The sequence below is a fragment of the Kitasatospora sp. RG8 genome, assembly GCF_017813315.1.
Taxonomy (GTDB): Bacteria; Actinomycetota; Actinomycetes; order Streptomycetales; family Streptomycetaceae; genus Kitasatospora.
Genome location: NZ_JAGIYX010000005.1, coordinates 1 through 56,399, shown reverse-complemented (window position 1 = coordinate 56,399; position 56,399 = coordinate 1). Strand labels below are relative to the sequence as shown.

The following is a 56,399-nucleotide window of genomic DNA, read 5'->3' as shown; positions in this document are numbered from 1 at the left end:
CCCGGTCAGGCCCATCCGCTCGATCACGCCGAGGGCGACGCCCCGGATGTCGACCGCCTGGCCGCCGCTGCGCGGGGCGGGGGCGAGCTCGACGACGGTCGGGGCGAAGCCCTGGCGGTGCAGCCAGAAGGCGAGTGCGTTGCCGGCGATGCCGCCGCCGGAGATGAGGACGGTCTTCATGAGGAGCTCCCCCGCTGTTGTGTCTGTACGCTGTAAGCGCTCTGAATGTACGACGTAAATTCAGCCCCCCGCAAGGCCCCCACCAGCACCGTGAGGCCCCATCTGACCTAGTACAGAAGGCTCGTGACAGGCATCCGCGCTGGTAGGGTCTGAGCTAGTACAGGGCAGACGGCGGCGAAAAATATCTTCCGAGGAGTTCGGCAGCATGGCACCGGAGACAGACCCGCCCTTCCAGCGCATCGCCGCCGAGCTGCGACGGCGGATCACCACCGGGGAGCTGGCCCCCGGCGAGCGCGTGCCCTCGACCCGGCGGATCGCCCGGGACTGGGGCGTCGCCCTGGCCACCGCCACCAAGGCGCTCACCGTGCTGCGCCTGGAGGGCCTGGTGGAGGCACTCCCGCGGGTCGGCACCGTCGTGGCGGGCGCAGCCCCGGCCGCAAGCACCCTCACCACAAGCACCCCCGCCGCAAGCGCCCCCCGGGTCACGGCTCCGGCTCCTGCCCCGGCTTCCACCCGGCCGACCCGACCGGCCCGACCCGTCGCCGCCGACGGCGAGTTGAGCCAGGAGCGGATCGTCCGGGCGGCCCTGGAACTGGCCGATGCCGAGGGGCTGGCCGCGCTCTCGATGCGCGCCGTGGCGGCCCGGCTCGGGGTCTCCGCGATGTCCCCCTACCGCTACGTCACCAGCAAGGAGGAACTGGTCCTGCTGACGGCCGACGCGGCCTTCGGCGACTGCGCCTACCCCGACGAGCCGCCCGCCGGCTGGCGCGCCCGGCTGGAGCTCGGCGCCCGGACGCTCTGGTCGGTGTTCCGCCGCCACCCCTGGCTGGCCCAGCTCAGCCCGGTCACCCGGCCGCTGCTGCTGCCCAACCTGATGACGCACGCCGAATGGGCGCTCTCCGCGCTGGACGGCCACGGCCTCTCCACGCCGGACGTGCTGCACGCCCACGTGCTGCTGTACAGCTACACCGAGGGCATCGCCGTCAACCTGGAGCGCGAGGCCCAGGCCCGGGCCGCCACCGGCGTCGACGAGGAGCAGTGGATGGACGGACAGCTCCCCGCCCTGGGCGCGCTCGCCGACTCGGGCCGGTTCCCCGTGTTCAGCCGGCTGCTGGCGGAGGTGGCGGACGGCTACGACATGGACCTGGACGCCCTCTTCGAGTTCGGCCTGGCCAACCTGCTGGACGGCCTGGCCCCGCGCCTGGGGCAGGCCGGTCCGCCGGGCGGGGCGGTCCGCTAACCCGCCGCCCGCCCCCGGAAGGTGCGCCGGTACTCACGCGGAGACACTCCCACCCGGGAGACGAAGGCGGGCCGCAGCGACACCGCCGAGCCGAAGCCGCAGCGGACGGCGACGGTGTCCACCGGCAGTTCCGTCTCCTCCAACAGGCGTTGGGCCGCCAGCACACGCTGCTCCAGCAGCCAGCGCAGCGGCGTCGTACCGGTCGCCTCCACGAAACGGCGGGCGAAGGAGCGTTCCGACATCAGCGCGAGCCCGGCCATCCGGCGGACCGTCCACGGGGTGTCCAGCGAGGCCAGGATCCCGGCGCGGGCGCCCGCCAGCGGGTCGTCCACGGCGTCGTCCGGGACCGGGGACGGGATGAACTGCGCCTGGCCGCCGGTCCGGAAGGGCGCGGTGACCATGGCGCGGGCGATGGTGGCGGCGGCCTGCTGGCCGTGGGCGGCACGGACCAGGTGCAGGCAGAGGTCGATGCCCGCCGCCACCCCGGCGGACGTCCAGAGGTCCCCCTCGCCGGTGAACAGGACCTCCGGGCGGACGTCCACCTCCGGGAAGCGGCGGGCCAGTTCGTCGGCGAGAGCCCAGTGCGTGGTGGCGGTGCGGCCGTCCAGCAGACCGGCCTCGGCGAGGACGAACGCGCCCGCGCAGAGCGAGGCGATGGTCACGCCATGCTCATGGGCGGCGCGCAGCGCGGCCGGCACGGCCGGGTCGCGCGGCTCGTTCATCTCCATCCCCGGCACGATGATCAGGTCGCACTCCAGCAGCGCGTCGAGCCCGAAGTCCGGCACCCGCTCCAGCCCGCCGCCGAGCCGCACCCGCGTCCCCTCCGCACCGCAGACCCGCAGCTCGAAGCCGGGAAGTCCGGACCGGGTGAGCCGGTTCGACCACACCTCCCCGATCACCGCGTAGTCGAACGCCCGGACACCGTCGAAGATCAGGCAACCCACAATCCGCATGGCAGAAAACTATCGATGGGTGGCGCCGGCGCCCATCACGCAGGGTGCCCGGGCCCCGGCACGATGAACGCATGACGAACACCAGCGCATTCGACGCCCCCCTGACCATCGACTCCGACGCCGTCCTGGTCGTCATCGACGTCCAGAAGGGCTTCGAGGACCACGCCTTCTGGGGCGAGCGCGACAACCCCCTGGCCGAGCAGCGGATCGGCGAGCTGATCGACGTCTGGGAGAGCACCGGGCGGCCGATCGTGACGGTGCAGCACGCCTCCACGGCCGGCCCGCTCGTGCCGGGCACCCCGGGGTACGAGCTCAAGGACTTCGTGGCGAAGGTCGAGCCGGCCCTGCACATCACCAAGCAGGTCAACAGCGCCTTCTACGGCACGCCCGACCTGCACGACTGGCTCCAGCAGCGGGGCGCCAAGCAGGTGGTGATCGTCGGGATCATCACCAACGTCTGCAACGAGACCACCGCGCGGATGGCCGGCAACCTCGGGTACGACGCGGTCTTCCCGGCCGACGCGATGCACGCCTTCGACATGACCGGCCCCGACGGCGTCACCGTCCCCGCCGCCGAACTCGCCCGCGCCACCAGCACGGTGCTGCACGCGATGCGGTTCGCCAAGGTGGTCACCACCGAGGCCGTGGTGGCGGCGGCGCAGCCGGTCGGCGTGGCGTGAGCGGCCGGCCCGGCCGTCCGGTGGACCGGGCGGGTCAGCCGAACAGCGCGGCGTAGGCGGTGCCCTCCTCCGCGTTGAGCAGCACGATGTCGCGGCCGGGCCCCGGCCCGGTGGCCACCTCCCGGAGCCGGGCCAGGGCCTCCTCCTCGGTGGGGAGTTCGATCCCGAGGGCGGCGGCGGCCGCGTCCCGTTCGTCGAGCAGGCCGGGCTCGTCCTCCAGGTAGCCCTCCGCCGCCTCGGCGCTCTCCTCGGCCGTGAAGCCCCGGCAGTCCCGCCACCACGGGACGGCCAGCAGTAGCCGGACCAGCTCCGGCAGGCCGATCGCCACCAGCGCGGCGCCGCCCTCGGAGTCGGCGTAGAGGACGGGCCGCTCGTCGCCGCCCTCCCCGCAGAGGAAGTACGTACCGCCCGAGCCGTCCCCGGCGATCGGCTCCAGCGGCTCCCCCGAGGCGAGGACGACCGCCTCCACGTGCTCGGTGCGGTCGGGGTCGAAGTCCCCCGGCCAGTACAGGTAGTCGGCGGCGGCGGCGTTCTGCCGGACGGCGGCGAGCAGCGAGTGCGTCATGCCGGCCACCCTAGATCCGGCCACCGACACACCTCGACGCCCCGGCCGTCCGCACCGGTCGCTGAAGCCACCGGCCCGGGCAGCGCGTTCAGGCCTCGCGTTCGGGCCTCGCGTTCAGGCCGCCCGCTCGGCCAGGAAGGCCTCCCAGGTCCGCTGGCCCGTCTCGGCGCCCGCGAGGGTCAGGTTGTCGCCGGCCCGGTAGGCGCGGCCGACCTTGCCGGGCACGCGGACCGGCAGCATCGGCCGGCTCTTGCCGCGCGCCTTCAGGTAGCCGCGGACCAGCTCGCCCATCGGGTAGACCTTCGGCCCGGCCAGGTCGGGGACGTGGCCGGCCGGGGCGTCGAGCGCCAGCTCCACCAGCCGGGCCGCCACCTCCCGCGCGTCGACCGGCTGCCAGCGGATCCCGCCCGGGGCCGGGACGACGGGCAGCCTGGCCATGCCCGCCGCCACCTTCAGCGCCAGGTCGTGGAACTGGGCGGCGCGCAGCGTGGTGTAGGGCACGCCCGAGTCGGCGACGGCCTGTTCGGCGCCCAGCTTGGCCCGGAAGTAGCCGATCGGCAGCCGGTCCGCCCCGATGACCGAGATGTAGACGAGGTGCTCCACCCCGACCCGCCGGGCGGCGCGTACGAGGTTCCGGGTGGCGACGTCGTCGCCCTTGGCGCCGCCGGCGAGGTGCAGCACGGTCGTGACGCCGTCCAGCGCCTCGTCGATCCCCTCGTCCTTGAGCAGGTCGCCGGTCACGTACGCGACGCCGTCCCCGGCCGGGCGCGCGGTGCGGGTGAGCACCCGCACGTCCCGCCCGGCGGCGCGCAGCAGCGGGAGGACGTGGCCGCCGAGGGTTCCGGTCCCGCCGGTCACCAGGATGGGAGCGTTCGTCATGATCGTCTCCGGTTCGTCCCGGCCGGGAGTTGATCTCCCGGCCACAGCCGTTAGGTTTCGTGGTTCTGCAACTCGGTGGTTCTGCAGCCATGACCCGCGGCGACGAAGGAATGTGACACGGTGGACGAGAAAGTCTTGCCGCCCGATCTCTCGGGCGGTCCCCGGGCCGATGACCGGACCGGGCGGTTCGAGGAGCACCGGCCGCATCTGCGCGCGGTGGCGTACCGGATGCTCGGCTCGATCAGCGAGGCCGAGGACGCCGTCCAGGAGGCCTGGCTGCGGTACGACCGCACCGACACGGGCGACGTGGAGAACCTCGGGGGCTGGCTGACCACCGTGGTCAGCCGGGTCTGCCTGAACCTGCTGCGCTCACGCGCGCAGCGGCGCGAGGACTCGCTGGAGTCCCGCATCCCGGACCCGCTGCTCGCCCGCGAGGGCGTGGTCGACCCGGAGCAGGAGGTGCTGCTGGCCGACTCGGTCGGGCTGGCGCTGATGGTGGTGATGGAGTCGCTGTCGCCGGCCGAGCGGGTGGCGTTCGTCCTGCACGACCTGTTCGCGGTGCCGTTCGAGGAGATCGCGCCGCTGATCGAGAAGACCGCGGCCGCCACCCGCCAGCTGGCCAGCCGGGCCCGCCGCAAGGTGCAGGGCCAGGCGCCGGCCCCCGACCGGGACCTCGCCCGGCAGCGGGTGGCCGTCGACGCGTTCTTCGCCGCGACCCGCACCGGCGACCTGGAGGCGTTGCTCGCCGTGCTCGACCCCGAGGTGGTGCTCCGTGCGGACGGCTACGCCGGCGGGACCACCCGGGGCGTCGTGCTCACCGGCGCCACGACGGTGGCGGGCCAGGCGGTCATGTTCAGCTCGCTCGCGCCGTACGCCCGCCCCGCGCTCATCAACGGCGCCGCCGGGGTCGTGGTGATCGGTGCCGACGGCAGGCCGGTCTCGATCATGGCGTTCACCGTGGTGGACGGCACCATCGCGGCGATCGACGTGCTGACCGACCAGGAGCGGCTGGACGCGCTCGACCTGTCGGCGTTCCGGGAGTAGCGGAGCGACCGACGCCGACTGTGTACCGCCCCCGCACGACGCCCGTGCGGGGGCGGAACGACGTGTACGTCGCGTGCAAGGCCCGGACCCGGCTGCTCCCGTTGTTGACGGCTAGTGGGATGATCCCACCCGCAACATCGGTGTCACTGAGACGACGCCATGCATTTTTGTTCACAGGGGGATTGAGAACACATGTCATCGATAGACCGTTCCCGCCGGACCAACCGCGGGACGGGCCGCACCGCCGGGACCGTCCTGGCCTCCGCCACCGCCGTCCTCGCGCTGCTCGCCACCTCGGCCTGCGGCCCGGACAACAGCCCCGAAGCCGGGGACGCCGCTGCCGCCGCCTCGGCCGGGGCGTCCCTCCTGGGGCTGCCGGCCAACCTGGACGACCTGAAGAAGTGGAAGTCCGAGGACTGGGAGAAGTGGGCGAAGCAGGACGCCATCCCTGCCGCCGCCAAGGGCTTCTGGACGATCGAGAAGCTCCTGGCCGCCAAGCCGGCGACCCCGGGCAAGGCGAACCTCCCCGACCCGGGCCCGGCCTCGCAGGCCCCGGCGACCCAGGCCCCGGCCTCGCAGGCCCCCACCGCCAGCAAGGCCCCGGCCTCCCAGGCGCCGACCCAGGCCCCCGCCACCAAGGCCCCGGCGACCCAGGCACCGGCCTCGCAGGCCCCGGCTTCGCAGGCGCCGACCCAGGCCCCCGCCACCAAGGCCCCCGCGAGCCAGGCACCGGCCACCCAGGCACCGGCCACCCAGGCACCGGCGACGAAGGCCCCCGCCACCAAGGCCGCGAACGACAACGGCAACGACCCCGCGCCCCAGGTGATCAAGGCGGAGGCCCTCCCGCACCCGTACAGCAAGTACATGTTCGAAGGGCGGCTGTTCTCCGTCCACCCCGACGGCACGGGGGGCTCGTGCTCGGCCACCGTGGTCTCCGACCCGGCGCACCCGGGCAAGAGCAACCTGGTGTGGACCGCGGGCCACTGCGTGACCAGCGACGGCGCCTACGCCAAGGAGATCACGTTCATCCCGGGCTACAACAGCACGGGTGCGGCGAGCGGGAAGAAGACGCCCACCAAGGAGCAGGCCGAGCCGCTCGGCGAGTTCCCGATGACCGAGGTCCTCACCACCCCGCAGTGGAAGGCGTTCAAGTCGCACCTCAGCGGCGTGGGCAGCCACTACGACTACGCCATCGTGAAGGTGGCACCCGCCGACAACGGCAAGTCCCTCGAGGAGACCGTCGGCGGTTCCGTGCCCGTCTGGTTCAACGCGCCCCGCGAGCAGCTGGTCCCCACCAGCTACGGCTACCCCTCCGCGGCGCCGTTCGACGGCCAGGAGCTGAACCGCTGCGTCGGATCCACGGCCACCCGGGTCTCCTGGGACCCGGCCCGCCCGCCGCTGATCGCCATCGGCTGCACCATGACCCCGGGTTCGAGCGGCGGCGGCTGGCTCGCCCTGCGCGACGGCAAGCCCGCCCTGGTCAGTGACAACGCCGCCTGCGACTGCGAGGAGAACAACGGCGTCTGGAAGACCACCTGGATGGCCGGGCCGTACCTGGACGACCAGGCCGCGGGCATGCTGGACTTCATGTCCAAGCGGAGCTGACCCCGCACCACCGGCAACGGCCTCGCCCCCGCGGGACCGACCGACCACCGTGCCGCACGGCCGGGGTCCGGTCGGGCCGGGGCGGGGCCGGCCGGACCCCGCCCGGGGCTTCCCGACCGGGCGTCCTCGGGCGGGCGTCGGGCCCGCCCGGGGACGCCCCTCTCCTTCGCCGGCCGGCCGGCTACCGCCCGACCGCGCCGTCCAGCTGCTCGCGGATGATGTCGGCATGGCCGGCGTGCCGGCCGGTCTCCTCGATCATGTGGACCAGCAGCCAGCGCATCGACGGCGCCTCGGCGCCGGGCCGCAGCGAGCGCACGCCCGGGCGGTCCAGGTCGCCCGCGGCGGCCGTGATCACCTCGTTGGCCCGGGCGACCGCCTCCCGGTAGGCGGCGACCGACCCGGCCACCGTCTCGTCGCCGGGCGAGGGCGCGTCGTCGTCCCAGGGCTCGACGTCCTCGCCGCGGTAGGCCCAGAGGAACCAGTTGAGTTCGACCGCGGTGAGGTGCCGGACCAGCCAGAGCAGGCTGGTGCCGGAGGCGACGCCCGGGCGGCGGGCGTCCTCGTCGCAGAGGCCGTCGGTCTTGCCGATGACGGCCTCGCGCAGGTAGTCGAGGAAGGTCAGCAGGGTGGTCGGCTCGTCGGCGTTGAGGCCGGGCGGGCGGACGTCGGAGCGCTTGCGCGCGGCGTTCTCGGTCACGCCCGCCACCCTAGCCACGCACCGCTACTGATCGACCGTCACCAGCCCTGGCCGTGCAGCCACTCGGCGAGGTGACGGGCGCAGTCGTCGACCGACTCGCGCCAGGTGTGCGAGGCGCCGTCACCGGCCTCGTCGCTGACGTGCTTCACCAGCCGGACGGGCAGCCCGGCCCGGTGGGCCACGGAGGCGAGCGCGTAGCCCTCCATGTCGACCAGGTCGGCGTGCTCGGCCAGCCGCTCGCGGGCCTCGGCGGAGGAGACGAAGAGGTCACCGGTGGCCAGGATCGGCCCCTCGCCCTTGCCGACCACCAGCGGGGCGCCGTAGGTGCGGCCGGTCAGCTCGAACAGGGCGGGGCTGTCCATGTCGTGCTGGATCACCTGGGTCACGGTGTGGGTGCCCTCCCAGCCGGGCCGCAGGGCGCCCGCCGTGCCGAGGTTGAGCACCTCGGAGGGGTGCTCGCCCCGGGCCAGGACGGTCGCCAGCGCGGCGGCGGCGTTGACCTTCCCTATTCCGGTGAGCAGCACCGGCAGCCGGTCGCCGAGGTGGGCGGCCTCCTCCCGGACGGCGACGACGACGAGCGGGCGGTCGGCGGAGATCGTTCCCATCAGGCGCATACCGCCATGGTACGGACGGGCGCCCGTCCGGCCGCCGAGCACGCACAGAACCGGACCCCTGCCCTCCGGGTGTCCGGGGAACCGCATAGGGTGCATCCCGCGTCGACCCGATCGCCACCCGCCCCGCGCCCGGGGCGACTGGCCCCAACCGTGATCGATGACGGTGCTCGGAACCGGTGCCCGGGGGCGGTGCCCGCGGACGGCACCCGGAGATGCTCAAGATCGGCGCAAGTCGGGTGTGGCCGCGGGGAGCGACGGCCATACTGCTGGCAACGGCCGGGCCCGGACGACGGGCCGGGCCACAGGGGAGGGTGAGGCGGGTGGCGACACCAGTAGGTACGGAGGGACCGGGCGCAGTGGTGCCGGTGCGGCCGGGGGGAACCGCCGCAACCGGGGGCCGCGGCCCGGTGGCCAGGATCGGACGGGCCACCCGGACGGCACCGGGCCGGCTGCGGCTGGCCGGGGCGCTGCTGGCGGTGGTCACGCTCGCCTTCGGCGCGCTCACCGCGTGGCAGGTCAACTCCCGGGCGCAGGCCGCGGAGCGGGTCGTCTCGTACAGCCAGCCGCTGAGCCAGGCCGCCGCCGACATCCACCGTTCGCTGGCCGACGCGGACACCACCGCGGCCACCGGCTTCCTGCTGGCGGGCGCCGAGCCGAAGGCCGTCCGGGAGCGCTACGAGCAGGACCTCGCCACGGCCTCCCGGCTGATCGCCGAGGCGGCGGCGCGGACCACCGCCTCCTCCCCCGCCCAGGGTTGGCTCGCCACCCTCAACCAGCAGGTGCCGGTCTACGCCGGCCTGGTGGAGAGCGCCCGGGCCGACAACCGGCAGGGCTTCCCGCTCGGCGGCGCCTACCTGCGGTACGCCTCCGACCAGATGCGCACCGTGCTGCTGCCGGCCGCCGCACAGCTGAGCGCGGCCGAGAACCAGGAGCTGGCGGACGACTACGCCGCGGCCCGGTCGGTGCCGTGGGCCGCGTACGGGCTGGGCCTGCTGGCGCTGGCGACGCTGGTCTGGGTGCAGGCGGTGCTGTTCCGGCGGACCAACCGGGTGTTCAACCTCGGCCTGCTCGGCGCCACCGCGGCCGTGCTGTCCGCGGTGCTCTGGCTGACGGTCGCCGGGACGGGCGCGAACTCCGCCCTGCGCGACAGCGAGCGCCAGGGCGCCGCCCCGCTGCGGGCGCTGAACGCCGCCCGGGTCGACGTGCTGACCGCCCGGCTGGCGGAGAACCTGCACTTCGTCGCCCGCGGCTCCTCCACCAAGTACGCGGAGCTCTGGACGAAGACCACCGAGCACCTGGCCGCCACGGACGGCAGGGGCGGGCCGGCCGGCACCCTGCCGGACGCCCTGCGGCTGGCCCCGACGGACGCCCGGGCCGCCATCACCGACGCGCAGCAGCAGTACCAGCAGTGGCGCGACCGGCACCTCGCCGCGAGCAGGCTGGAAAACGTCGAGGCCGACTACCAGGGCGCGCTGGACGCCACGGTGACGGTCAAGGAGGCGGACGTGCCCGGGACGGCCGACGCCTCGTTCAACGCCGCCGACCAGCGGCTGGCGCAGGCCGCCGCCGCCGAGCTGAGGCAGTTCGAGCAGGCGGCCGAAGGCACCGACGGGGACCTGCGCACCGCCGCCGTGGCGGTCGCGGTCCTGGCCCTGGTCGCAGCCGCCTCGGCGGTCCGCGGCCTCGGCCGGCGACTGGCCGAGTACCGGTAGAGGGGGGACGGACACGATGGGCAGGGGAACGGTACGGGCCCGGGCGGCGACGGCGGTGGCGCTGCTGGCGTCCTGCGCGGTGGTGCTCGGCGCGGGCGGACCGCAGGGCGCGGTGCTGCCGGCCGCCGCGGCGCTCCCGCCGGCGCAGGCGCCGCTGCAGGAGCAGGCCGGCAACGACTGCGACGTCTACCAGAGCGTGCCGCCGAGCAGCGAGGACGGCCCGGCGGTGAAGGCCATCAAGGCCAAGCGGAGCCTGGTGATCGGCATCGACCAGAACAGCTTCCGCTGGGGCTCCCGCAACCCCAACACCGGCCAGATCGAGGGCTTCGACATCGACCTCGCCAAGGCCGTCGGCACCGCGATCATGGGCGACCCGGACAAGGTGGTGCTCAAGGCGGTGCCCACCTCGGGCCGGATCGAGTTCATCCAGCAGGGCCGGGTCGACCTGATCGTCCGGACCATGACGATCACCTGCGACCGGCTCCAGCAGGTCGCCTTCTCCAAGCCGTACTTCAGCACCAGCCAGCGCGTCGTGGTGCCCAAGGCGTCCCCGGCGAAGACCATCGACGAGGCGGTGGACGGCAAGACCGTCTGCGCGGCGTCGAGCTCCTCGGCCGAGGACGAGCTGAAGGCCCGCCCCAAGGTCGGGAAGATCGTCTCGGTGGAGAACCACCTCGACTGCCTGGTGCTGATGCAGCTCGGCAAGGTCGACGCGACGATGACCGACGACGGCCTCGCGGCCAGCCAGGCCGCCCAGGACCAGACCGTCCGGGTGGTGGACGGCGAGGTCCGGCCCGCCGTGATGGGCATCGCGATGCTCAAGAACAGCACCGACCTGACGGCCCGGGTGAACCAGGTGCTCGCCGACTACCACGCCAACGGCGCCTGGCGGGCGGGCTACGACCGCTGGCTCAAGCCGTACATGCTCAACGACGCCGACCACTACTGGCCGGACCGGCGTTGAGCCGCGTGAGGTGCCCCGTCCCGGCCTTGACGGTCCTTTGACGACCGGACCCCGTCCGGGCACGGGACCTCAGGCTAGGGTCGGGGCGGGCCGGAAGAGGGCGAAGGCCGCAGCGGCCGGGGCCGGACCGGCGCGGGCCGCAGCAGCGCGGACGTGGCCGGGGAGGACCGGGCCGGGGAAGACCAGGACAGCGAAGGAGAAACGGCGTTGGCAGCTTCGGCCGGCCCGGCACTGAGCCGGGAGGAGGTGGACCGCGCGCTGGCGCGCCTCGGCACCGAACGCGACGCGGTCGAGTCGGCACTGCTCTCGCTCCAGGACCACGCGGGCCTGCGGCTGCTCGACGGCGCCGAGCTGGCCGGCCGCACCCGGGAGCGCTGGTCCGTCGCCGGACAGGGCCTGCCCCTGCTCTGGGCGTTGTTCGACCGCTACTCGGAGGCGCTGGCCTCGGCCCGCGCGGTCCGCGCCCGCAAGGCCAAGCCCGGCTCGGCCGAACTCGCCGAGCTGAACGAGCTGCTGACCGGCGACGCGGTCACCGTGCCCGGCGGCGCCGTCCCGGACGGACCGCAACTCCTCGGTGCGCCCGCCAAGCTGGTCGAGCGGGTCAGCCTGGACGAGCTGATGACCCGGATGAACTCCTGGTACGCCACGGTGCTGGAGGTGGTCAGCGCCGCGGACGCCGTCTGGTCCGCGCTGCCGGCCCGGATCGACCTGCTGCTGGCCGAGCTGAGCCGGGTGCGGACACTGGCCGGCTCGCTCGGCGTGCACGCCGGCGGCCACCCGCTCGGGGACGACCTGGCCGGGCTGGAGGCCGACCTGACGGAGCTGCGGACCGAGGTGCGAAACGACCCGCTGGCCCTCTGGCGGCCGGCCCGGGTACCCGCCCAGCGCGGCACCCGCCCGGACGGCACCGCGCTGGCCACGCCGTCCGGGGTGGTCGACACCGAGCGGTTCGACCGGGCCGGGCGGGCGCTGGACGGCGTCCGGGTGGAGCTGGAGGACCTGCTGCGGCTGCGCGACGACGCCGAGGAACGGCTCCAGGGCGTCGGCGACCTGCTGCAACGGGCGGACGCCACCCTGGCCGAGGCCCGCCGGGCGCGCGGCGAGGTGCTGGCGAAGATAGCCGCCACCGAGGTGCCCGCGGTGCCCGGGCCCGCCTCGGCGCTGCGCGAACGGATCGTGCTGGCGCTGGAGTTGCGCCAGGGCGGTCAGTGGCACCGACTGGCGCCGCTGCTGGACGCGCTGGAGGACGCGGCCGCCAAGGAGCTGGCCCGGGCCCGGCAGGCACTGACCGAGGTGACCCAGCCGCTGGCCGTCCGGGCCGAGCTGCGCGGGCGGCTCGACGCGTACAAGGCGATGGCGGCCCGGCTGCGCGTCGCCGAGGACCCGGAAGTGATCGAGCGGTACGAGAAGGCGCGCTGGCTGCTCTGGAGCGCGCCGTGCGACCTGCGGGCGGCGGCCGCGGCCGTGGGCCGCTTCCAGCAGTCGCTGCGGCCGGCGGCCGAACCGCCCGGCGGGCGGCCCGGCGGCGAGCCGGTCGACGGACAGGCACGGGAACAGGGACTGGGGGGCTGAGGACGATGGGCGAGGCGTGCGTACGGCCGGACTGCACCGGCGAGGGGACGATCGACGCGGACGGCTACTGCACCGAGTGCGGGCTCGCACCGGCGGGCACGGTGTCCGTCGCGACGGGGCCGGCGACGGGTCCGGCGACGGGTCCGGCGCCCGGGACGGCCGCCCCCGCGGGCGCCGCGGGCCCCGGCTCGCCCTGCCCGCGCGACTGCGCCGGCACGATCGACGACGACGGCTACTGCGACGAGTGCGGCCTCGCCGCCCCCGGCGGCGACACCGGGCTCACCCAGCCGTACGTCCCCTCCGCCCGGGTCTCCCCGGACTCGGCGCGCTCCACCCGGACCGGCTCGTCGCGCACGATGTCCGGCCGCTCCCGCTCGCACCGCTCCACCCGGACCGGCAGCGGCCGTTCGGTGTCGGTGCGCAGCAGCCGCGGCAGCGTCAGCGCGGGCACCCGCCACCGGCTCGGTGCCGGCCTGGTGACGGTGCCGACCGTCCCGTCGGCCGACCCCGCGCAGGCGGTGCTGGTCAACCCGGAGGTGCCGGAGCGCAAGCGGTTCTGCTCCAAGTGCGACGCCCCGGTGGGCCGGGAGAAGAACGGCCAGCCGGGCCGTCCGGACGGCTTCTGCACCAAGTGCGGCACGCCGTACTCGTTCACGCCCAAGCTGCGCCGCGGGGATCTCGTCGGCGGCCAGTACGAGGTGGTGGGCTGCCTGGCGCACGGCGGGCTCGGCTGGATCTACCTGGCGGTGGACCGGCGGGTCAACGACAAGTGGGTGGTCCTGAAGGGCCTGCTGGACACCGGCGACGAGGACGCGCTGGCGGTGGCCGTCGCCGAGCGGCGGTTCCTCGCCGAGGTGGACCACCCCAGCATCGTCCGCATCATCAACTTCGCCGAGCACCCGGACCTGCGCACCGGCGCCACCGACGGCTACATCGTGATGGAGTACGTCGGCGGCAAGTCGCTCAAGGACATCGCCAACGAGCGCCGCACACCGGACGGCCGGCGCGAGCCGCTGCCGGTGGAGCAGGCGATCGCGTACGCGCTGGAGGCGCTGCCCGCGCTCGGGTACCTGCACGGCCGGGGCCTGGTCTACTGCGACTTCAAGATCGACAACGTGATCCAGAGCGGCGACGCGCTCAAGATCATCGACATGGGTGCCGTCCGCCGCCTCGACGACGACGGCCCGATCTACGGCACCATCGGCTACCAGGCGCCCGAGATCGCCACCGACGGCCCCTCCCCCGCCTCCGACCTCTACACCGTCGCCCGCACCCTGGCCGTCCTCACCTTCGACTTCCAGGGCTACAGCACCACCTACCGCGACTCGCTGCCCGGCCCCGAGTCCGTCCCGGTCCTCGCCGCCTACGAGTCGTACTACCGCTTCCTGGTCCGCGCCACCGACCCGGACCCGGCCCGCCGGTTCGCCTCCGCCGAGGAGATGGCCGACCAGCTCACCGGCGTGCTGCGGGAGATCCTCGCGCTCCAGGACGGCCGGCCGCGGCCCTCGCTCTCCACCCTGTTCGGCCCGGAGCTGCGGGTGGTCGACACCGAGGTGGTGCAGCCGCCCGTACGGCCCGGGGAGCTGCGGGTCACCGCGCTGGACCCGGCCGCCGCCGCGCTCGCGCTGCCCGTCCCCCGGGTCGACCCGGCCGACCCGAACGCCGGCTTCCTCGCCACCCTGCTCGCCGCCGACCCGGAGGAGGCCCTCACCGCGCTGGCCGGGGCGCCCGCCGACTCCGTCGAGCGCCGGCTGCGCGAGCTGCGCGCCCACCTCGAACTCGGCCGCCACGCCACGGCCGGGGAGGCGCTGGCCTCGCTGGAGAAGAACCACCCCGACGACTGGCGGGTCGTCTGGTACCGCGGCCTGACCGCCCTGGTCGGCGCCGCGGCCGCTGACGAGGCGGACGCCGACGGGCCCACGGGGGACGGAACGACCGGTGACGAAACGGCCGGCGAGGGGACGACGGGTGCCGAGCGGCCCCGCGAGGCCGGGCTGCGCGCCGCCGCCGAGGCCTTCGACGCCGTCTACGACGCGTTCCCCGGCGAGAGCGCCCCGAAGCTGGCCCTGGCCATCTGCGCCGAGCTCCTCGGCGACGGCGGCGACGCGGCCGAGTTCTACCGCCTGGTGTGGAGCACCGACCACGCCTACCTGAGCGCCGCCTTCGGGCTGGCCCGGGTCCGCCTCGCCGACGGCGACCGGGCCGGCGCGGTCGCCTCGCTGGAGTCCGTCCCGGCCACCTCCAGCCAGTTCACCGCCGCCCGGATCGCCGCCGTCCGGGCCCGGCTGCGCGAACGGCCCGCCACGGACCCGCTCGGCGCCGACCTCGGCGCCGGCTCCGAGCAGCTGACCGCGCTGCGCCTGGACGACCGCCGCCGCGAGGAGCTCTCCGTCGAGGTGCTCAGCGCCGCCCTCGGCTGGGTCACGGCGGGCTCGGCGGGCGCCGAGGACCCCGGCCGGACCACCGTGCTGGGACGACCGGCGGCCGAACGGGAACTGCGATTCGCACTGGAGCAGTCCTACCGGGTACTCGCCCGGTTGGCCGACCGGGCCGAGACCAGGATCGAGATGGTGGAGCGGGCCAACCGTGCCCGCCCCAGAACGTGGGTGTGACCAATGCCGCAGCAGACCGTGTGCCAGAGCTGTTCCGAGCCGCTGGACCCGGAGGACGTCTATTGCGGCTCCTGCGGGGCCGGCCGGGACGGCAGGCCGGCCCCGGGCGCGATGCCCGCCAGCTGGTCCGCCGACCGCCCGCCGGCCGCGCCCGACACGCCCGTCGTCCCCGCCCAGGCCGGGCCCGGCTGCGTCCACTGCGGCCTGCCCCAGGTCTCGGCCGACGGCTACTGCGAGGCCTGCGGCGGCGCCCAGCCGCGCCCGCGCGACCACATGGAGAAGTCGCTGGCCGGTGTCGCCGGCGTCAGCGACCGCGGCGTGCGCCACCACCGCAACGAGGACTCGTTCACCGTCGCCGCCTCCTCGCTGCCCGGCGGCGAGCCGGTCGTGGTCGCCGTGGTCTGCGACGGGGTCTCCTCCTCCGACCGGCCCGACCAGGCCTCCGAGACCGCCGTCGACGCCGCCTCCGAGTCGCTGCTGACCGCGCTGGAGGCCGGCCAGGAGCCCAACGCGGCGATGCGCCGGGCGGTCGCGGACGCGGCCGCCGCCGTCGCCGCCCTCGCCGGGGACGGCACCTCGCCGCACCGGCCCGACGTCAACGCGCCCGCCTGCACCTTCGTCAGCGCGATCGCCGCCGCCGGCCGGGTCACCATCGGCTGGGTCGGCGACACCCGGGCGTACTGGATCCCGGACGACCGGGTCGCCGCCGAGCCCTTCCGGCTCACCCAGGACGACTCCTGGGCCGCCCGGATGGTCGAGGCCGGGCTGATGGGCGAGGCCGAGGCCTACGCCGACCCGCGCGCCCACGCCATCACCGGCTGGCTCGGCGCGGACGCCGAGGAGGTCGTCCCGCACACCCTGGACTTCACCCCGCACGTCCCCGGCGTCCTGCTGGTCTGCACCGACGGCCTCTGGAACTACGCCGAGGCCGCCACCGACCTCGCCCACTACGTCCGCCAGGACGCCCGGGCCGAGCCGCTCGCGGCCGCCCAGACCCTGGTGCGGTTCGCGGTCGCGGCCGGCGGACACGACAACATCACCGTCGCCGTGCTGCCGATCGACCCGCCCACCGGGCTGGGCGGCGCCGCACGCGCGGACGCCTCGGCGGACGAGGACGCCCGCACCGCCACCGCGCTCGACCTGCCGGTGATCCGGCCGGCCGGGGGCACCCCGGGCGGGGCCGACGACGCCGACGACGAGGACCACGACCCGACGCTGCCGGACCTGCCGGTGATCGGCTCGCCCGCCGCACCGCTGCCGCCCGCGCCCCCGGCCCCGCCCGCGCCGCCGACCGTGCCGCCGCAGCCGCCGCACCCGCCGGTGGGCTGACGCCCGCCCGCACCCCACCGACCGTACGCACCAACCGACCACCCGACGGGAGCCACCGGCCCATGGCAACACTGGCTAAGCCGAACCTGCCCAGGTTCGACGTGGAGATCTTCCAGAACGAGTTCCTCGCCGACGGCGCCCGCGAGGTGAACGCCATCGTCACCGTCACCGCGACCGGCGGCGGCACCTCCGGCGGCCGTCCGCTCGGGGTGTCCGACGCGGGCCCGCTGGGCGCCGACGCGCAGTCCGCCGCCGTGGTGATCATGGTGGACTGCTCCGGCTCGATGGACTACCCGTCCAGCAAGATGCGCGGCGCCCGCGAGGCGACCGCCGCCGCCATCGACACCGTCCGCGACGGCGTCGCCTTCGCGGTCGTCGCCGGCACCCACGAGGCCAAGGACGTCTACCCCGGCGACGGCACCCTCGCCGTCGCCTCGGACGCCACGAGGGCCCAGGCCAAGGAGTCGCTGCGCCGCCTCACCGCGGCCGGCGGCACCGCCATGGGCACCTGGCTCGCCAAGGCGGACAAGCTCTTCCTGACCCGCCGCGACATCGCCATCCGGCACGCCATCCTGCTCACCGACGGCAACAACGAGCACGAGAACGCGGCCGACCTGGACCGCGCCATCGAGCGGGCCTCCGGCCACTTCACCGCCGACTGCCGCGGCGTCGGCACCGACTGGCGGGTCGACGAGCTGCGGAAGATCTCCTCCGCGCTGCTCGGCACCGTCGACATCGTCGCCGAACCGTCCGGCCTCGCCGACGACTTCCGCGCCATGATGGAGGGCGCGATGGGCAAGCAGGTCGCCGACGTCGCGCTGCGGATCTGGACGCCCGCCAACGCGGTGGTGAAGTTCGTCAAGCAGGTCGCCCCCGCGGTCGAGGACCTCACCGGCCGCCGCACCGAGGCCGGCCCGCGGGCCGGCGACTACCCCACCGGCTCCTGGGGCGACGAGAGCCGCGACTACCACGTCTGCGTGGAGGTCCCCGCCGCCGCCGTCGGCAACGAGATGCTGGCCGCCCGGGTCAGCCTCGTCCTGCCGCCGCAGACCGGCAGCACCCCCGAGGTGCTCTCCCAGGGCCTGGTCAAGGCGGTCTGGACCGACGACCTGGCCTCGTCCACCCGGATCAGCCCGCAGGTCGCCCACTACACCGGGCAGGCCGAGCTGGCCTCGTCCATCCAGGAGGGCCTGGAGGCGCACCGGGCCGGGGACGTCGACCGCGCGACCGCCAAGCTCGGCGCCGCCGTCCGGATCGCACACGCGACCGGCAACGACGGCACGTTCAAGCTGCTGCAGAAGGTGGTGGACGTGGTCGACCCGAAGGAGGGTACGGTTCGGTTCCGTAAGAACGTGAGCGAGGCCGACTCGATGACCCTCGAGACCCGGTCGACCAAGACCGTCCGTGTGAAGAAGTGACCGCTGAAGAACTCCGACCGGGCCGGGGCCCGGCCGGACGCTGCCCCAGCTGGCTGGAATTGAGGGGGACCTGATGCCGATCTGCCCGAGGGGGCATGAGTCGCAGGCCGAGGACTGGTGCGACTTCTGCGGCTTCCCGATGACACCGCCACCGCCGCTCCCGCCGCCACCGGGCACGCTCCCGGGCACGCCGGGCGCGCCGGGCCACGGCCCGCACGGCGGCCACCCCGGCCACCCCGGCCACCCCGGCCAGCCCGTGCACGGCGGGGCGCCGTTCGGCGGGCCGGTTCCCGGTGCGGTCCCGCCGGGCGCCGTGCCGCCGCCGGGTGCACCGCCGGCCGGCCAGGGCTTCCCGGACCTCACCGAGGGCCTGGTGCTCTGCCCGATCTGCCGCAGCCCGCAGACCGGGCGGTTCTGCGAGGAGTGCGGGTACGACTACGACCTCTCCACGCCCTCGCGCCGGCAGCCCCCGGCCGCCGGTGCCCCGGTGCCCGGACCCGCCCCCGCGCCCGCCCCGCTCAACATCCCGGCGGCGTACGGCGGCCCGCAGCCGGCCGAGCAGCCGTTCCCGCAGCCGCCGCAGCACGCCCAGCCGCACGCCCAGCAGGTGCAGCCGGCCCAGGCGGGCGGCGCGCCGTCCGGCTACGGCTACCCGCCCGCTGCGCCCGCCAACGGGCAGGCCCCCCACCAGGAGGCCGGGTACCCCGCCGGCCCCGCGTACCCGGAGCCCGGCTACCCGGAGCCCGCGTACCCGGAGCCCGCGCCGCGCGAGGACTCCGGCCCGGTCTACGCCCAGCCCGGTCCGACCGGCCGCGGCGGGGAGTTCGGCACCTCGTTCAACCTGGCCCCGCCGGTTCCCCCGCAGGCCCAGCAGCAGCCGCAGGCCCAGCCCCAGCCCGGCCCGCCCGGCCAGTCGGCCCAGCAGCTGGAGCCGGTCCGCACCAACTGGATCGCCGTGGTCTCCGCCGACCGCGACTACTTCACCGACATGATGGCCCGCAGCGGCCCGGAGGCGGCGGGCCTGTTCTTCCCGCCGTACTGCCCCGAGCGGCGCATCCCGCTGACCGGCCGCGGGCAGCTGCGGATCGGCCGGCGCAGCCAGCACCGCGGCACCGTGCCGGAGATCGACCTCTCCGTCCCGCCGGAGGACCCGGGCGCCTCGCACCAGCACGCGCTGCTGGCCGAACAGGCCGACGGCAGCTGGGTGCTGGTCGACCAGGACTCCACCAACGGCACCACGGTGAACGGCGGCGGCGAACCGATCACCCCGCACACCGCGATCCCGCTGAACGACGGCGACCGGATCCACGTCGGGGCGTGGACCACCATCACCCTGCACCGCGCCTGAGGGCGGCCGCAGCGACGGGCCGGGCCGCACGGGTGACATCCCCGTTCGGCCCGGCCCGGCTCCGTACGCCCTGAGGGACCTTCAAATCGTGCTCAGATCACTCCACAAGCCCGTCCGGTACCCGTAGTCTCAGGGCCCATGACTGCAGCTATATCCGCTGACGGGATCCGTCAGCGGTACGGGGATGTGCAAGCCGTCGACGGGGTCTCACTCACCGTCGAGGCCGGCGAGTTCTACGGCATCCTGGGGCCCAACGGCGCCGGGAAGACCACCACACTGGAGATCCTGGAGGGAATCCGCAAGCCCGACGAGGGCCGGGTCGAGCTGCTGGGGCTGGCGCCCTGGCCGCGCAACCCGAAACTGCTGCCGAGGATCGGCGTGCAGTTCCAGGCCTCCGCCTTCTTCAACAAGCTGACGGCGCGCGAGACGATCCGCACCTTCGGCTCCTTCTACGGCGTCGGTCCCAAGCGGGCCGACGCGATGCTGGAACGGGTCGGCCTGACCGAGTCGGCCGGCGTGATGACCGACAAGATGTCCGGCGGCCAGGCCCAGCGCCTTTCGATCGCCTGCGCCCTGGTCCACGAACCGGAGCTGGTCTTCCTGGACGAGCCCACCACCGGCCTCGACCCGCAGGCCCGCCGCAACCTCTGGGACCTCCTGCGGACCATCAACGCCGAGGGCCGCACGGTCGTCCTGACCACCCACTACCTGGACGAGGCCGAGGTGCTCTGCGACCGCGTCTCGGTGATGGACCACGGGCGGATCCTGCGCACCGGCGCCCCGGCCGCGCTGGTCCGCGAGATCGACGACACCGTGCGGATCAGCGTCGAGTCCGGCCAGCTGGCCGCCGAGCGTGCCCGCGAACTCCTCGCCGCCGTCGGCGCCGAGGTCGAGGCCGTGGAGGACGACGGCGTCTCGCTCGCCGTCTCCACCGGCCTCCCCGGTCCGGTGCTCTCCGTGCTGGCCGAGCAGAACGCCCTGCGCGGCCTCGAAGTGCGCGGCGCCACCCTGGAGGACGTCTTCCTCCAGCTCACCGGACGGGAGTACCGCGCATGACCGCCGAACACGCCCGTACGGACGGCGAGCAGCCCGACGGCACGCAGCCCGACGGCGCCCGGACCGGGGACACCCCGGCCGACGGCACCCGGACCTCCGCCGTCCCGGCCCAGCGCAAGCCCGCCACGACCGCTGCGCCCGCCGGGCCGCCGGAACGCGAGCGGGTGAGCGCCTTCGTCAGCCTCTCCCGGGTGATGCTGGTCGCCTTCTTCCGGGACAAGGCCGCCGTCTTCTTCGTGCTCCTCTTCCCGCTGATGTTCCTCATGCTGTTCGGCACCCTGCTCAAGAGCGGCGGCACCGCGCACGCCAAGGTGGTGCAGGTCGGCGCCGTCCAGCTGCTGGACGCGGTGCAGGGCGACGGCCGGGCCGAGCTGGAGAAGGTCCTCTCCATCAGCAGGAACGACGACGAGGCCGCCGCGCTGGAGAAGGTCCGCAAGGGCGACCTGGACGCGCTGATCAAGCAGGGTCCGGACGGCAGGATCGTGCTGCGCTTCAGCGCCGCCGACCAGGTCCGGGCCGGCACCGTCCAGGGCATCGTCAACTCGGTGGTCCAGCAGGCCAACCAGGCCGCCTCCGGCAAGCCGCCGGCCTTCGTGCTGGACTCCGTCCGGGTCGAGGACGAGTCGCTGAAGCCGATCCAGTTCCTCACCCCCGGCCTGCTGGGCTGGGCGGTGGCGACCGGCGCGGTGTTCAGCGCCTCGCTGACCCTGGTGTCCTGGCGGCAGAAGAAGGTGCTGCGGCGGCTGCGGTTGGCCCCGGTGAGCCCCGGGGCGATCGTGGGCTCCCGGATCGCCGTCTCGGTGCTGACGGCGCTGGCCCAGACCGCCATCTTCCTGTCGATCGCCACCATGCCGTTCTTCGGGCTCAAGCTGAGCGGCAACTGGTGGCTGATCGTCCCGCTCGTGGTCTGCGCGACCATCGCCTTCATGTCGATCGGCCTGCTGGCCGGGGCGCTCGCCAAGACCGAGGAGGCGGCCAACGGCATCTCGCAGATCATCGTGCTGCCGATGTCGTTCCTGTCCGGCTCGTTCTTCCCGACCGACGACATGCCGTCCTGGCTGAAGATGATCTCCAACGCGCTGCCGCTCAAGCACCTGGTCACCGCCGCGCAGTCGGTGCTCTCCCGGGGCGGCGGCGTGATGGACGCCCTGCCGGCCATGGGCGGGCTGCTGGTGTTCGCCGCGGTCGTCACCGCGATCGCCTGGCGTTTCTTCAGCTGGGAGGACGCCTAGCAGTTCCGCAGCACGGCCTGACGAAGGCCTCGGGCCCGTGCAAGGGGTCGTACGCCGGGAGTCCTGGTCCCCAGGTCCCGGTGTACGACCTCGGCGCCGTCTGCGACCATGGTCGGGTGACAGAGATCCGGCGTGGCACGCTCAGCGAGGAGACCTTCTTCGACCAGGTCGGCGGGGAGCCGACCTTCCGACGGCTGGTGCACCGGTTCTACCAGGGCGTCGCCGAGGACGAGTTGCTGCGGCCGATGTACCCCGAGGAGGACCTCGGCCCCGCCGAGGAGCGCCTCGCGCTCTTCCTGATGCAGTACTGGGGCGGCCCGCGCACCTACAGCGAGCACCGCGGTCACCCTCGGTTGCGGATGCGGCACGTCCCGTTCAAGGTGGACCGCGCGGCGCACGACGCCTGGCTGAGGAACATGCGGGTGGCGGTGGACGAGCTGGCGCTGCCGGCCGACGCCGCGCAGCAGCTCTGGGACTACCTCACCTACGCCGCCGCCTCGATGGTCAACACCGAGGGCTGACTCACCTCAGCGGGCTGAGCCCCAGCCCCGCACCGGGCGCGGCCGCCGTCCGGACGGCCACCGAGCCGGCCGGGGCGCTCAACCGCAGCCAGCCGCCGGCCCGGTGCACGGTCAGCGGCGCGTCCGGCTTCAGGAAGCCGATCACATGGGCCGCGTGCGCGGCGCGCAGCGGCAGCTCGGGCAGCACGGTCACCGGCCGGGACCAGATCTCGTCGGCCAGCGCGTCCAGCACCGCCCTGGTCCGGTGGTGCGCCGGGACGGCCTCGCTGCGCTCGCGGAACTCCCGCACGGCGGCCATCAGTTCGGGATAGACCCGGTCGGCCGGCGGCTCGCCGAGCAGCCGCCAGCCGGTGCGCGGCGGCAGCAGGCCGGCCCAGGCCGGGCCGGTCACGGATTCGGGCAGGACGGCGGTGTCCGCCTCGTCGTCCACGCCGTCCAGCAGCCGGCCGGCCGAGACGGTGCGGTCGACCGGCTCGGCGAGCGCGGTCAGCCGCGCGGTGCGGATCGCCAGGGCGCCCGAACCGCCCAGCGGCAGCCGCCCGAAGACCGCCAGCACGCCCGGGCCGTCCGCCGCGGGCACCGCCTGCAACCGCACCGCCGCCGCCTTGTCGAAGCGGAGCAGCCGGACCAGGAACGCGGCCAGGTCGGCGGCCTCCCCGGCGTCGGCGAGGGCGAGGGGGGCGGTACCGGTCAACGCGAGTCAGCTCTAATCCGTGTGTGTCGGTGGGTGGTCGTGCGCCCGGGCCGGCCGGTCGGGCCGCCGGGACGGGCCGTGGCTCAGGCCGCCGCGCCGACCGGCTCCGCGTCCAGGCTGCGGTCACCCTTGCTCCGGTCGCCCTTGCTGCGGTCGTCCGTGCCGCCGCCGTCCGTGAAGCGGCCGAGGAACTCCCGCTCCACCGGGCTGATCCGGCGCGGCCGGCCCTCGGCGAGGTCGTAGGGGACGACCACGGTGGACGCCCGGACGTAGACCGTCTCGGTGCCGTCCTCGGCGGTGTCCTTGATCTCGTACGCCACCGTGAGCGAGGCGCCGCCGATCTTGGTCACCCAGGTCTCGATGGTGACCGGCTCGGGCCGGTGCACCAGCGGCCGCTTGTAGTCGATCTCGTGGCGCGCCACCACCGAACCGCCCGCGAACTCCCCGGCACCGGCCGCGGCGGCCTGGGTGAACATGAAGTCGATCCGGGCCTCCTCCAGGTAGCGCAGGAAGACGACGTTGTTGACGTGCCCGAACGCGTCCATGTCGGACCAGCGCAGCGGACAGGCGTAGATGTGGCGTGCCACGGGTGTTCTCCTCGACGTCCGGTGACCCGCCGCACGGAGGTGGCGGTGGGCCGCGGCCCGGCAGGCCGCCCCCGGGGGGCAGTCTGCCGGGCCGTTGTGACGGCTGGGTGTCAGCCTCGGGTCAGCTTCTTGTAGGTGGCCCGGTGCGGACGGGCGGCGTCGGCGCCCAGTCGCTCGATCTTGTTCTTCTCGTACGACTCGAAGTTGCCCTCGAACCAGAACCACTTGCTCTCGCCCTCGTAGGCGAGGATGTGGGTGGCCACCCGGTCCAGGAACCAGCGGTCGTGGGAGATGACCACGGCGCAGCCGGGGAACTCCAGCAGCGCGTTCTCCAGTGAGGAGAGGGTCTCGACGTCGAGGTCGTTGGTGGGCTCGTCGAGGAGCAGCAGGTTGCCGCCCTGCTTGAGGGTGAGCGCCAGGTTGAGGCGGTTGCGCTCACCACCGGAGAGCACGCCGGCCGGCTTCTGCTGGTCCGGGCCCTTGAAGCCGAACGCCGAGACGTAGGCGCGGGACGGCATCTCGACCTGGCCGACGTTGATCCAGTCCAGGCCGTCGGAGACGACCTCCCAGAGCGTCTTCTTCGGGTCGATGTTGGAGCGGGTCTGGTCGACGTAGCTGATCTTGACCGTCTCGCCGACCTTGACCTTGCCGGAGTCCGGGGTCTCCAGGTCCTGGAGCATCTTGAACAGCGTGGTCTTGCCGGCGCCGTTCGGGCCGATGATGCCGACGATGCCGTTGCGCGGCAGGGTGAAGCTCAGGTCGTCGATCAGGACCTTCTCGCCGAAGGCCTTGTTGAGGTTCTCCACCTCGATGACGACGCTGCCCAGACGCGGGCCCGGCGGGATCTGGATCTCCTCGAAGTCCAGCTTCCGCATCTTGTCGGCCTCGGCCGCCATCTCCTCGTAGCGGGCCAGACGGGCCTTGGACTTCGCCTGGCGGCCCTTGGCGTTGGAGCGGACCCACTCCAGCTCCTCCTTGAGCCGCTTGGCGCGCTTGGCGTCCTTCTGGCCCTCGACCTTGAGGCGCGACTGCTTGCTCTCCAGGTAGGTGGAGTAGTTGCCCTCGTAGCCGATCGCGCGGCCGCGGTCGAGCTCCAGGATCCAGCCGGCCACGTTGTCCAGGAAGTACCGGTCGTGGGTGACGGCGACGACGGTGCCGGCGTACTTGGCCAGGTGCTGCTCCAGCCAGTTCACCGACTCGGCGTCCAGGTGGTTGGTGGGCTCGTCGAGCAGCAGCAGGTCGGGGGCCTCCAGCAGCAGCTTGCAGAGCGCGACGCGGCGCTTCTCGCCACCGGAGAGCTTGGTGACGGCCCAGTCGCCGGGCGGGCAGCCCAGCGCGTCCATGGCCTGCTCCAGCTGGGCGTCGAGGTCCCAGGCGTTGGCGTGGTCCAGGTCCTCCTGGAGCTTGCCCATCTCGTCGAGCAGCGCGTCCGAGTAGTCGGTGGCCATCAGCTCGGCGATCTCGTTGAAGCGGTTGAGCTTCGCCTTGATCTCCTTGACGCCGTCCTCGACGTTCTCCAGGACCGTCTTGGTCTCGTCCAGCGGCGGCTCCTGGAGCAGCATGCCGACGGTGTACCCGGGCGAGAGGAAGGCGTCGCCGTTGGAGGGCTGCTCCAGGCCGGCCATCATCTTCAGCACCGTGGACTTGCCGGCGCCGTTGGGGCCGACAACGCCGATCTTCGCCCCGGGGAGGAAGCTGAGCGTCACGTCGTCAAGGATGACCTTGTCTCCGTGCGCCTTGCGCACCTTGCGCATCGTGTAGATGTATTCCGCCACGTGAGATCGCTCCGGCGTCGTCGGGAGTAATTCGGCTTTCAGCCTTCCATTGTGCCGCACCCGGCCCCGAGCCCCGAACCGCCTGCCGTGCCCCACCGGGGTATCCCGCCGGTCCGCTCCGCCCCGCGTCCGCCCGTGTGCCCCCGTGCGCGCCGCCCCGCACCCCGCCGTGTCCCGCTCACGCCCCCGGAACGCGGTCCGGCCCGGCCCCCCGCAACTGGTGCGGGGAGCCGGGCCGGGGTGCTTCAGGGCCTCAATGCCTCAGGCCCCTGGTGCGGCGCTGCCTCAGGCGGCGCTGCCGCCGTGGCGGCCGCGACGGCGCAGGACGAAGACCGCGGCGCCACCGGCCACGACCAGACCGCCGGCGACGGCGGCGATGATCGGGGTCGCGTCGTTACCACCGGTCTGGGCCAGACCACCGGTGGTGCCGGGGGCCGGGCTGGTGGCGACCGGAGCCGGCTTGGCGGCGGTGGTGGTGGCACCGGCCGACGGGGTTCCGGTCGGGGCCGGGGTGGTCGGGGCCGCGGTGGTCGGGCCGGCCGACGGGGTGCCGGTCGGCGTGGTCCCGGTGGCGACCTTGCAGTCCAGAACGCCCTTGAACTGCTTGGTGAAGCCGTTCGGGCCGGTGACGGTGATGTCGTAGGCGGCGTCCTCGGCGACCGGGACGACGACGCTCTCGACCTTGCCCGGCTGGACGGTGACCGACTTGCCCGGCGTCACCGTGACGTTGGCGGCCTCGTCACCGGTGTTGGCGACGGAGACGCGGACGCCGTTGGCGTCGCACTCGACCTGGGCGGCGCTCTCCACGAGCGCGCCCTTGCCCTGCTTCCAGGTGGCCTTCGCGGCGTCCTTGACGCTGAGCTTGGTGGAGCCCGCCAGGATCATGGTCTGGCTGTGCTCGGCGGCGGTGTAGCCCTTGCTGAGGAAGACGCGGCCGCTGGGCACGACGGTGTCGGCGTTGGCGGTCACGGTGGCCGCGCCGTCCGGGGTGCCGGCCGGCACGTCCAGGAACAGCTGGGTGTCCTTGGCGACCGGGCCGGTCAGGCCGGTGACCGGCTTGCCGTCCTTGTCGACCAGCTTCACCTTGTCCGCGGCGTCACCGGCGACCGACAGCTTCACCTCGGAGGCGCTGGAGTTGACGGTGAACGGGCCGAGCTTGTTGCCGGGCTTGCCCGTCACCGCGTCCGGGGTGAGGCTCAGCGACGGCTTGGGCTCGGCGGCGATGCCCTTGTTCTTGTCGCTGACCAGGTAGTCGCGCAGCTGCTTGGCCTGCGGGTCGGTCGGGACGGCGTTCTTGTTGTCCGAGAACTTCCAGATCGCGGCCTGGGTACCGGCGGCGGCGTCCTCCTTGGTGAGCTCGCCCTGGACGCCGGCGTCCTTGGCCAGCTTCACGAGGTCGGTCACCTGCGGGTAGGAGTTCTCCAGGATCCAACGGATCTTGGCCGCGGCCGGGGCCTTGTCCTTGCCGCCGAGCGAGCTCGACTTCCAGTCCGACTCCTGGTACTTGACGCCGGCGTTGGTGTTCACCGGGTGACCGAAGTCGATGCAGTACGTCTGGATCTCGCCGTTCTCGGTCTTCAGGGTGAACAGGCCACCCTGGACACCCTGTCCGTCGACGATGACCTCTTCGCTCACCATCTTGGGCTGGAGCACGGCCGAGACACCCGCACCGGGTGCGTCGGCGGCGACCGCCGCACCGGCCGCGAACAGGCCTCCACCCAGCGCCAAGCTGGTCGTGAGCATGACAGTGGTTATACGGGGGAGACTCTGCCTCTGCCTCTGGAACATCTGGGATCCCTCCGGGCCGGGCCATGCCGATGGGCTGCCCGCCTTGCATTGCCGCGCCCCCTGTGGCGCCGCTGCACTTGTGTGAACCAGACGAATCCTATTGAGCCCGGGGGGCGCGCAAACCCCCATGCGAAATCAGGACGATTCCGTATCTGGATCGTTATCAACCCCCCCACTATCCACACAAGCTGACGATCTGCCAGAAAGTTTGGTTCTTTCGGTTAACCGATCAGGGATTGCGCGGGCGGGCACAACAACCGTCTCGATCAACATATTTGTCGACAGTTGAGATGCGCCTCCGGTCAGCCCGAGGACTCCTGTCCGTCACCTCCGATCCGCACGCCGTCCACCTGCACCCCCGCCGCCGACGAGGCCCCCACGGCCGCCGGCACCGTCGCCGGCGAGGGCCCGGAGGGCGTCAACGCCGAGGCCTTCCAAGCCTGCAGTGCGTCCGCGATCCACCCGGGCACCGCCTCGTCGAACGCCACTCCCCCGCCGTCGCCGGACGGCTCGCCCCGACCCCCCGCCGCCCATGTGAAGGCCGTGGTACCGCGGCTGAGATCGTGTCCGATCGATCGGGCTTCGATCTCGACCCTGCTGCGCCTGGCCTCCCCGTCCATCCACTCCCGCACCCGCAGCCGGCCGCTCACCACCACGGGATCCCCCTTCGTCAGCGAGTCGATCAGATGACCCGCCAGCGCCCGCCACGCCGTCACCGTCACCCACTGCGTCTCGCCGTCCACCCACCCCTCCTTCTGCCGGTCGTACCGCCGCTCCGTCGACGCCAGCCGGAAGTTCGCCACCGGCACCCCGGCGGGCGTCCGGGCATAGCTCACCTCGGTCGCGACATTGCCGATCACCGTCACCTGAGTCCCGTTCACGGAACACGCTCCGTTCTCTCCGATGCACCGTACGGAATCGACCGGCGCGAGTTGAGAGTGCGCTTCCCGGGAAATCCGTGCCAGCGCGATCGGAAATCCTGTGGACAACTCGGCCCTGTGGAAAACCGGTGTCACTCACAGGGGTGAATTTCGGCCTTCAGGTCCTACTTTCGGCCCCTCTTCTGCGAGGTCATGACAACAAACGACCCGCTTCCCGCCCCGCCGGGACACCCCCAAGGGTGGCCCCGCCGCCCGTCCGCCCACGTCATCCGACCGAACGAACCCGAATACGGTCCCCCACCCGCCGTGACGGCGGCGCTTTCTCCGTGCCGAATCCATAACGGGTGGGGCGGCAGCCCCGTAACGACTGCACAACGTCCGGCGCCGAAGGCTGTCAGACCGCTGCACGCACGGCCTTCACCTGCGATTATCGGACCGCTCCACCGAAGCCGACACACCCGCGACGGTGTTGTTACACCCGGCCGAGGAACTGGGCACCCTTATCCTGTCCCCGACAGGGCAAGGATCCGCCAACCCCCACCCCCACCCTCAGGTACGGGGCCGGACAGCGGGCGCCGCACGCGCCCGTCGCCCGATCCCGGCAACGGTCACGCCCGCCAGGGCGCCGCCCGTCCCGCCCCCATAGCTCAGCGGATAGAGCACCCGCCTTCTAAGCGGTAGGTCGCAGGTTCGAATCCTGCTGGGGGCACCCCACCCGAATTCCCGCAGGCCACCACCCCGGTGGGGCATATGCCGAGCCGGCCACCGGGAAAAGCACGCACACCGACCGCACATAACCCGTGACAATGCGTATCGCCCCGGCGCCGGAAACGGCCCCACGGGAAACACCGGCACCGGGCGGCCGCACCACGGCGACGGGTCGGGCTCGAACGGATACCGCGGGCCAATCCGGCGTGACCGAGTACGGCCAGGACTCCGCGCCCCCGGGACGCTACGCCCCGGGGGAGGCCATCCCCGCCAGGTAGGCGTCCAGCAGCTCCGTCTGCCGCGCGGGCGGGAACTCCGCGGGGGCGAAGAGGGCCTGCACCACCAGCCCCAGCACGAAGGCCTGCGCCCCCGCCGCGAGCCGCGCCGCGTCCACCCCGGCGGGCAGTTCGCCGAGCCGCTGCGCGGCCGCGACGTGCCCGGTCAGGAAGTCCCGCGCCCGGGCGTACCGTGCGGCGTGCGCGGAGGCCAGCTCCGGATCGGCCAGCGCGACGTCCCAGGAGCCGACCCAGATCCGGTTGCCCGCCGTGGCCGGCCCGTCCAGCGGCAGGACGTCGAGCAGCGCCGCCCGCAGCCGGGGCAGGCCGGCCGGCGGCGGCTCGCTGCCGTCGGCCGGGGCGGTGCGGCGCGGGCGTTCCAGGGAGCGCCGGTCCAGCTCGTCGAGCGCGTAGGCCACCAGGGCCCGCTTGTTGGGGAAGTAGTGCGTCAGCAGCCCGGTCGAGGCGCCCATCTCGGCGGCCACCGCGCGCAGCGTCAGCCCCTCGAAACCGCGCGAGGAGAGCACCCGCCAGACCGCCTCGGAGACTTCCAGGCGTCGGGCGTCGTGGTCTCCGCGGGCTGGCGTCATAAGGGCTATCGTACATACCAAACGTTTGTTATGTATGTACGGACCGTCCCGCACCGCTCCTCGAAAGGCCTGCCCATGTTCACCCTCCCGCTCGCCGACAACGCCGAGCTGCGCCCCCTGGAACCGTGGCAGGCCACCGAGTTCCTCGCCCACATCGACCGGGCCCGCGCCCACACCGACCCGTGGATCGGCTGGGCCGGCTACTCCACCGACCTCGACTCCGCCCGCGCCACGCTCCAGCGCTACGCCGACCGGCAGGCCGCCGACACCGGCCGGATCTTCGGCATCTGGGCCGACGACACCCTCGTCGGCGGCGTGATGTTCCCGCAGTTCGACGTCGCCGCGGGCAACTGCGAGATCGGGGTCTGGACCGAGCCCGCCGGCGAGGGCCGCGGCCTGGTCGCCGCCGCCGTCCGCATCCTGATCGACTACGCCTTCAACACCCGGGGCATGCACCGGATCGAGTGGTACACCAGCCCGAACAACCTCCGCAGCCGGGCTCTCGCCCAGCGGGTGGGCATGAAGCTGGACGGCACGATGCGGGAGCACTACCCGCACAACGGCAGCCGGCTCGACAAGGAGGTCTGGTCAATCCTCGCCCACGAGTGGAAGCCCGCCTCCTGACGCGGCACCAACCGGGCACCGGCCGCACCACCCGCCGCCCAGCACCGCGTCGCGCGCATCGCTCCCCGCGCGGACCGTCCAGCGCGCCCCGCCCCGCGGGGCGAACGCGACAGGGCCCGGCGGACCGAAGTCCACCGGGCCCTGCGCCGGACCGCCCCACCGGACCGCCCCGACCGGCCCCCACCGGCCGACCCCCCGCCGGCCGGGCTCAGGCGGCCAGCACCCGCTGCTCCGCCACCGGCTCCTCCGCCGGACGCCGGGGCAGCCGCAGGGCGAGCAGCAGGACCAGTGCCATCACCCCGGCCGCCGAGAGGAAGACCACGTCCACCGCGCCGACGAAGCTCTGCACCGCGTGCTCCCGGGCCGCTCCGGTCATCCGGCCCACCGCGCCGAGCGGCGTGCCGGGCTCGTCGGCCTCGAAGACCCGGGCCAGCACCGTGCCGAAGAGTGCCGCGCCCAGCGCACTGCCGAGCGTCTGGAAGAACCGGATGCCGGTGGTGGCGACACCCAACTGGTGGGCCGGGGCGGCGTCCTGGACGACGCTGATGAGCTGGCCGATCAGCTGGCCCAGGCCGACCCCGAGCAGCACCAGCTCGGCCCGCACCAGCCAGAGCGAGGTGGCGGGGCCGCTCAGCCCGAGCAGCAGCAGGGCGACGGTGGCGCAGGCCCCGCCGGCGGCCAGCAGCGTCCGGGTCTGGACGCCGCGCACGGTCAGCCGGTTGACCACGATGCCGATGACCGTCATGCCGATCGCCATCGGGATCAGGTAGAGGCTGGCCGAGGTCGCGGCGACGCCGCGGGCGACCTGGAGGTAGAGCATCACGTACATGATCGCGCCCATCAGGCCCATGCCGACCAGACCCTGCACCGCGAAGCCGATCCGGATCTCCGGGACGCGGAAGAGCGAGAGCGGCAGTACCGGCTCGGCGGCGGTGGCCTGACGCCAGACGAACAGGACCAGCGCGGCCAGGGCCGCGGCGGCCAGCGCGAGGATCTGCGGGGAGGTCCAGGCGTAGTCCTCGCCGCCCCACTCGGTCAGCAGCAGCAGTGCGGTGGCGAACGCGGCGGCGAGCGTGGCGCCGAGGAAGTCCAGGCCGCGGCTGCCGGCCCCCTGGGGGAGCTTGAGCAGGACGGCCGCGCCGACCAGGACGAGCAGGCCGAGCGGCAGGTTGACGTAGAAGATCCAGCGCCAGTCGAGGTGGTCGGCCAGCAGCGCGCCGATCAGCGGCCCGAGGGCCATGCCGGCGCCGCCGACGATGCCGCCCGCACCGCCCCCGCCGCCCTTCTTCCCCTCCTCGGGGTCCTTGAGCTGGGCCATCACCACCATCGTCACGCTCATCAGCCCGCCGCCCCCGATGCCCTGGACGGCCCGGAAGGCGATCAGCTGCTCCATCGACTGCGCGGCCCCGCAGAGCGCCGAGCCCAACAGGAAGGTGCCGACGGCCGCGAGCAGCACCCGCTTGGCGCCGTGGAGGTCGCAGAGCTTGCCGTAGAGCGGCAGCAGCGCGGTGGCGGCCAGGGCGAACGCGCTCACCAGCCAGGGCAGCCGGTCGACGCCGTGGACGGGGTCGAGGTCCCGGACGATCGGCACGGTGGCCGCCGACACGATGTTCATGTCGAGCACGGCCAGGATGATCGTGATCAGGCAGAGGAGCATGCCCAGCTTGCGCTGCGGCTCCGTCATCAGAGCTGCTGCCGGCGCGGTGGCGGCCATCGGAAGTCCCCCCGGGGGTAACGGAATTCGGGCGATCGAACGGGAGCCGGGCCGCACCGGTGGAGCCCGGCGCGGCGGCACGGCTCCACCATGGCAGTCATTTTTGACTCGGTCAATTCTTCATCCGGACCCATCTTCGGATCAGGTACATCTTTAGCCCAGGACCATCTCTAGTCCGGGTACATGTTTGATCCTGGTACAGTCATGGCATGGTGAAGAGCACTGGGACCGCCACCCCCGACGGGCTGAGCCTGCGTGAGCGCAAGAAGCGCCAGACCGCCATCCGGATCTGGCGCAGTGCCATCGCCCTGTTCGCCGAGCGGAGCTTCGACGAGGTGTCGGTCGCCGAGATCGCCGCCGCCGCCGAGGTCTCGAAGATGACCGTCTTCAACTACTTCCCGTCCAAGGAAGACCTGGTCATGGCGCCGATGGAGCAGCACGTCGACGAGCCCGCCCGGGTGGTCCGCGACCGCGCCCCCGGCACCTCGGTGGTGGCCGCGCTGCGCGACCACTTCCTGGCCGCGCTGGCCGGGTTCGACCCGGCCACCGGCCTCAACGACGACCGGTTCACCATCGACGTGGTGCAGCTGATCCACCGCACCCCCGCGCTGGCCCTGCGCGCGACCACCACGTTCAGCCACACGGCGAACGAGCTGCTGGCCGCCGAGCTGCTCGCCGGGGACCCGGAGGGCGACCGGGTCCTCGCCCGGGCAGCCGCCGCCCAACTGCTCGGTGTCCGGGTGACGCTGACCACCGAGAACCAGCGCCGGATGCTGGCCGGCGAGCGGGCCGCCGACGTGCTGCCGGAGGCCGTCGACAACGCCCGGCGCGCCTTCGACCTGGTCGAGCACGGCCTCGGCGACTACGGCACCCGCACCACCTGAGGACCGGCCCCGGCCCGCCCCGACGTCCCCGGCCCGCCCCGACCTCCCGCCCCGTCCCGACGTCCCGACGTCCCGACCCGCCTGAGAGAGTGTCCGCACCACGATCTCCGGAGGTGCACATGGACCAGCAGCTGCTCACGCGGGACCGCTCCCCGCTGCCCGCCCACGTCGACGGCCTCCGCGCCCACGTCGGCGAGGACGGCGTCGCGGTACTGGAGTTCAACCGGCCGCACCGGCGCAACGCCATCACCCTGGCGATGTGGCAGGCCCTGCCCAAGCTGCTGTTCCGGATCGCCGAACAGCCGGGTGTGCGCGCCCTGCTGGTCACCGGCGCGGGAGGCACGTTCAGCGCGGGAGCGGACATCGACGAGCTGTCCGAGATCTACACCGACCCCGACCGCGCCGACGCCTACCACGCCGACAACGTCGCCGCCGAGGAGGCGCTGGCGCACTTCCCGCACCCGACGATCGCGGTGGTGCACGGCGCCTGCGTCGGCGGCGGCTGCCAGCTGGCCGTCGCCTGCGACCTGCGGTGGGTCGCCGACGACGCCCGGATGGGCATCACCCCGGCCAAGCTCGGCGTGGTCTACCCGGCCGTGCCCACCCTGCGGCTCGCCCGACTGGTGGGGCCGTCCCGGGCCAAGTTGATGCTGTTCTCCGGCGAGCTGCTGACCGGCCTGCGCAACTCGGCGATCGGCCTGGCCGACCGGGTCGGGCCGGGCGCCGGACTGGACGCCGACGCCCTGGAGTTCGCCCGGCTGCTGACCCGGCGCTCGCCGCAGACGATCGGAGCGGTCAAGGCGGCGCTGGCCGTCCCGCCGGAGCAGGCTGCCGAGGCGCTGCGGCCCTGGGAGCGCCGTTCCCGGGAGGCCCCGGACGTGCGCGAGGGGCTCGCCGCCTTCCTGGAGGGCCGGGCGCCCCGGTTCTGACCCCGCGCCGGACCATGACGATCATCCGATCGAACGGACAGCCGATCCCCCGGGAGCACCCACCGAGATGACCACGCCGACGAACACCGCGCCCACGAACACCACGCCGACGAACACCGCCCCGACAAACACCGCCCCGACAAACACCGCCCCGACAAACACCGCCCCGACGAACACGACGCTCTGGGCCCGCCGGATCACCGACGGCGTCGAGCCGAAGAACGTGATCATCGCGATGCTGCCGCTGCTCGGCGTCCTGCGCTACGGCTGGCACGGGCTCGGCTGGGCGCTGTTCGCCGCGCTGTTCGCCGCCGTGATCCCGACGCTGTTCATCCGGCGCGGCGTCCGCAGGGGCACGCTGGAGGACCGGCACGTCGGCCACCGGCAGCGGCGGCTCACGGTGCTCCCCCTCATCATGGGGTCGGTGCTGACCTGCTTCGCGGTGATGCTCGGGCTGGACGCCCCGGCCGACCTGACCGCGGTGGTGCTGGCGATGTTCGTCTCGCTGGTGCCGATCCTGGTGATCACCGTCTGGTGGAAGGTCTCCGTCCACACCGCCGTGGCGAGCGGCGCGGTGGTCTGCCTGGCGGTCGCACTCGGCCCGTGGTGGCTGCTGGCGGCCCCGCCGGTCGCCGTGATCGGCTGGTCCCGGGTGGTGCTGCGGGACCACACCACCGCGCAGACGGTCGTCGGCGCGGTGGTGGGCGCCCTCACGGCCGGGCTCACCTTCTGGGCGGCCCGCTGATCGGCGCCCGCCCCGATCGGCGGGGCGGGCGGGCCACCCGATGAGCGGGCGGAGCACCCGATGAGCGGACAGGCCACCCGCGGGCCGGGCTGGCCGCCCGGTCAGCGGATCGGCATCCCGGAGATCGCGCGGGCGATCACCAGCCGCTGGATCTCGCTGGTGCCCTCGAAGATCGAGTAGATCGCGCTGTCCCGGTGCATCCGCTCCACCGGGTACTCCCGGGTGAACCCGTTGCCGCCGAGGATCTGCATCGCCTGCGCGGTGACCCACTTGGCCGTCTCACCCGCGTAGAGCTTGGACATCGAACCCTCGGCCGCGGTGAACGGCTGGTTGTTGGCCGCCATCCAGGACGCCCGCCAGACCAGCAGCCGGGCCGCGTCGATCCGGGTCTTCATGTCGGCCAGCTGGAAGGCCACGCCCTGGTTGTCGATGATCGGCCGGCCGAACTGCACCCGCGTCTTCGCGTAGTCCAGCGCCACCTCGTACGCGGCCCGGGCAATGCCGATCGCCTGCGCCCCGACGGCCGGGCGGGAGGCCTCGAAGGTGGCCATCGCCGCGTTCCTGCCCTTTCCGCTCCGGGTGCCCTCGCGGGCCCGGGCCAGCCGCTCGTCCAGCTTCTCCTTGCCGCCGAGCAGGCAGTGGCCGGGCACCCGGACGGAGTCCAGCACCACCTCGGCGGTGTGCGAGGCGCGGATGCCGTGCTTCTTGAACTTCTGGCCCTGGCTCAACCCGGCCGTGCCCGGCGGCACCACGAAGGAGGCCTGTCCACGCGCGCCGAGCGCCGGGTCGACGGTGGCGACCACCACGTGGACGGCGGCGATCCCGCCGTTGGTGGCCCAGGTCTTGGTGCCGTTCAGCACCCACTCGTCGGCGGCCTCGTCGTAGACGGCCCGGGTGCGCAGCGCGGAGACGTCGGAGCCGGCGTCCGGCTCGGAGGAGCAGAACGCGGCCACCTTGACGTCGTCCGGGGTGCCGAACATCTGCGGCGCCCAGGTGCCGATCTGCTCGTCGGTGCCGTTGGCGAGCACCGCGACCGCGGCCAGCGTGGTGCCGACGATGGAGAGGCCGATGCCGGCGTCGCCCCAGAACAGCTCCTCCATGGCGATCGGGATGCCGACGCCGGAGGGGTCGAAGTACTGCTGGGCGTAGAAGTCCAGGGAGTAGATGCCGAGTTTGGCGGCCTCCTGGATGACCGGCCAGGGGGTCTCCTCGCGTTCGTCCCACTCGGCCGCGGCGGGGCGCATGACGTCGGCGGCGAAGCCGTGCAGCCAGTCGCGTACGGCGAGCTGGTCCGCGCCCGGGTCCAGCGAGAACGTGCTCATGATGCATACCTCCGATGAAGGGCCGGCCGCCGGGAGGCGGCCCGCGCCGGCGGCTGCCGGCGAGGCCACGCCGAGTGTTACCCCCGGTAACATCGAGGGAGTCTGCTACTGATTGGTAACTGATGTCAACGGCCCGACCGAGGAGCAGCGCATGTCTTCAGAGCCCCGCCGCGAGCAGCTGCTCAACGCCGCCGACCGGGTGATCCAGCGGGACGGCCCGGCCGCCAGCATGAACGCCATCGCCGCCGAGGCCGGGATCACCAAGCCGATCCTGTACCGCCACTTCGGCGACCGGAACGGCCTGATCGGGGCACTGACCGAGCGTCACACCAGCGGTCTGCTGGCCGCCGTCCGGGCCGCGCTCAGCGAGCCGCTGGAGCGCCGCGACCGGGTCGAGCACGTGCTGGACACCTACCTGGCCGGGATCGAGGCCCGCCCGCAGGTCTACCGCCTGCTCACCCACCCCGAACCCGGCGACCCGAGCGGCGCCGGCCACGCGCTCGCCCCGGCGCTGCGGCGGATCGCCGAGGAGATCACCCGCGCCGTCGAGAGCCAGGTCGACCTCGGCGCCGACCGCGAACTCCTCGCCGAGGCCTGGGGCCGGGGCATCACCGGCATGGTGCTGGCGGCCGGCGACTGGTGGCTGGAGACCAGACCGTGCTCGCGCACCCGGATGGTCCAGGCGCTCGCCGACCTGCTCTGGGGCCGCCTCGCGGCCGCCGCCGACCTGCCCACCGCCGTCCTGCCCGTCCCCGCCGCCGAGCCGCCGCCGGCCTGATCCCGCCGCCCCCGAGCCGCCGAACCCGGACCGGACCCTTGTGCGGTACACGACGATCCGGGCATCATCGGGCCCCACCCCCCAGCCCGCGAGCTTCGGCCCGCGAGATCCTGCGAGGTCCCGATGCGCCTGCGCCGCACCGCCGTTGCCCTCCTGCTCGCCGCCACCACCGCCCTCGCCACGCCGCTCGCCGCCACCCCGGCGGCCGCGCAACCGGCGCCGCACCGGGCGGAGTTCCCCACCGGGACGGCCACCGCCCCGGACGGCCGCACCAGCCTCACCGACGCCACCGGCCGTCGGCTCCAGCTGCGCGGATTCAACCTCGACAAGTACGCCGAGGCCACCGAGCAGGACGTCAGGTCCCTCGCGGAGCAGGGCTTCGCGCTGATCCGGGTGGCCGTCTCCTGGACCAGGCTGGAGCCCGAACGCGGCCGCCTCGACCGGGCCGAGCTGGCCCGGCTGCAACGGCTGCTCGGCTGGGCCGACCGGTACGGCGTGCTGGCCCTGGTCGACTTCCACCAGGACGTCTACGGACCGAAGTTCGGCGGCGGCGACCGCGGCATCCCCGTCTGGGCCACCCGCGACGACGGCCTGCCGTTCACCCCGGACCCGGACGACTGGTTCGCCGGCTACTTCCAGCCCGCCGTCCAGGCCGCCTTCCGCCACCTCTACGACGACCCCGACCTGCGCACCTGGCAGGCCGACTTCTACACCCGGCTGGCCCGCGAACTGCGGGGCCACCGCTCCCTGCTGGGCTACGACCTGTTCAACGAGCCGTTCGGCCCGGTGGACGGCGACCCGACCGACCCGGCGGTGCTGGCCGCCGCCTCCGCCGCCCTCGAACAGGGCCGGCTCGCCGACATGTACGACCGGCTGATCCGGGCCGTGCGCGCGGCCGACACCCGTGCCTGGCTCTTCGTCGAACCGACCGTCCTGGTCGGCCAGGGCGTGCCCACCCGGCTGCCCGGCTTCGCCGACCCGCGCCCCGGCGGCCCCCGGCTCGGCTACGCGCCGCACTTCTACGACACCGCGGTCGAGTCCGGCGCCGACTGGGACGAGAACGGCGGCTTCGTCGAGAACTACACCGCCGCGATCACCGCCTACCCGGCCGCCCACCGGCTGCCGGTCCTGGTCGGCGAATGGGGGCCGCCCGACTCCCGCAGGCCGGGCAACACCCGGCTGGTCCGCCGGCAGGTCGCGGCCATGGACGGCTTCGCCGCCGGCTGGACCATGTGGTACTGGTGCCGGGGCAACGGCGGCTACTGCGCGCTCGATTCGGCCGGACGCCCCGCCCCCGGCGACGAACCCGTCTTCGGCCCCTACCCGACGGCGGTCGCGGGGACGGACGCGACCACCACCGCGACGCCGTCCGGCCACACCGTCCGCTGGACCGCCGACGGCACCGGCCGCAGCACCGAACTCGCCCTGCCCGCCGCCGCGTTCCCGGCCGGTGTGCGGATCGCCGTCACCCCGGCCGGCGCCCGGGTCGACGTCGACCAGCCGGCCGGCGACCGGGCCGGCACCGCCCGGATCCGCCTCCCGCACACCCGCCCGGGCACCCCGGTCACCGTCACGCTGGTCCCGCGCTGACTCCCCGGGGTGGCCCGCCCGCGGGCGGGCCACCCCGCGGGGCGCTACGCCAGGCCGCGGCGCGCCAGCAGCGGGCCGGTCTGCGGGTCACGCCCCACCACCGCCCGGAAGGAGTCCAGCGCGTCCCGGCCGTCTCCGCGCGAGAGCAGCTCGCGGCGGAACACCTCGCCGCTCTCCCGCACGGTCCGGCCGTTCGTCCCGAACCACTCCACCGTCTCGGCGTCCAGCACCTCCGACCAGATGTACGCGTAGTAGCCCGCGCTGTAGCCGCTGGAGAAGACGTGCGAGAAGTACGCCGTCCGGTAGCGCGGCGGGATCGCCGCCACCGCGACACCGGCCTTGGCCAGCGCCGCGGCCTCGAACTCCTCGGCGTCCGCGATCTCCTGGCCCGCCGGGACGGTGTGCCAGGCCCAGTCCAGCAGGGTCGCCGCCAGGTACTCGACGGTGCGGAAGCCCTGCCCGAAGCCCTCCGCGGCGGCCATCCGCCCGACCAGCCCGTCCGGCAGCGGCTCGCCCGTCACGTGGTGCCGGGCGTAGTTGGCCAGCACCTCCGGCCGGACCATCCACATCTCGTTGACCTGCGAGGGGAACTCGACGAAGTCGCGCGGCACCGCCGTGCCGGCGAAGTACGGGTACCGGACGTCCGAGAAGAGCCCGTGCAGCGCGTGCCCGAACTCGTGGAACAGCGTGCGGACCTCGTCCCACGAGAGCAGCACCGGCTCGCCGGCCGCCGGCTTGGCGATGTTCAGGTTGTTGAACACCACCGGCCGCTTCCCCAGCAACCCCGACTGGGTGACCAGCTCGTCCATCCACGCCCCGCCGCGCTTGGACGCCCGGGCGTGGAAGTCCCCGAGGAAGAGGCCCAGCGAGCCGCCGTCCTCCTCGAACACCTCGAAGACCCGCACGTCCGGGTGGTACGCCACGAGGTCCGGCCGCTCGGTGAAGGTCACCCCGTACGCCAGGTTGGCGGCGAAGAAGACGCCGTCCCGCAGCACCCGCTCCAGCTCGAAGTACGGGCGCAGCGCCGCCGCGTCCACCTGGTACGAGGCCTGCCGCACCTGCTCCGAGTAGTACGCCCAGTCGTGCGCGGCGATCTCCTCGATCCCGTCGGCGGCGGCCAGCTTGGCCAGCTCCGCGGCCTCGCGGCGGGCGTTGGCCACCGCCGGCGGCACCAGCCGGGCCAGCAGCCCGTCCACCGCCCCGACGCTGCCCGCCGTCTCGTCCGCCACCACGTACGCGGCGTGCGTGTCGTAGCCGAGCAGCGCGGCCCGCTCGGCGCGCAGCGCGGCCATCCGGATCGCCAGCGGGCCGTTGGTGCCGGCCGCGCGGCCCAGCGAGGCCCTCAGGAGGCGCTCGCGCACCGACCGGTCGGTGAGGAAGGCCAGCTCGGTCTGGTTGGAGAAGCTCTTCAGGCTGAGCACGTACTTGCCGTCGTGCCCGAGCGCCCGGCCGTTCTCGGCGGCGGCGGCGATCGCGTCCGGCGAGAGCCCGGCCAGCTCCTCGGCGGAGTCCAGCACCAGCGCGCGGGCCTTCGAGTCGGCCGTCACGTTCAGCCGGAACTCCGACGAGGCGGTGGCGAGTTCGGCGTTCAGCTCGCGCAGCCGCTGCTGCTCGCCGGCGCCCAGCCGGGCGCCGGCCCGGACGAAGGCGGTGTGCCACCGCTCCAGCAGCCGCAGCGACTCGGCGTCCAGCCCCAGTGCGGCCCGCCGACCGTGCAGCGCGTCGATCCGGGCGAACAGCGCGGCGTCCAGGAGGATCGCGTCGGTGTGCGCCGCCAGCTTCGGGCTGGTCTCGGCGTCCACCTGGTCCACCAGCGGCGTGGTGTCCGCGGAGGCCTGGTTGTCGAAGACGGCCCGGACCCGTCGCAGCAGCGCCCCCGACCGCTCCAGCGGGACCAGCGTGTTGTCGAAGGTCGGCTCGGCCGGGTCGGCCGTGATCGCGGCGATCTCGGCCAGCTGATCGGCCATCCCGCGCTCGAACGCGGGCAGGTAGTGCTCTTCCCGGATCGCGGCGAAGGGCGGCAGTTCGTAGACCAGGGTGCTGGGCTCGAAGAAGGGGTTCTCGCTCATTTTTCCGACCCTACGCGGTGTCACCGGCGCTGCCTACGGCCCCCGGCCCGGTCCCCGGCGCACCGCGCGGACCGCGGCGCACCGGCCGGTACGCGCGCCCGGGGCGCATTGTCGTACCCACCGGCTACCGTCGAGGTCCCGGGGACCGTCACGACGGCCCCCACCCCCCGAGCACCCGTCCAGACGGTCCCTACCCGTCCGCCCGAGAGGAGGAGCCCCCGTGGCACCCCGGATCGCCCTCGTCCCCGACCCGCACGGCCCCGGTGGCCGGCTCCAGCCCCTCGACGAGGCCGGCGAACCGCTGGGCCCGCCCGCCGCCACCGCCGACCTGGCCGCCGCCGTCGCCGACGCCGAGCGGGCGGGTGCCGTGCGCTGGGTCTGGGCCGCCGCCGACAGCGCCTACGCCCCGCTGCTCCCCCGGCTGCCCGACCGGCTCGCCCGCTGCCACGACCTGCGCCTGGTCGAGGCCCTGCTGCTGGCCCACGAGGGCCGGTTCGGCGCCCCGCGCTCGCTCGGCGCCGCCTGGGCCCGGCTCCGCGGTCTGCCCGTCCCGGCCGACCTGCCGGAGCCCGGCTCCGCCGAGTCCGACGACGGGCAGGACACCCTGTTCGCCCCCGACCGGCTGCAACTGCCGCCCGGCGCCGATCCGCTGGCCGCCGTCGTCGCCGTCCACGCCGAGCAGCAGCGGCGGCTGGGCGCGATCACCGACCCCGGCGCGCGGTCCCGGTTCCGGCTGCTGGCCGCCGCCGAGTCGGCCGGCGCGCTGGTGGCCGCCGAGATGGCGTACGACGGGCTGCCCTGGCGCGCCGACATCCACGACCGGCTGCTCACCGAGCTGCTCGGCCCCCGCCCGGCCATCCCCGGCAGCCGCCCCCGGCTGCTCGCCGAGCTGGCCGCCGAGCTCCAACAGGCCCTCGGCGGGCGCCCGTTCAACCCCGACTCGCACAGCCAGGTGCTGCGCGCCTTCGCGGAGCGGGGCATCCAGCTCGGCTCCACCCGCTCCTGGGAGCTGAAGGCCGTCGACCACCCGGCCGCGAAGCTGATGATCCGCTACAAGGAGCTCTCCCGGATCCACGCCGCGCACGGCTGGGCGTGGCAGGACGCCTGGGCCCGCGGCGGCAGGTTCCGCCCCGAGTACGTGGTCGGCGGCGTGGTCTCCGGCCGCTGGGCCAGCCGGGGCGGCGGCGCCCTGCAGATCCCGCGGATCCTGCGCCGCGCCGTGGTCGCCGACCCGGGCTGGCTGCTGGTCGTCGCCGACGCCGCCCAGCTGGAGCCGCGCGTCCTCGCCGCCCTCTCCCAGGACGCCGGCCTCGCCCGCACCGCCGCCGGCGGCGACCTCTACGAGGCGCTCGCCGCCTCCGCCTTCCAGGGGGACCGCGAGAAGGCCAAGCTCGGCCTGCTCGGCGCCATGTACGGGCAGACCAGCGGCGACATCGGCCCGCTGCTCGCCACCCTGCGCCGCCGCTACCCCGCCGCCATGGGCTACGTGGAGGCCGCCGCACGCACCGGCGAGGACGGCGGCGTGGTCACCTCCCGGCTCGGCCGGGCCTGCCCGCCGCCGTCCGCGGACTGGCTCGACCTCACCGAGGCCCCGGAGTCCGCCGGGGACGCCGGCGGCCGCTCGGCCCGCGCCCGGGGCCGCTTCACCCGCAACTTCGTGATCCAGGCCAGCGCCGCCGACTGGGCGCTCGCCCTGCTCGCGGCGCTGCGCCGCCGACTGGCCGCCCTGCCGGTGGCCGATCCGGCCGACCGGCCGCACCTGGTCTTCTTCCAGCACGACGAGGTGGTGGTGCACACCCCCGCCAACCTGGCCGACGAGGTGGCCGCCGCCGTCGACGCATCCGCCGACGAGGCCCGCCGGCTGGTCTTCGGGGACACCCCGGTCCGGTTCCCGCTCAGCACCGCCGTGGTCGACTGCTACGCCGACGCCAAGTAGCGGCCCGCGCCCGGGCCTTGCCGCCGCCCGCGCCCCGCCTCGCCTCGCCTCGCCAGGAGCCGGTGGCAGGGCCCCGGAGCCCGGCCCCTCAGAGCTCGCGGAACTCAGAGCTTGCGGAACTCAGAGCTTGCGGAACGCGCGCGCCTCCTCGGCCGCCGCCACCACCTCGGCCAGCGCCGCCCCGGCGGAGGCGGTCACCGCCGCGGAGACCGCGCCCTCCACGAAGGGCGCGTCCACCAGCACCACCCCGGGCCGTGGCTCGTCCTCCAGCACCGTGACGGCGGTCAGCACCGAGCTGCCGAGGTCCGGCAGCACCACCACACCGGCCCCGCCGTCCGCCTCCGCGACGGCCCGGGCGATCAGGTCGTAGCTGGTGCCGAGCCCGCCCTCCTCCGTCCCGGCGGCCACCACCACCCGCACCGCGTCGGAGGCGAGTTCCCCCAGCAACTCCTTCAGCCCGGCGGCCAACCGCGCACTGTGCGAGACCAGGACGATGCCCACGTAGTCGCTCATACCGCCGACCCTACGGCCGCCCGCCGCTGCGCACGAGCGGCCCGCCGCCGGCTCCGGGGACCGGCTGCCGCGTGTCGCAACCCGTGCCGCCGACCCCCGTCCGGCGTAGCGTCGGGTCAGCATCGTCTGCCGAGGGAGCGAAGCACCGTGAAGAAGCTGATCAACACCCCGGAGAGCGTCCTGGAGGACGCGCTGGCCGGAGTCGCCGCCGCCCACCCGGAGTTGACGGTGGACCTCGCGAACCGGGTGATCACCCGTGCCGTCCGGCCGGCCGCGCCGAAGGTCGCGCTGGTCTCCGGCGGCGGGTCCGGACACGAGCCGCTGCACGGCGGCTTCGTCGGCCGGGGCATGCTGGACGCCGCCTGTCCCGGCGAGGTCTTCACCTCCCCGGTGCCGGACCAGGTGCTGGCCGCGGCGAAGGCCGTGGACTCCGGCGCGGGCGTGGTCCTCGTGGTGAAGAACTACACGGGCGACGTGATGAACTTCGAGCTGGCCGCCGAACTGGCCGCCGAGGAGGGCATCGAGGTCCGCACGGTGCTGGTCGACGACGACGTCGCGGTCGAGGACTCGACCTGGACGGCCGGGCGCCGCGGCACCGGCGCGACCGTGCTGGTGGAGAAGGCCGCGGGTGCGCTGGCCGAGCGCGGCGCCACCCTGGACGAGGTGGCCGCCCTGGGCGAGCGGGTGAACGCCGCCTCCCGCTCCTTCGCGATCGCGCTGACCGCCGCGACCGTCCCCGCGGCGGGCAAGCCCGGCTTCGACCTGCCGGAGGACGAGATCGAGGTCGGTGTCGGCATCCACGGCGAGCCCGGCCGCCGCCGGGAGAAGCTCCGCCCGGCCCGCGAGCTGGCCGCCGAGGTGGTGGAGACGATCCTCGCCGACCACCACCTGACCGCGGGCGACGAGGTGATCGCCCTGGTGAACGGTCTCGGCGCCACTCCGCTGCTGGAGCTGTACATCGTCTTCGGCGAGGTCGCCGCCCGGCTGGCCGAGCGCGGCATCACGGTGGCCCGCAGCCTGGTCGGCAACTACGTCACCAGCCTGGACATGGCGGGCTTCTCGCTCACCCTGACCAGGGCCGACGCCGAGCTGCTGGAGCTTTGGGACGCGCCGGCCGACACCCCCGCCCTCAAGCGGGCCTGAACGCGGGGAGACGGACATGGACTTCGACACCCCGCTCGCCGCGGCCTGGGTGCGCGCGATCGCCGCCGCCGTGGAGGAGGAGGCGCCGCGGCTCACCGAGCTGGACTCCGCGATCGGCGACGGCGACCACGGCAGCAACCTCCTGCGCGGCTTCACCGCCGTACTGGCCGCGCTGGACGGCCTCGACCCGGCCGGCCCGGGGGCGGTGCTGACCAGGACCGGCACCACGCTGATCTCCAAGGTCGGCGGGGCCGCCGGCCCGCTGTACGGGAAGGCCTTCCGCGCCCTGGGCGCCGCCCTGCCCGGTCCTTCCGGTCCGGCCGCGTTCGGCGAGGCGCTGGCGGCCGGGCTCCAGGCGGTGCGCGACCTCGGCAGGGCCGAACCGGGCGACAAGACCATCGTGGACGCCTGGGCCCCGGCGCTGGCCGCCTACCGGGCCGCGGTGGCGGCCGGCGCCGACCTGCCCCGGGCGGCCGGGGCGGCGGCGGACGCGGCCGGGCAGGGCGCGCTGGACACCGTCCCGCTCCAGGCCCGCAAGGGCCGGGCCTCCTACCTGGGCCCGCGCAGCGTCGGCCACCAGGACCCGGGCGCGGCCTCCACCGCCCTGGTGTTCCGCGCCCTCGCCGAGGTCACCGCGGCTCAGGCCTGATCGGTCCGGGTGATCAGGAGGAGCAGGGCGTCGTCGTTCAGCTCCCCGCCGGTGTGCTCCAGCAGGTCGGCGTAGACCCGCCCGACCGCCGCCTCCAGCTCCGCCGAGGAGCGGGCCGCGCCCCGCACCAGCGGGCCGACCCGCTCCGCCAGCGGGTAGAACCCGCCGTCCCTGCGGTGCCGGGCCTCGACCACGCCGTCGGTGCAGAGCACCAGCACGTCCTCCCCGCCGAACGGCTGGTCCCAGCTGGCCGGCTCGCCGGCGGCGAGCCGGCCGAGGCCGAGCGGGACCCACGGGTCGGGCGCGTCGAGGACGTGCACCCCGCCCTCCGGGTCCACCCGGATCGGCGGGACGTGCCCGTACTGGAGCAGCTCCATCACGCCCGGCGTGCGGAACTCGGCGAACAGGGCGGTGGTGAACTCCCCGTCCGGCGCGTGCCGCTCGACGCTGGCCTCGATCCGGGCGGCCACCCCGCGCAGCCCGGACTCGTCGTACGCGGCCTCGCGGAAGGCGCCGAGCACCACGGCGGCGGTCTGGACGGCGCCCAGCCCCTTGCCGCGGACGTCCCCGACCGCCACCCGGGTGCCGTGCGGGGTCTCCAGGACGGAGTAGAGGTCCCCGCCGATGCGCGAGGCGTCGGCGGCGGAGACGTACCGCACCGCGAGGTTCAGCGGCCCGACGACCGGGCCGGGCAGGCGCAGCAGCGCGCGCTGGGCGGCCTCGGCGACGGAGCTGACAGCTGCGAAGGCCGCGGCCCGGCGCATCCGGAGGTGGGCGACCCAGGCGGAGAACACGGTGAGCAGCAGGTAGCTGACCATCGCGCCGTAGAGGAAGCGCTCGTCGTTGACGTTGTCGACCTCGTCGTAGTGGCTGAGGCCGAACACCGCGAACAGGCCGAACGAGCAGACCAGCAGCAGTTCGAGCGGGCGCAGGGTGAGCGCGGCGATGGTGGGGACGACCGTCATCAGCGGCGCGAGGTAGCGGTCCTTGCCGGAGAGCAGGTCGGCCAGGCCGACCAGCAGGATCGCGACCGCGGCCGGCGTGGCCCGGCGCCAGAACGGCACGTCCTGGAGGTCGGCGGCCAGCAGGGCGCCGCGCTTGCGGTCCGGTGGCAGCCCCTCGGCCGTCGGGGCCGTGGGCGACTGGGCTCGACGGATCGGGAACACATACCGAACATAACGGACGATCAGCCACCCCACCCCCGCACCCGGGGCGACTCGACCCGCCGGACCCACACCGGGCCGACCGGCACCGATATGACCGTTTTGTCATACAGTGCGACGAAAGCGGCTAGGCAAGGGAGGTCATCACCGGTGTCCGAGTACCACAACACCCGCCACATCTCCGGCCCGCGGGCGCGCACGACGGCGCGCCCCGACCAGTGGCTCAGGGTCTTCCTGACCGGCTTACTGCTCTGGGTCGCCACGGTCGCCGTCACCTTCGCCACCGGCAACAGCAACCTGGTGCCGACGATCGTGCTCCTCGGCAGCTTCCTCGTACCGGCCACGATGGTCGTCTGGGCGTACGAGCGCTACGCCGCCGACCTGGGCGCGGACCGGATCCTCGCCTGCTTCGGCGTCGGCGGCATCATCGGCGTCCTCGGCGCCTCGGTGCTGGAGACCTACCTGCTCTCCCCCTCCGTCCGGATGTACCTCGGCGTCGGCCTGATCGAGGAGGCGGTCAAGCTCGCCGCCCTGGTCCTGGTCTGCCGGCACCTGCGGGTCGGCGGACTGCGCTACGGACTGGTGCTGGGCGCCACCGTCGGCGCCGGCTTCGCCGCCTTCGAGAGCGCCGGCTACGCGTTCAACGCCGTACTCAGCCTCCAGGGCCTCTCGCTGAGGAACCTGGTGGAGACCGAGATCCTGCGCGGGGTGCTGGCGCCGGTCGGCCACATCCTGTGGACGGCCATCCTCGGTGGGGTGCTCTTCCGCGAGCGGCGCGGTGGCCGCTTCCGCCTCACCCTTCCGGTCGTGCTCACCTATCTCGGCGTCGCACTGCTGCACGCGCTCTGGGACTCGATGAGCGGCATCGCGGTCTGGCTGGTCGCGAGGACCACCACCAGCGACTGGCAGCGCGCCCTGTTCGACCTCGGCCACATGCCGGACCCGACCAGCGGGCAGGTCCACCTCTACACGCTGTACGACACCCTGGGGCTGGTCGTGGTCGCGCTCGGAGGCCTGGTCTGGCTGCGGCTGCTGGTCCGCCGCGAGCGCGCGGCGATCCCGGCCCAGTACCCGGCGGCGCCCGCCTGAGCCGCCCGGCGCCGGCGCGGACCGCGCCCGAATCCGCCCGCCACCCGGCGCGGATTCGGGCGCGGCGTGTTCAGGCGCATACGCTCAGCTCTCGGACCTCGTCCGCGCCGTCCCGGCGGCCGGGCGCGATCCGCACCACGCCGCCCCCTTCCCCGGGGAATACCCCGCAGGGGTATGGTGTTATCAGCAGAGCAGCCCGGGCGCACGCCCGCGGCGGTCCAGACCTCCTGGAGGCCCCGATGTCCAGCACCATCACCTACACCGTGACCGGCATGAGCTGCGGCCACTGCGAGAGCTCGGTCAGCAAGGAGCTCTCCGCCCTCACCGGTGTCACCGAGGTGGCGGCCGACGCCAAGGCCGGTACCGTGACGGTCCTCGCGACGGCCGAGCTGGACGACGAGCAGGTCCGCGCGGCCGTCGACGAGGCCGGCTACGAGCTGGTCGGCCGGTCCGTCTGAGCCCCGCGCGTACGGCGGGGGCCCGCACCCGGCGCTCCCGCCGTACCCTCCGACCAAGGAGCCGATCATCATGAGCACCTCCGCCCCTGGAGTGGCCGGACTGACGGACCGCGTCGAGCTGTCCATCGGCGGGATGACCTGCGCCTCCTGCGCCGCCCGGATCGAGAAGAAGCTCAACCGGATGGACGGCGTCCAGGCCAGCGTCAACTACGCCACCGAGAAGGCCCGGGTCGACTTCGGGCCCGGGGTCGGCGTGGCCGACCTGATCGCCACCATCGAGAACACCGGCTACACCGCCGAGCTCCCCCCGCCGCCGGCCGCCCCCGAGCCCGTGACCGGCGGGCCGGACGCCGCGCCCGGGCAGCCCCCGGCCGACCCCCTGCTGGACCGCCTGCTGATCGGCGCCGTGCTGAGCGTCCCGGTGGTCATGCTGTCGATGATCCCGTCGATGCAGTTCACCAACTGGCAGTGGCTGGCCTTCGCGCTCACCGGCCCGGTCGTCGTCTACGGCGGGCTGCCGTTCCACCGCGCCGCCTGGACCAACCTCAAGCACGGCGCCGCGACCATGGACACCCTGGTCTCGCTCGGCACCCTGGCCGCCTTCGGCTGGTCGTTCTGGGCCCTGTTCTGGGGCGACGCCGGCATGCCCGGGATGCGGCACCCGTTCTCGCTCTCGGTCGGCGCCACCGACGCCTCGTCCACCCTGTACCTGGAGACGGCCGCCGGCGTCACCGTGCTGATCCTGCTCGGCCGCTACCTGGAGGCGCGCTCCAAGCGCCGGGCCGGTGCCGCCCTGCACGCCCTGCTCGACCTCGGTGCCAAGGAGGTCTCCGTCCTCCAGGACGACGGGGGCGGACGCGAAGCGTCCTCGGTTGAGGGTGGTGGTGGGCGACGGGTGGGCGGGCGCGAGGTCCGGCTGCCGGTGGACCGGCTGACCGTCGGGACGCGCTTCGTGGTCCGCCCGGGCGAGAAGATCGCCACCGACGGCGTGGTCGTCGAGGGGGCCTCCGCCGTGGACGCCTCGATGCTGACCGGCGAGTCCGTGCCCGCCGAGGTCGCCGTCGGCGACGCCGTCACCGGCGCCACCGTCAACGCCGGCGGCCGCCTGGTGGTCGAGGCCACCCGGGTCGGCGCCGACACCCGGCTCGCCCGGATGGCCCAGCTGGTCGAGGAGGCCCAGAACGGCAAGGCCGCCGTCCAGCGGCTGGCCGACCGGATCTCCGCCGTCTTCGTGCCGACGGTCATCCTGATCGCGCTCGCCACCCTGGTCGGGTGGCTGCTGACCTCCGACAACCCCACCGAGGCCTTCACCGCGGCCGTCGCCGTGCTGATCATCGCCTGCCCGTGCGCACTCGGCCTGGCCACCCCGACCGCCCTGATGGTCGGCACCGGCCGCGGCGCCCAGCTCGGCATCCTGATCAAGGGGCCGGAGGTGCTGGAGTCGACCCGCCGGGTGGACACCGTGGTCCTGGACAAGACCGGCACCGTCACCACCGGCCGGATGACCCTGCTCGCCGTCCACACCGCCGAGGGCGTCACCGAGAACGAGGCCCTGCGGCTGGCCGGCGCCGTCGAGCACGCCTCCGAGCACCCGATCGCCGCCGCGATCGCCGCGGCCGCCGCCGCCCGGACGGGCGAGCCGCCCGCCGTGGAGGAGTTCGAGAGCCTCCCCGGCCTCGGAGTGCAGGGCACCGTCGAGGGCCGCACCGTGGTCGCCGGGCGCGCCTCCCTGCTGGCCGGGCGCGCGCTGGCGCTCCCGCCGGAACTCGCCCGGGCCGAGGCGGACGCCGAGGCCGCCGGCCGCACGGTCGTCGCGGTCGGCTGGGACGGCGCCGCGCGCGCCGCGCTGGAGGTCGCCGACGCGGTCAAGCCCACCAGCGCCGAGGCCGTCGCCGACCTGCGCGGGCTGGGCCTGCGCCCGGTGCTGCTGACCGGTGACAACGCCGCCGTGGCCGCGGCCGTGGCGGCCGAGGTCGGCATCAGGCCGGAGGACGTGATCGCCGAGGTGCTGCCGGAGGAGAAGGTCGCCACCGTACGGCGCCTCCAGGCCGAGGGCCGGGTCGTCGCCATGGTCGGTGACGGCGTCAACGACGCGGCCGCCCTCGCCCAGGCCGACCTGGGCCTCGCCATGGGCACCGGCACCGACGCCGCCATCGAGGCCGGCGACCTCACCCTCGTCCGGGGCGACCTGCGCTCCGCCGCCGACGCCATCCGGCTCTCCCGCCGGACCCTGGCCACCATCAGGGGCAACCTCTTCTGGGCCTTCGGCTACAACGTCGCCGCGATACCCCTCGCCGCCGCCGGGCTGCTCAACCCGATGATCGCCGGCGCCACGATGGCCTTCTCCTCGGTCTTCGTGGTGACCAACAGCCTCCGGCTGCGCCGCTTCCGGGCCGCCTGACGGCCCGACCGCACGGAAACGGACGGACGGGCCCGGACCACACCCCGTGGTCCGGGCCCGTCCGCGTCGGCGCGTCCGTTCAACGGCCCAGCAGCTCGCCGCCGTTGCAGTGGAGGATCTCCCCGGTGACGAACCCGGCCTCCGGCGAGGCCAGGAAGTAGACCGCCGCAGCCACCTCACCGGCCTCCCCGATCCGGCCCAGCAGCGTCCTGGCCGCCCGCCGGGAGACCTCGGCCTCGTCCAGCCGCGGGCCGAAGAACTCGGTGCCCGCCACCGTGCCCGGGGCGACGATGTTGGCGGTGATGCCCGACGTCCCGAGTTGGGCGGCCAGGAAGTGGTTCCAGGCGTGCAGCGAGGCCTTGGAGGCCCCGTACGAGCCGGCCCCGCGCAGCGCGGCGATCGAGCTGACGGTGACCACCCGGCCGGAGCCCGGGGTGAGCCGGTCCCGGACGGACTCCGTGAGCAGCACCACGGTCAGCACGTTCCGCTCGAAGTCGCCGCGCCAGCGGGCCAGCAGGGCGTGCGGCCCGCCGCCGATCACGGTCTCCCGGCTGCCCGCGTTGTTCACCAGCACGTCGATCCGCTCGGGCAGTTCACCGAGCGCGGCCTCGACGGCGTCCGGGTCGGCGAGGTCGCAGACCAGCGGGGTGACGTTCGGCCCGAGGTCGGCCGCGGCCCGTTCGAGCACCGCCCGCCGGCGGCCGACGATCACGACCCGTTCGCCCGCCTCGGCGAAGCGACGGGCCACCTCGTACCCGATCCCCGTGCCACCGCCGGTGACAACCACGTTCCTGGCCATCTGCGCACTCCCTCCCCAGTTCCGCCGCCACGCTGCGAGGGTGCGGGGCGGTCCGTACCGGAATGCCACGATTACTATCACGCTCGGTTGCCGTGACTGCGGGGAGGGTGACGTAGCCGCCCGCGGAAGGTGTGATATGGGACGGGCACCACGCGCACACGGAGCGTGGCGAGAGGCAGCTCACACCCCCCGGGCGTAACTTCTCGCACGCTGATACGTCTTAGGTTGGTAGTGCGGCAGATTTTTCCGGTGGGCGGTGACGTGGCGAACGGCTTCACGTCTCCGCGCGGCACCACTGTCGCCGACGGGGCTCCGGCGGGCCCCGGGACGGTCGCCGACCTGTCGGTGGCCTTCGCGCACGGCGCCGGGGAGTGGCGGGTCTGGGACGCTTTGAGCGGCCGTCCCGGGCTGCGGCCGCCCCCGGAGTCGTGCGCCGTACGTTTCCACCCTCGCGGGTGACGGCGAAGGGCCCGGCCGGTGGCCGGGCCCTTCGTGGTCCTGCGTCGGCGAGTGCCTAGCGGGCCCCGAGCTCCACGTAGTCGCGGATCGCGGTGCCGGTGTAGATCTGGCGCGGACGGCCGATCCGGCTGGTCGGGTCGTTGATCATCTCGTGCCAGTGGGCGATCCAGCCCGGCAGCCGGCCGAGGGCGAACAGCACGGTGAACATGCTGGTCGGGAAGCCCATGGCGCGGTAGATCAGGCCGGTGTAGAAGTCCACGTTCGGGTAGAGCTTGCGCGAGACGAAGAAGTCGTCCTTGAGCGCGTGCTCCTCCAGCTTGAGCGCGATGTCGAGCAGCTCGTCGGACTTGCCGAGCTGGCCGAGCACCTCGTGCGCCAGCAGCTTGACCTGCGCGGCGCGCGGGTCGAACGCCTTGTACACGCGGTGGCCGAAGCCCATCAGCTTGACGCCGTCCTCGCGGTTCTTCACCTTGCGGATGAACGCGTCGACGTCGCCGCCGTCCTTCTGGATGCTCTCCAGCATCTCCAGCACGGCCTGGTTGGCACCGCCGTGCAGCGGGCCCCAGAGCGCCGAGATGCCGGCCGAGATCGAGGCGAACTGGTTGGCGTGGCTGGAGCCCACCAGGCGGACCGTGGAGGTCGAGCAGTTCTGCTCGTGGTCCGCGTGCAGGATCAGCAGCTTGTCCAGGGCGTTGACGACGACCGGGTTGAGCTCGTAGTCCTCGGCGGGCACCGCGAAGGTCATCCGCAGGAAGTTCTCGACGTAGCTCAGGTCGTTACGCGGGTACACGAACGGCTGGCCGACCGACTTCTTGTACGCGTAGGCCGCGATGGTCGGCAGCTTCGCCAGGAGACGGACCGTCGACAGGTGACGCTGGGCGGCGTCGAACGGGTTGTGGCTGTCCTGGTAGAACGTGGACAGCGCGCCGACCACGGACGACAGCATCGCCATCGGGTGGGCGTCCCGCGGGAAGCCCTGGTAGAAGCGCTTGACGTCCTCGTGCAGCAGCGTGTGCTGGGTGATCTCGCGGTTGAACTCCGACAGCTGGTCGGCCGTCGGAAGCTCGCCGTTGATCAGCAGGTACGCGGTCTCGATGAAGCTGCCCTGCTCGGCGAGCTGCTCGATCGGGTAGCCGCGGTAGCGCAGGATGCCGTTGTCGCCGTCCACGAAGGTGATCGCGGACTTGTACGCGGCGGTGTTACCGAAGCCGTTGTCCAGGGTGACCAGGCCGGTCTGCGGGAGCAGCTTCGAGATGTCGAAGCCGGCGTTGCCCGCAGTGCTCTCGACGACGGGGTACTCGTACTCGCCGTCCTGGTACCGCAGTACTACCGAGTTGTCGCTCACGTCTTCCTCACCGACGAAATGAATCCTCTTCCAAGGTGCCCTGACTGTCTCTACCATCCCCCATCTGGCGGACAGCCGCGCACCCGGGGTGGCCCGAAAGGGACCGCCCCTACAAAACCTGCCGCCGCAGCCGGTACGAACCGGACAAGATCGGCACCCCACCAGGCTCTGCCGTAAATCTCTTCACGTCAAGAGAACAATAGAGGCAACCATCCGTTGGAGAATCATCCAGTGGCCAGCCGGTGATCCAGCGCGGCGTGCCTCCGACCTGCGCTGACGGTCCGAACGGCCTGCCCGATCGCCTTGCGTGACCCGACCAGCACGACCAGTTTCCTTGCCCTGGTCACAGCCGTGTAGAGCAGATTCCGCTGGAGCATCGTCCACGCGGACGTGGTGACCGGAATCACCACGACCGGATACTCGCTCCCCTGCGACCGGTGGATCGTCACCGCGTACGCGTGCGCCAACTCGTCCAGCTCGTCGAAGTCGTACGGCACCTCCTCGTCCTCGTCGGTGAGAACGGTCAGCCGCTGGTCGTCCACGCTGAGCGAGGTCACCACCCCCACCGTGCCGTTGAAGACCCCGTTCCGCCCCTTGTCGTAGTTGTTCCGGATCTGCGTCACCTTGTCCCCCACCCGGAACGTCCGCCCGCCGAAACGCCGCTCCGCCAGCCCCTCCCGCGCCGGCGTCACCGCCGCCTGCAACAGCGTGTTCAGGTTCCCCGCACCCGCCGGCCCCCGGTGCATCGGCGCCAGCACCTGGACGTCCCGCCGCGGGTCGAACCCGAACCGCTGCGGGAGCCGCCGCGCCACCACGTCCACCGTCAGCCCGGCCGCGCGCTCGGCATCGTCCTCCACGAACAGGAAGAAGTCCGCCAGCCCCTCCGTCAACGGCGGCAGCCCCTCGTTGATCCGGTGCGCGTTCGTCACCACCCCCGACTGCTGCGCCTGCCGGAAGATCCTGGTCAGCCGCACCGACGGGACCGGCCCGCCGTCCGCCAGCAGGTCCCGCAGCACCTCGCCCGCGCCCACCGACGGCAGCTGGTCCACGTCCCCCACGAACAGCAGGTGCGCACCCGGCGCCACCGCCTTGACCAGCTTGTTCGCCAGGATCAGATCCAGCATCGACGCCTCGTCCACCACCACCAGGTCGGCGTCCAACGGCCGGTCCCGGTCGTACGCGGCGTCCCCGCCCGGCCTCAGCTCCAACAGCCGGTGCACCGTCGACGCCTCCACCCCGGTCAGCTCCGCCAGCCGCTTCGCCGCCCGGCCGGTCGGCGCCGCCAGCACCACCTTGGCCCGCTTCGCCAGCGCCAGCGTCACGATCGACTTCACCGTGAACGACTTGCCGCAGCCCGGACCGCCCGTCAGCACCGCGACCTTCTCGGTCAGCGCCAGCCGCACCGACTGCTCCTGCTCCGGCGCCAGCTCCGCCCCGGTCCGCTTCGCCAGCCACCCCAGCGCCACCGGCCAGTCCACGTCCGCGAACCACGGCATCCGGTCCGAATCCGCCCTCAGCAGCCGCAACAGCTGGTTGGCCAGCGAGATCTCCGCCCGGTGGAACGGCACCAGGTACACCGCGGTGATCGGCTCGCCGCCCTCCCCCGGCACCGACTCCCGCACCACCCCCTCGGCGGCCACCAGCTCCGCCAGGCAGTCGATCACCAGGCCCACGTCGACCTGGAGCAGCTTCACCCCGTCCGCGATCAGCCGCTCCTCGGGCAGGTAGCAGTGCCCCTGGTCGGTGCTCTGCGACAGCGCGTACTGCAGGCCCGCCTTCACCCGCTCCGGGCTGTCGTGCGGGATCCCCACCGCCTGCGCGATCCGGTCCGCCGTCAGGAAGCCGATGCCCCAGACGTCCGACGCCAGCCGGTACGGTTCGTTCTTCACCACCCCGATCGAGCCGTCCCCGTACTGCTTGTAGATCCGCACCGCGAGGGACGTGGAGACGCCGACCCCCTGCAGGAAGACCATCACCTCCTTGATGGACCTCTGCTCCTCCCAGGCCACCGCGATCTTCTTCGTCCGCTTCGGCCCGAGCCCCGGCACCTCGATCAGCCGGCCCGGCTCGTTCTCGATCACCTCCAGGGTCTCCACCCCGAAGCGCTCGACGATCCGCTCGGCGAACCGCGGCCCGATCCCCTTGATCAGCCCCGAGCCGAGGTAGCGCTGGATGCCCTGGACCGTCGCGGGCAGCACCGTCGTGTAGTTCTCCACCACGAACTGCTTGCCGTACTGCGGGTGCGACCCCCACCGCCCGTGCAGCCGCAGCGACTCCCCCGGCTGCGCCCCCAGCAGCGCGCCCACCACCGTCAGCAGGTCGTTGCCGCCGCGACCGGTGTCCACCCGGGCGACCGTGTAGCCGGTCTCCTCGTTGGCGTACGTGATCCGCTCCAGCACACCCTCGACCTGGGCGAGCTGGCGCGGCGGGCCCTGCTGCGTCTGCTGCGTCTGCCTGGCCACCGGGCCCCCTTCACCAATGCGGGTGCAGTTCCGCTACGCACCGTACCGCCCGGGTGCGACAGCCCGGGACCAGGTGCCAGGCTGGTAGCCCCGGAGGGGGGCCAGCACCCTGCCCGCGCCCCGTCGCGACCGGCATACGCCCGAGGAGCACCGCCATGCTCACCACCGCCTTCGCCCCCGGCTCGCCCAACTGGCTCGACCTCACCAGCCCGGACGCCCCCGCCTCCGTCGCCTTCTACTCCACCGTGTTCGGCTGGGCCTTCGAACCGGCTGGCCCGGAATCCGGCGGCTACGGCTTCTTCCAGCAGGACGGCCGCACCGTCGCCGCCCTCGGCCCGGGCGGCGAGGCGGCCCGCCCCGGCTGGACGGTCTACTTCTGCACCGCCGACGCCGACCGGACCACCGAAGTGGTCGAGGCCGCCGGCGGCAAGGTCCGCCTCGCCCCGTTCACCGTCTTCACCGACGGACGGGCGGCCGGCTACACCGACCCGACCGGCGCCGCCTTCGCCGTCTGGGAGCCGCGCGACACCCCGGGCCTGGACGTCGTCGACGAACCCGGCACCTTCTGCTGGGCCGAGTGCTTCAGCGTCGACGCCGAAGCGGCCAAGGCCTTCTACCGCGCCGTCTTCTCCTGGCAGGAGCAGGACGTCCCGCTCGGCGACGTGATGTACACCGTCCTCACCCCGGCCGGCGGCGGAACGGAGGACGCCCACGGCGGAATCGTGCAGCTCGGCCCCGAGCACACCGCCGCCGGCACCACCTCGCACTGGCTCCCCTACATCGAGGTGCCCAACGTGGACGCCGCCGTCGCCCTCGCCGGACAGCTGGGCGCGACCGTCCGCACCGCCCCGACCGACGTGCACGGCGTCGGCCGCCTCGCCCAGCTCACCGACCCGCACGGCGCCGCCTTCGCGGTCATCACCAGCTCGGTGGAGGGCGGGTGACGCCGGATCACCCCACTGGCGGAGGCCGGACGCCGCTCTGAAAGGGCCTGGACGGCCCTGGACGGCCGCTGAGGGGCACGCGCAGGGGTGCGGGTGTGAGACAGGGCGGACGGCGAGCGGACCGGGGCCTCACGCGCCCGCCTAGGCTGTGATCATGACCGACCTGACGATCCGCCGTGCCACCTCCGAGGACCTGCCCGCGATAGTGGCCATGCTCGCCGACGACCCCCTGGGCGCCGCCCGCGAGAGTCCCGACGACCTCATCCCCTACCGCGAGGCCTTCGCCCGCATCGACACCGACCCGAACCAGCACCTGGTCGTCGCCGAGCGCGCCGGCCGGACCATCGGCACCCTCCAGCTGACCGTCGTCCCCGGCCTCTCCCGCAAGGGCTCCACCCGGACGATCATCGAGGCGGTCCGGATCCACGCCGACGAGCGTGGCAGCGGCCTCGGCACCGAACTGATCCGGTGGGCGGTCGACCGTTCCCGCGAACTCGGAGCCGACCTCGTCCAGCTCACCTCGGACGCGACCCGCACCGACGCCCACCGGTTCTACGAGCGCCTCGGATTCGTCGGCTCGCACCTCGGCTTCAAACTCGCGCTGTAACCCGGGGGGCGTGCCGTGACCCCGGCATGCACCCGATTCCGGCATGCACCCGATTCCGGTGGGTTGCCGTTCCGGGAAACGCAGAGCCCCGGAAACGCAAAGAACCCCCGATCCGTGATGGATCGGGGGTTCTCTGTGAATGATTGTTCGGCGGCGTCCTACTCTCCCACAGGGTCCCCCCTGCAGTACCATCGGCGCTGTGAGGCTTAGCTTCCGGGTTCGGAATGTAACCGGGCGTTTCCCTCACGCTATGACCA

Annotated in this window: 49 protein-coding genes, 1 tRNA gene and 1 rRNA gene (1 of these 51 running past the window's edge); 29 read left to right on the top strand and 22 right to left on the bottom strand. The window is 73.7% G+C overall.

Annotated features, from left to right (window positions below; genetic code table 11):
• Window positions 1–180: the beginning of an FAD-dependent monooxygenase gene (locus J5Y04_RS10130; RefSeq protein WP_209411624.1), read on the bottom strand. The gene continues 933 nt to the left of window position 1, outside the view; 180 of the gene's 1,113 nt are visible here — the first part of the coding sequence; its start codon is at window positions 178–180; its stop codon lies off the left edge, out of view.
• Window positions 181–385: 205 nt separating this feature from the next.
• On the opposite strand from J5Y04_RS10130, the gene J5Y04_RS10125 reads away from it, so the two are divergent.
• Window positions 386–1,420, top strand: coding sequence for a TetR/AcrR family transcriptional regulator C-terminal domain-containing protein (locus J5Y04_RS10125; RefSeq protein WP_209411623.1), 1,035 nt, complete (start codon window positions 386–388; stop codon window positions 1,418–1,420).
• Here the strand turns inward: J5Y04_RS10125 and J5Y04_RS10120 are convergent.
• Complete coding sequence (locus J5Y04_RS10120; RefSeq protein WP_209411622.1) at window positions 1,417–2,373, bottom strand: GlxA family transcriptional regulator; 957 nt, start codon at window positions 2,371–2,373, stop codon at window positions 1,417–1,419. The two genes, J5Y04_RS10125 and J5Y04_RS10120, sit on opposite strands and share 4 nt — an antisense overlap.
• Before the next feature lie 71 nt (window positions 2,374–2,444).
• Here J5Y04_RS10120 and J5Y04_RS10115 point away from each other — a divergent pair, with 71 nt between their 5' ends.
• Complete coding sequence (locus tag J5Y04_RS10115; RefSeq protein WP_245204579.1) at window positions 2,445–3,053, top strand: cysteine hydrolase family protein; 609 nt, start codon at window positions 2,445–2,447, stop codon at window positions 3,051–3,053.
• Between the two features lie 34 nt (window positions 3,054–3,087).
• Here the strand turns inward: J5Y04_RS10115 and J5Y04_RS10110 are convergent, their stop codons facing one another.
• Both J5Y04_RS10110 and J5Y04_RS10105 read right to left on the bottom strand, forming a co-directional pair.
• Window positions 3,088–3,618 carry a hypothetical protein gene (locus J5Y04_RS10110; protein ID WP_209411621.1) on the bottom strand — a complete coding sequence of 177 codons (531 nt, stop codon included), beginning with the start codon at window positions 3,616–3,618 and terminating at the stop codon, window positions 3,088–3,090.
• Window positions 3,619–3,732: 114 nt separating this feature from the next.
• A complete protein-coding gene (locus tag J5Y04_RS10105; protein ID WP_209411620.1) occupies window positions 3,733–4,497 on the bottom strand; it encodes an SDR family oxidoreductase in 765 nt (254 codons plus the stop codon).
• Window positions 4,498–4,632: 135 nt separating this feature from the next.
• Here J5Y04_RS10105 and J5Y04_RS10100 point away from each other — a divergent pair, with 135 nt between their 5' ends.
• Both J5Y04_RS10100 and J5Y04_RS10095 read left to right on the top strand, forming a co-directional pair.
• Window positions 4,633–5,541 (top strand): sigma-70 family RNA polymerase sigma factor, encoded by a 909-nt coding sequence (locus tag J5Y04_RS10100; RefSeq protein WP_245204608.1) that lies wholly within the window; start codon window positions 4,633–4,635, stop codon window positions 5,539–5,541.
• Between the two features lie 192 nt (window positions 5,542–5,733).
• On the top strand, window positions 5,734–7,146 hold the full coding sequence (locus J5Y04_RS10095) for a hypothetical protein (RefSeq protein ID WP_209411619.1): 1,413 nt from the start codon (window positions 5,734–5,736) through the stop codon (window positions 7,144–7,146).
• Between the two features lie 181 nt (window positions 7,147–7,327).
• Here J5Y04_RS10095 and J5Y04_RS10090 read toward each other — a convergent pair whose 3' ends face one another.
• Together J5Y04_RS10090 and J5Y04_RS10085 are read right to left on the bottom strand one after the other, a co-directional pair.
• Window positions 7,328–7,843 carry a DinB family protein gene (locus tag J5Y04_RS10090; protein WP_307853034.1) on the bottom strand — a complete coding sequence of 172 codons (516 nt, stop codon included), beginning with the start codon at window positions 7,841–7,843 and terminating at the stop codon, window positions 7,328–7,330.
• Window positions 7,844–7,881: 38 nt separating this feature from the next.
• Window positions 7,882–8,457, bottom strand: a complete 576-nt coding sequence (locus J5Y04_RS10085) for a nucleosidase (RefSeq protein WP_209411618.1) — start codon at window positions 8,455–8,457, stop codon at window positions 7,882–7,884.
• 407 nt (window positions 8,458–8,864) lie between these two features.
• On the opposite strand from J5Y04_RS10085, the gene J5Y04_RS10080 reads away from it, so the two are divergent.
• The 10 genes from J5Y04_RS10080 to J5Y04_RS10035 all read left to right on the top strand — a co-directional run bounded on the left by J5Y04_RS10080 (window position 8,865) and on the right by J5Y04_RS10035 (window position 22,221).
• Complete coding sequence (locus J5Y04_RS10080; RefSeq protein ID WP_209411617.1) at window positions 8,865–10,169, top strand: hypothetical protein; 1,305 nt, start codon at window positions 8,865–8,867, stop codon at window positions 10,167–10,169.
• Window positions 10,170–10,185: 16 nt separating this feature from the next.
• Window positions 10,186–11,133: a glutamate ABC transporter substrate-binding protein gene (locus J5Y04_RS10075; protein ID WP_209411616.1), complete on the top strand. Its 948-nt coding sequence runs from the start codon at window positions 10,186–10,188 to the stop codon at window positions 11,131–11,133.
• A gap of 207 nt (window positions 11,134–11,340) precedes the next feature.
• Window positions 11,341–12,705, top strand: coding sequence for a hypothetical protein (locus tag J5Y04_RS10070; protein WP_245204578.1), 1,365 nt, complete (start codon window positions 11,341–11,343; stop codon window positions 12,703–12,705).
• Window positions 12,706–12,710: 5 nt separating this feature from the next.
• Entirely contained in the window at window positions 12,711–15,317 is a 2,607-nt protein-coding gene (locus J5Y04_RS10065; protein WP_209411615.1) for a serine/threonine-protein kinase, read from the top strand.
• Window positions 15,318–15,320: 3 nt separating this feature from the next.
• Entirely contained in the window at window positions 15,321–16,646 is a 1,326-nt protein-coding gene (locus J5Y04_RS10060) for a serine/threonine-protein phosphatase (RefSeq protein WP_307853033.1), read from the top strand.
• A 62-nt stretch (window positions 16,647–16,708) separates the two neighbouring features.
• On the top strand, window positions 16,709–18,064 hold the full coding sequence (locus J5Y04_RS10055) for a VWA domain-containing protein (RefSeq protein WP_209411614.1): 1,356 nt from the start codon (window positions 16,709–16,711) through the stop codon (window positions 18,062–18,064).
• Between the two features lie 73 nt (window positions 18,065–18,137).
• Complete coding sequence (locus J5Y04_RS10050) at window positions 18,138–19,412, top strand: FHA domain-containing protein (protein WP_209411613.1); 1,275 nt, start codon at window positions 18,138–18,140, stop codon at window positions 19,410–19,412.
• A gap of 138 nt (window positions 19,413–19,550) precedes the next feature.
• Entirely contained in the window at window positions 19,551–20,468 is a 918-nt protein-coding gene (locus J5Y04_RS10045) for an ABC transporter ATP-binding protein (RefSeq protein ID WP_209411612.1), read from the top strand.
• A complete protein-coding gene (locus J5Y04_RS10040; RefSeq protein ID WP_245204577.1) occupies window positions 20,465–21,700 on the top strand; it encodes an ABC transporter permease in 1,236 nt (411 codons plus the stop codon). Before J5Y04_RS10045 ends, J5Y04_RS10040 begins: the two co-directional genes overlap by 4 nt.
• A 116-nt stretch (window positions 21,701–21,816) precedes the next feature.
• Window positions 21,817–22,221, top strand: a complete 405-nt coding sequence (locus tag J5Y04_RS10035; RefSeq protein ID WP_209411611.1) for a globin — start codon at window positions 21,817–21,819, stop codon at window positions 22,219–22,221.
• A 1-nt stretch (window position 22,222) separates the two neighbouring features.
• Here J5Y04_RS10035 and J5Y04_RS10030 read toward each other — a convergent pair whose 3' ends face one another.
• The 5 genes from J5Y04_RS10030 to J5Y04_RS10010 all read right to left on the bottom strand — a co-directional run bounded on the left by J5Y04_RS10030 (window position 22,223) and on the right by J5Y04_RS10010 (window position 27,946).
• A complete protein-coding gene (locus tag J5Y04_RS10030; RefSeq protein WP_209411610.1) occupies window positions 22,223–22,915 on the bottom strand; it encodes a hypothetical protein in 693 nt (230 codons plus the stop codon).
• Between the two features lie 83 nt (window positions 22,916–22,998).
• Window positions 22,999–23,502 (bottom strand): thioesterase family protein, encoded by a 504-nt coding sequence (locus J5Y04_RS10025; RefSeq protein ID WP_307853032.1) that lies wholly within the window; start codon window positions 23,500–23,502, stop codon window positions 22,999–23,001.
• Window positions 23,503–23,612: 110 nt separating this feature from the next.
• Window positions 23,613–25,277, bottom strand: a complete 1,665-nt coding sequence (ettA, locus tag J5Y04_RS10020; protein ID WP_209411609.1) for an energy-dependent translational throttle protein EttA — start codon at window positions 25,275–25,277, stop codon at window positions 23,613–23,615.
• A 285-nt stretch (window positions 25,278–25,562) separates the two neighbouring features.
• Window positions 25,563–27,020 carry a Cys-Gln thioester bond-forming surface protein gene (locus tag J5Y04_RS10015; protein WP_209411607.1) on the bottom strand — a complete coding sequence of 486 codons (1,458 nt, stop codon included), beginning with the start codon at window positions 27,018–27,020 and terminating at the stop codon, window positions 25,563–25,565.
• Window positions 27,021–27,367: 347 nt separating this feature from the next.
• Entirely contained in the window at window positions 27,368–27,946 is a 579-nt protein-coding gene (locus tag J5Y04_RS10010) for a single-stranded DNA-binding protein (protein ID WP_209411605.1), read from the bottom strand.
• 636 nt (window positions 27,947–28,582) lie between these two features.
• Between J5Y04_RS10010 and J5Y04_RS10005 the strand changes: the two genes are divergently transcribed.
• Window positions 28,583–28,655: transfer RNA gene (locus tag J5Y04_RS10005), tRNA-Arg, on the top strand.
• Window positions 28,656–28,898: 243 nt separating this feature from the next.
• Here the strand turns inward: J5Y04_RS10005 and J5Y04_RS10000 are convergent.
• Window positions 28,899–29,519: a TetR/AcrR family transcriptional regulator gene (locus tag J5Y04_RS10000; RefSeq protein ID WP_209411603.1), complete on the bottom strand. Its 621-nt coding sequence runs from the start codon at window positions 29,517–29,519 to the stop codon at window positions 28,899–28,901.
• Window positions 29,520–29,594: 75 nt separating this feature from the next.
• Between J5Y04_RS10000 and J5Y04_RS09995 the strand changes: the two genes are divergently transcribed.
• Window positions 29,595–30,143 carry a GNAT family N-acetyltransferase gene (locus J5Y04_RS09995; RefSeq protein ID WP_209411601.1) on the top strand — a complete coding sequence of 183 codons (549 nt, stop codon included), beginning with the start codon at window positions 29,595–29,597 and terminating at the stop codon, window positions 30,141–30,143.
• 208 nt (window positions 30,144–30,351) lie between these two features.
• Here J5Y04_RS09995 and J5Y04_RS09990 read toward each other — a convergent pair whose 3' ends face one another.
• Window positions 30,352–31,827 carry an MFS transporter gene (locus J5Y04_RS09990; protein WP_209411599.1) on the bottom strand — a complete coding sequence of 492 codons (1,476 nt, stop codon included), beginning with the start codon at window positions 31,825–31,827 and terminating at the stop codon, window positions 30,352–30,354.
• 239 nt (window positions 31,828–32,066) lie between these two features.
• Between J5Y04_RS09990 and J5Y04_RS09985 the strand changes: the two genes are divergently transcribed.
• A complete protein-coding gene (locus tag J5Y04_RS09985) occupies window positions 32,067–32,741 on the top strand; it encodes a TetR/AcrR family transcriptional regulator (protein ID WP_209411597.1) in 675 nt (224 codons plus the stop codon).
• Between the two features lie 119 nt (window positions 32,742–32,860).
• Window positions 32,861–33,670: an enoyl-CoA hydratase/isomerase family protein gene (locus tag J5Y04_RS09980; protein ID WP_209411595.1), complete on the top strand. Its 810-nt coding sequence runs from the start codon at window positions 32,861–32,863 to the stop codon at window positions 33,668–33,670.
• A gap of 21 nt (window positions 33,671–33,691) precedes the next feature.
• On the opposite strand, the gene J5Y04_RS09975 is transcribed toward J5Y04_RS09980, so the two are convergent.
• Complete coding sequence (locus J5Y04_RS09975) at window positions 33,692–33,901, bottom strand: pentapeptide repeat-containing protein (protein ID WP_209411593.1); 210 nt, start codon at window positions 33,899–33,901, stop codon at window positions 33,692–33,694.
• Here J5Y04_RS09975 and J5Y04_RS09970 point away from each other — a divergent pair.
• Window positions 33,894–34,415: a hypothetical protein gene (locus J5Y04_RS09970; protein ID WP_307853031.1), complete on the top strand. Its 522-nt coding sequence runs from the start codon at window positions 33,894–33,896 to the stop codon at window positions 34,413–34,415. The genes J5Y04_RS09975 and J5Y04_RS09970 overlap by 8 nt on opposite strands.
• A gap of 101 nt (window positions 34,416–34,516) precedes the next feature.
• Here the strand turns inward: J5Y04_RS09970 and J5Y04_RS09965 are convergent, their stop codons facing one another.
• Window positions 34,517–35,737 (bottom strand): acyl-CoA dehydrogenase family protein, encoded by a 1,221-nt coding sequence (locus J5Y04_RS09965; protein WP_209411591.1) that lies wholly within the window; start codon window positions 35,735–35,737, stop codon window positions 34,517–34,519.
• Between the two features lie 151 nt (window positions 35,738–35,888).
• Here J5Y04_RS09965 and J5Y04_RS09960 point away from each other — a divergent pair, with 151 nt between their 5' ends.
• Both J5Y04_RS09960 and J5Y04_RS09955 read left to right on the top strand, forming a co-directional pair.
• Window positions 35,889–36,515, top strand: coding sequence for a TetR family transcriptional regulator (locus J5Y04_RS09960; RefSeq protein WP_209411589.1), 627 nt, complete (start codon window positions 35,889–35,891; stop codon window positions 36,513–36,515).
• 123 nt (window positions 36,516–36,638) lie between these two features.
• Window positions 36,639–38,105, top strand: coding sequence for a glycoside hydrolase family 5 protein (locus J5Y04_RS09955; RefSeq protein ID WP_209411587.1), 1,467 nt, complete (start codon window positions 36,639–36,641; stop codon window positions 38,103–38,105).
• A 44-nt stretch (window positions 38,106–38,149) separates the two neighbouring features.
• Here the strand turns inward: J5Y04_RS09955 and J5Y04_RS09950 are convergent, their stop codons facing one another.
• Window positions 38,150–40,174, bottom strand: coding sequence for a M3 family metallopeptidase (locus J5Y04_RS09950; RefSeq protein WP_209411585.1), 2,025 nt, complete (start codon window positions 40,172–40,174; stop codon window positions 38,150–38,152).
• Between the two features lie 220 nt (window positions 40,175–40,394).
• On the opposite strand from J5Y04_RS09950, the gene J5Y04_RS09945 reads away from it, so the two are divergent.
• Complete coding sequence (locus J5Y04_RS09945; RefSeq protein ID WP_209411583.1) at window positions 40,395–42,110, top strand: bifunctional 3'-5' exonuclease/DNA polymerase; 1,716 nt, start codon at window positions 40,395–40,397, stop codon at window positions 42,108–42,110.
• Window positions 42,111–42,230: 120 nt separating this feature from the next.
• On the opposite strand, the gene dhaM is transcribed toward J5Y04_RS09945, so the two are convergent.
• Complete coding sequence (gene dhaM / locus J5Y04_RS09940; RefSeq protein ID WP_209411581.1) at window positions 42,231–42,623, bottom strand: dihydroxyacetone kinase phosphoryl donor subunit DhaM; 393 nt, start codon at window positions 42,621–42,623, stop codon at window positions 42,231–42,233.
• A 147-nt stretch (window positions 42,624–42,770) separates the two neighbouring features.
• Between dhaM and dhaK the strand changes: the two genes are divergently transcribed.
• Both dhaK and dhaL read left to right on the top strand, forming a co-directional pair.
• Window positions 42,771–43,766 carry a dihydroxyacetone kinase subunit DhaK gene (gene dhaK / locus J5Y04_RS09935; protein WP_209411580.1) on the top strand — a complete coding sequence of 332 codons (996 nt, stop codon included), beginning with the start codon at window positions 42,771–42,773 and terminating at the stop codon, window positions 43,764–43,766.
• Between the two features lie 16 nt (window positions 43,767–43,782).
• The gene (dhaL, locus tag J5Y04_RS09930; RefSeq protein WP_209411578.1) at window positions 43,783–44,415 is read left to right on the top strand and encodes a dihydroxyacetone kinase subunit DhaL; all 633 of its coding nucleotides are present in this window, start codon (window positions 43,783–43,785) and stop codon (window positions 44,413–44,415) included.
• Here the strand turns inward: dhaL and J5Y04_RS09925 are convergent.
• Window positions 44,406–45,581, bottom strand: a complete 1,176-nt coding sequence (locus tag J5Y04_RS09925) for a PP2C family protein-serine/threonine phosphatase (RefSeq protein WP_307853030.1) — start codon at window positions 45,579–45,581, stop codon at window positions 44,406–44,408. The genes dhaL and J5Y04_RS09925 overlap by 10 nt on opposite strands.
• A gap of 147 nt (window positions 45,582–45,728) precedes the next feature.
• Here J5Y04_RS09925 and J5Y04_RS09920 point away from each other — a divergent pair, with 147 nt between their 5' ends.
• The 3 genes from J5Y04_RS09920 to J5Y04_RS09910 all read left to right on the top strand — a co-directional run bounded on the left by J5Y04_RS09920 (window position 45,729) and on the right by J5Y04_RS09910 (window position 49,526).
• Entirely contained in the window at window positions 45,729–46,667 is a 939-nt protein-coding gene (locus J5Y04_RS09920; protein WP_307853029.1) for a PrsW family glutamic-type intramembrane protease, read from the top strand.
• A 239-nt stretch (window positions 46,668–46,906) separates the two neighbouring features.
• On the top strand, window positions 46,907–47,125 hold the full coding sequence (locus tag J5Y04_RS09915) for a heavy-metal-associated domain-containing protein (protein WP_209411574.1): 219 nt from the start codon (window positions 46,907–46,909) through the stop codon (window positions 47,123–47,125).
• A gap of 70 nt (window positions 47,126–47,195) precedes the next feature.
• On the top strand, window positions 47,196–49,526 hold the full coding sequence (locus J5Y04_RS09910) for a cation-translocating P-type ATPase (protein WP_209411572.1): 2,331 nt from the start codon (window positions 47,196–47,198) through the stop codon (window positions 49,524–49,526).
• Between the two features lie 79 nt (window positions 49,527–49,605).
• Here J5Y04_RS09910 and J5Y04_RS09905 read toward each other — a convergent pair whose 3' ends face one another.
• The 3 genes from J5Y04_RS09905 to J5Y04_RS09895 all read right to left on the bottom strand — a co-directional run bounded on the left by J5Y04_RS09905 (window position 49,606) and on the right by J5Y04_RS09895 (window position 54,591).
• Window positions 49,606–50,325, bottom strand: a complete 720-nt coding sequence (locus J5Y04_RS09905) for an SDR family NAD(P)-dependent oxidoreductase (protein WP_209411570.1) — start codon at window positions 50,323–50,325, stop codon at window positions 49,606–49,608.
• A gap of 514 nt (window positions 50,326–50,839) precedes the next feature.
• Entirely contained in the window at window positions 50,840–52,129 is a 1,290-nt protein-coding gene (locus J5Y04_RS09900; protein WP_209411568.1) for a citrate synthase, read from the bottom strand.
• Between the two features lie 224 nt (window positions 52,130–52,353).
• On the bottom strand, window positions 52,354–54,591 hold the full coding sequence (locus J5Y04_RS09895; protein WP_209411566.1) for an ATP-dependent RecD-like DNA helicase: 2,238 nt from the start codon (window positions 54,589–54,591) through the stop codon (window positions 52,354–52,356).
• A 155-nt stretch (window positions 54,592–54,746) separates the two neighbouring features.
• Between J5Y04_RS09895 and J5Y04_RS09890 the strand changes: the two genes are divergently transcribed.
• Both J5Y04_RS09890 and J5Y04_RS09885 read left to right on the top strand, forming a co-directional pair.
• Window positions 54,747–55,535, top strand: a complete 789-nt coding sequence (locus J5Y04_RS09890) for a VOC family protein (protein ID WP_209411564.1) — start codon at window positions 54,747–54,749, stop codon at window positions 55,533–55,535.
• A gap of 154 nt (window positions 55,536–55,689) precedes the next feature.
• A complete protein-coding gene (locus J5Y04_RS09885) occupies window positions 55,690–56,142 on the top strand; it encodes a GNAT family N-acetyltransferase (protein ID WP_209411562.1) in 453 nt (150 codons plus the stop codon).
• Window positions 56,143–56,287: 145 nt separating this feature from the next.
• Here the strand turns inward: J5Y04_RS09885 and rrf are convergent.
• Window positions 56,288–56,399, bottom strand: a 5S ribosomal RNA gene (gene rrf / locus J5Y04_RS09880); the annotation flags it as partial.

What these genes read in the sequence shown, in the direction of transcription:
- J5Y04_RS10125 (WP_209411623.1), top strand. Translation starts at nt 386, where the DNA reads ATGGCACCGGAGACAGACCCGCCCTTCCAGCGCATCGCCGCCGAGCTG.
- J5Y04_RS10120 (WP_209411622.1), bottom strand. Translation starts at nt 2,373, where the DNA reads ATGCGGATTGTGGGTTGCCTGATCTTCGACGGTGTCCGGGCGTTCGAC.
- J5Y04_RS10115 (WP_245204579.1), top strand. Translation starts at nt 2,445, where the DNA reads ATGACGAACACCAGCGCATTCGACGCCCCCCTGACCATCGACTCCGAC.
- J5Y04_RS10110 (WP_209411621.1), bottom strand. Translation starts at nt 3,618, where the DNA reads ATGACGCACTCGCTGCTCGCCGCCGTCCGGCAGAACGCCGCCGCCGCC.
- J5Y04_RS10105 (WP_209411620.1), bottom strand. Translation starts at nt 4,497, where the DNA reads ATGACGAACGCTCCCATCCTGGTGACCGGCGGGACCGGAACCCTCGGC.
- J5Y04_RS10095 (WP_209411619.1), top strand. Translation starts at nt 5,734, where the DNA reads ATGTCATCGATAGACCGTTCCCGCCGGACCAACCGCGGGACGGGCCGC.
- J5Y04_RS10085 (WP_209411618.1), bottom strand. Translation starts at nt 8,457, where the DNA reads ATGCGCCTGATGGGAACGATCTCCGCCGACCGCCCGCTCGTCGTCGTC.
- J5Y04_RS10075 (WP_209411616.1), top strand. Translation starts at nt 10,186, where the DNA reads ATGGGCAGGGGAACGGTACGGGCCCGGGCGGCGACGGCGGTGGCGCTG.
- J5Y04_RS10065 (WP_209411615.1), top strand. Translation starts at nt 12,711, where the DNA reads ATGGGCGAGGCGTGCGTACGGCCGGACTGCACCGGCGAGGGGACGATC.
- J5Y04_RS10060 (WP_307853033.1), top strand. Translation starts at nt 15,321, where the DNA reads ATGCCGCAGCAGACCGTGTGCCAGAGCTGTTCCGAGCCGCTGGACCCG.
- J5Y04_RS10055 (WP_209411614.1), top strand. Translation starts at nt 16,709, where the DNA reads ATGGCAACACTGGCTAAGCCGAACCTGCCCAGGTTCGACGTGGAGATC.
- J5Y04_RS10050 (WP_209411613.1), top strand. Translation starts at nt 18,138, where the DNA reads ATGCCGATCTGCCCGAGGGGGCATGAGTCGCAGGCCGAGGACTGGTGC.
- J5Y04_RS10045 (WP_209411612.1), top strand. Translation starts at nt 19,551, where the DNA reads ATGACTGCAGCTATATCCGCTGACGGGATCCGTCAGCGGTACGGGGAT.
- J5Y04_RS10040 (WP_245204577.1), top strand. Translation starts at nt 20,465, where the DNA reads ATGACCGCCGAACACGCCCGTACGGACGGCGAGCAGCCCGACGGCACG.
- J5Y04_RS10015 (WP_209411607.1), bottom strand. Translation starts at nt 27,020, where the DNA reads ATGCTCACGACCAGCTTGGCGCTGGGTGGAGGCCTGTTCGCGGCCGGT.
- J5Y04_RS10000 (WP_209411603.1), bottom strand. Translation starts at nt 29,519, where the DNA reads ATGACGCCAGCCCGCGGAGACCACGACGCCCGACGCCTGGAAGTCTCC.
- J5Y04_RS09995 (WP_209411601.1), top strand. Translation starts at nt 29,595, where the DNA reads ATGTTCACCCTCCCGCTCGCCGACAACGCCGAGCTGCGCCCCCTGGAA.
- J5Y04_RS09990 (WP_209411599.1), bottom strand. Translation starts at nt 31,827, where the DNA reads ATGACGGAGCCGCAGCGCAAGCTGGGCATGCTCCTCTGCCTGATCACG.
- J5Y04_RS09985 (WP_209411597.1), top strand. Translation starts at nt 32,067, where the DNA reads ATGGTGAAGAGCACTGGGACCGCCACCCCCGACGGGCTGAGCCTGCGT.
- J5Y04_RS09980 (WP_209411595.1), top strand. Translation starts at nt 32,861, where the DNA reads ATGGACCAGCAGCTGCTCACGCGGGACCGCTCCCCGCTGCCCGCCCAC.
- J5Y04_RS09975 (WP_209411593.1), bottom strand. Translation starts at nt 33,901, where the DNA reads ATGATCACGTTCTTCGGCTCGACGCCGTCGGTGATCCGGCGGGCCCAG.
- J5Y04_RS09965 (WP_209411591.1), bottom strand. Translation starts at nt 35,737, where the DNA reads ATGAGCACGTTCTCGCTGGACCCGGGCGCGGACCAGCTCGCCGTACGC.
- J5Y04_RS09960 (WP_209411589.1), top strand. Translation starts at nt 35,889, where the DNA reads ATGTCTTCAGAGCCCCGCCGCGAGCAGCTGCTCAACGCCGCCGACCGG.
- J5Y04_RS09955 (WP_209411587.1), top strand. Translation starts at nt 36,639, where the DNA reads ATGCGCCTGCGCCGCACCGCCGTTGCCCTCCTGCTCGCCGCCACCACC.
- J5Y04_RS09950 (WP_209411585.1), bottom strand. Translation starts at nt 40,174, where the DNA reads ATGAGCGAGAACCCCTTCTTCGAGCCCAGCACCCTGGTCTACGAACTG.
- dhaM (WP_209411581.1), bottom strand. Translation starts at nt 42,623, where the DNA reads ATGAGCGACTACGTGGGCATCGTCCTGGTCTCGCACAGTGCGCGGTTG.
- dhaL (WP_209411578.1), top strand. Translation starts at nt 43,783, where the DNA reads ATGGACTTCGACACCCCGCTCGCCGCGGCCTGGGTGCGCGCGATCGCC.
- J5Y04_RS09915 (WP_209411574.1), top strand. Translation starts at nt 46,907, where the DNA reads ATGTCCAGCACCATCACCTACACCGTGACCGGCATGAGCTGCGGCCAC.
- J5Y04_RS09910 (WP_209411572.1), top strand. Translation starts at nt 47,196, where the DNA reads ATGAGCACCTCCGCCCCTGGAGTGGCCGGACTGACGGACCGCGTCGAG.
- J5Y04_RS09905 (WP_209411570.1), bottom strand. Translation starts at nt 50,325, where the DNA reads ATGGCCAGGAACGTGGTTGTCACCGGCGGTGGCACGGGGATCGGGTAC.
- J5Y04_RS09890 (WP_209411564.1), top strand. Translation starts at nt 54,747, where the DNA reads ATGCTCACCACCGCCTTCGCCCCCGGCTCGCCCAACTGGCTCGACCTC.
- J5Y04_RS09885 (WP_209411562.1), top strand. Translation starts at nt 55,690, where the DNA reads ATGACCGACCTGACGATCCGCCGTGCCACCTCCGAGGACCTGCCCGCG.